We start from the raw sequence: 56168 nt of genomic DNA, 5'->3' as shown, positions 1-56168 counted from the left end.
GATGCCGTGACGCGCGGCGGATTGCGCCTGCATCTGCCGCATCGCGCGTTCGAGCGGCCGCTGGATCAGCAGCCCGACGGCGATCATCACCGGCAGCATCAGCAGCGGAATCCACGCGATGGGACCCGCGATGATGAACAGCACGATGATGAACACGACCGCGAACAGCATGTCCGTCGCCGAGACCACGGTACCGGACGTGAAGAACTCGCGCACCGAATCGAAGTCGCGGAGCTGGTTGGCGAGGATGCCGACCGATGGCGGCCGCTTGTCCATCTTCAGCGACATCACGTGCTCGAAGATGTTGGCGGCGAGCACCACGTCGATCTTCTTTCCGGTCATGTCGATGATGCGGCTGCGCACCACCTTGAGCAGGAAGTCGAATCCGATGGCCAGCATGAGGCCGACGCCGAGCGCGACCAGCGAGGGGATCGCGCCATTCGGAATCACCCGGTCGTACACGCTCATCGTAAACAGCGGCGCCGCCAGCGCCAGGATGTTGACGATGAATGCGGCGATCGCGACATGGCCGTAGTTGGCGCCGAAGCGGCTGACCACCGACCAGAACCAGTGCGTCTTCGACACCTCGCCGGCCGCCGCCACGCGCGGATCGACGACTGCGGCGGGCCGCACCAGATAGGCGAAGCCGACATATCGCGCCGCGACCGCCTCGAAGCGCTCGATCGCCGGCTGTTCGCGGCGCGAGGGATCGACGATGGTGAGACGGCCGGCGGCCTCGTCGATCGTCAGCAGGATGCGCGTGGTGCCGTCGTGAAACATCAGCACGCAGGGCAGCACCAGCGCGGGGATCTCGCTCAGCGGCCGTTCGACCAGTTGCGCCTCGAGCCCGGCCCGCTGCGCGGCGCGCTCGTACAGCGCGATGCTGAGCACGCCGCTTTCGAGCGGCAGTCCGGACAGCAGCGCGCTGCGGCTCAAGGCGCGGCCGTGATGAGCTGCGAGGTAAAGCAGACTGTCGCTGAGAGGATCAGCTGCCGGTACGGCTGTGCTCATCTGCGGCATCACATGCGCCGTCTCTTCGAGCTCGAACCTTGTCGGACGAATATTCAACAACGCCTCGGAAATCCATCTGGCCCAACGACCCACGCGGGCCTGCACCCATCGCTTCTTGCTAATAATTTGCTCTAGCCCAGTTCTTTGGCCTGCACCCGACTTTTTCGAGACTTTTACGGGTGTTTCTCGACAATCTCAGCGCAAAGTAAATGCATATGGTGAAAAGCCGGCGCGAGATGCACCGGCTTTTGTTAGTTGCAGCTATTTCGACGCGGGCCCGTTGAGGCTCTGAGCAAATCCGCCGTACTTTCCGGAGGTAACAAACAACGTCGTATCCTCGGGATCGCTCGAGGCCCACCGATCCCCAAAGGTAATCGGTGCAGGATGCTTCGGCGTACCATCATGCAGGCCGAACAGCGGCACCGGGCCTGCAGAGCTCAGCGGCTGCGGTCCGGGCGCCGGCGCACTCAGCCGAATGGGAGCCAGACTGTAGCCGATGAAGCCGCTCGGCGTATCCACCGGCTCGGTCTCCGGAGGATGCCCGGTCTTCAGGTAGTTCAGCATCTGGCCCATCGCGGCGAGCAGCTGATAGTCCGCGAACACCACCACACCGCGCGCAGACACCAGCGACACGTTGGCGTTGAAGTATTGGTTCTGCGAGTTGAGGAGATCGATCAGCGTGCGCTGGCCGAGCTCATACTCCTTGTTGTAGGCGACGAAGGTGCGGCGGGCCGCTTCGACATCGCGGACGAGAGCCGAGACGCGATCAGCCGTGATGATCCGAGCCGCCCAGGCCTTGTCGATCGACTCCAGCGCATCGCGCTGCAGGCGAGCATGCTTCTGCTGCTCCTGGATCATCCGCTGCGCGGCTTCCTCGCGGCGCCAGCTGTTCTGGCCGCCGTTGAAGATATCCCAGGACGCAACGACCTTGCCGCTGACCTCGTCGTAACGATTGTTGTAGGTGATCGATTCCTTGCCGGTCGTCGCGCGGCCTTCCAGCGAAAGCGTCGGCAGGAAGGTGCCGGTGGTGGCATCGAAGCCGCGCTTGGCGGCCGTCACGTCCGCCGCGGCAGCGCGCAGGGTCGGATTGAACTTGTAGGCGATGTCGAGCGATTCCGCCTTGTCGCGCGGCATGTCGGACAGCCGGCCGGGGAAACGCAGATTATAGGGCTCGACGCCGACGACCTTGCGGTACTTCGCCCGCGCCACTTCGAGGCTGAGACGGAATTCTTCGAGCACGGCCTGTGCCGCCGCGACCCGCTCCTCGGCCTGCTGCGTGTCGCCCTCGCCGGCCCGGCCGCCCTGGAAACGGGCCAGCACGTTCTTGCGCAGTTCGAGATGAACCTTGAGGTTCTTGTCGGCCAGCGCGACCAGCCTGGAGTAGCGCACCACGTCGACATAGGCTTCGGCGGCATCGAGACCGATCAGCTCGGTTCGCTCCAGCACGCGGTACGCGGCGGCATCGACCCGCGCGGCCTGTCGCCACACTTCATTGATCGAGGAAAAACCATCGAACAGCAACTGGCGGACCACCACGCCGGCCTCGCGGCCGCGCAGGTAGCGGCCGTTATTGCTCGGCGCCGGCGAGACATACTGCTTGAGCATCTCCGGCCCGGCGCTCGCATCGAGCCGGACCTGCGGCAGCAGCGTGCCCTGGGACTGGCGAAGCTCGGCTTCGGTGGCCCGCCGATTGGCTGCGGCCTCCCCGACGCCGGGATTGGTCTTCACCGCCTGGTTGATGGCATCCTGAATGGTGAACGGCTCAGCGCCCAATGCCGGGCTAAAGCTCATTCCCACAACGCATATCAAAATGGGTGTATATATGCTCTTGAACATACGGAACCGATAACAAACCCGAGATCGGCTCGCAACGCGACTCGCCACAGTTGCGGCGAAAAATCGACCGGTTGTGGCAGAATAGCTACGCTCCGCCATATTCTCCGGAGCGGAGATTTCAGAATCTGAAGCAAAATCAAAGCAGTGGGAATGAAGTAAAGCCGAGGCGGTGATTTAAAGTCAGCTATTTATTTCACAAAGAAAAATCTCGCCTCGGAGAATGTCGAGTTTTTCGTGTTTGTCTTCAATATGGACCGCTTCCGCGGCATTAAGTGAGATGGGCCCTCAAGCGACACAGCGGAACGGCAACAGGCGATCAGTCGCACGCCATTGCCACGCCGGCCCGCCACGACGGCCGTGAGCAATCGCCGCCCCGGCATCAAGGAACAACGAAGGATCCAATGAATATCGCGACCGACCGCCGGGCCCGAGATGCGAGGCATATATTTCGACGCACGGTCTGCAGCGAAACAATGGCTAAGGGGGTCCATTGCCCTCGAAAAATCTCGTCGAGCTGAAAGGCAGTAGATGGTGGGGGAGGCAGGACTCGAACCTGCGAAGCCATGAGGCGGCTGATTTACAGTCAGCTCCCTTTGCCACTCGGGACACTCCCCCGTATCGATGGCAATTCGGGCCGGCCGCGGAACAGCGGCGTCGGGGACCATCAGCGCCATGGAGACGGTAAGACCGCGGGGCCCGGATGAGCGGGCGCGCGCGGCCGGGGCCCTTATGATCGAACCCGCCCCTCGAAGTCAACCAAGGGACGACGAATTTTCCCGCCTGAGCGGTGCCAAATTGCCAGAATCCGCAGGCCGTGACAGAAGCTCGTGCCATGAGCGAACGCGACCGAAAGCCCCCTTTTCGCCGTCCGGGCGGCAAATTCTCCGGCAAACCGCGCGGATTCGAGCGGCCGCAGCCGTGGCGTGAACGCGACCACGGCTCGGATGGCCCCGTCATTCTCTATGGCTGGCACACCGTGACCCTGGCGCTGGCCAATCCGAAGCGGAGGATTCGCAAACTTTACCTGACCGAGAACGCTGCGCGGCGGCTCGCCGACGAGCGGATCGAAACAAGGGTGACGCCGGAGATCGTGCGCCCCAGCCAGATCGACCAGCGGCTCGGTCCGGACGCCGTGCACCAGGGCCTGCTGGCGGAGGCAGATCCCCTGCCCTCGCCGGACATCGACACGCTCGCGGCCGAGGGGCTGATCCTGGTGCTCGACCAGATCACCGACCCGCACAATGTCGGCGCCATCCTGCGCTCGGCGGCAGCATTCGACGTGAAGGCGATCGTGACCACCGCCCGCCACAGCCCGGAGGCCACCGGCGTGCTGGCCAAATCAGCCTCCGGTGCGCTCGAACTGGTGCCGATCATCACGGTGCAGAACCTCGCTCGCGCCCTGACGCGCCTGAACGAGCGCGGCTTCCAAACGGTGGGGCTGGACAGCGCGGGCGAGCAGGACATCGCGGCGGTCGCCTTGCGCGAGCCGCTCGCGCTGGTGCTGGGCGCGGAGGGCAAGGGCCTGCGGCAATTGACGCGCGAGACCTGCAGCGTCGTGGCACGGCTCGACATGCCCGGCGCCATCAAGAGCCTCAACGTCTCCAATGCCGCCGTGCTCGCGCTCTATATCGGCGCGACCCGGATCGGATTGATGCCGAAATGATCAAACGCCCGCGCGCCGAGGCGCACGGGCGTTGGCCTGAACGAATGTCCGGCTGATCAGTAGTAGCGGCGCAGCACGCGCTGGCCGTGATAGTAAGGGGAGGCGCCCCAGCGATAGGCGTGGCGGCGATGGTGATAGCTGTAGACCGGCAGCGCCTGCTCCTCATAGGCCGGATACGGCGCGAAGGCGCCTGGACCACTGTAGGTCGGCCCCTGGTTGACGTAATAATACTGCCGGGTCGGCTCGGACAGCCGCTCATAGCTCGCGCCGCAGGCGCCGCAGCCGTGGCCATAGGTGTAGCCGGGCTGATAGAAATATTGCGGCCGATACGTCACCGTCGGCTGGTACGTCACGGTCGGCTGATAGGTGAGCGTCGGCTGATAGGTGACCTGCGGCGCGCAGGGGGTGGCATAGCCGCACGGGCCGCAGGCGGTGGCGCCGCAGGCCGCGGCCGGTGCGCTGCCGGCGACGGCGAGACCGGCAATCGCGACAAGTCCTGAAATTACTCCACGCATAACTCTCTCCTGTTGATCTGTTCTTGCTTGTCTTGCTTGTGTTTGGCTGTCGATGGTGAGTTGCTCGCTAGCGGCGGTAGGCCGGCGGCCGATTGGGATAGCCGCGTGGATCACCATCGGGCGGAGCCAGGATGACGGCAGGCGGATACATCGGCACCGCCGGCTCCGGCGGCTGCATCTGGGATTGAGCGCCCCACGAGCGGGAATAGCTCTCGGCGGGCTTCGGCAGCTTGCGATCGGCCGGCGGCTCGATCTCCATCCGGCCATAGCCGGGCCTCGCTCCGAGGGTCGGATAGTAATGGCCGACATATGGCTCGGGCGGGACCGTGCGGCCGCCATAGATCGTGGGCTGCATGTATTGACCCTTGCCGAGACTGGACTGGCCTTCGACGACAGCATAGGAGGCATCAATGCCGTCGATGACGACGGGCACGCCGGGTCGCTGGGGAATGACGATCTCGAAGCCTTCGCTCGCGAGCGCGGCGGAAGAGGTCCCGATCACAATCACAAAAGCCGTTGCAATACGCATGAATTCACGCCCCGGTTGCCGTCCTACAAATACCGCAACGCGCGCCCTGATGGGTTAAACGCGCACATCAATCTGCCGGTAAGACTAACGCGCGAGCCATCATTCCGGGTTAAAGCTCCGGTCGGGTTCACGCGTGAGGGTTAATGCCTGATCATCAGCCCGCGCGGTCGCGACCATCGTGCGCAGCCCAATCGTGGATGTCACCAGCCCGACGGCTCCCTCAACCGCCCGGCGTGCCGCTACCCCGCACGCGACGATCGCGATCAGTGTCGACAACGCGCACCGCCGGCCGTCGTGAAAAACGGCGTGACCGCGGAACGTCAGCGGCCGGAGGAACTTAGGAGTTGGGGCGCAACGACGGAGTCATCCATGATCAGATCTGCAATTCTCGGGGCTGCTGTTCTCGCGACCGCGCTGGCCGGCCCGGCCATGGCGCGCGACATGCACCACCGCCACCACATGGCCCGCCACGACGGCGCGATGATGCAGCAGCAGCGCGCCGACGCCGGCTGGACCAACAATGGCTGGAACAACGACTGGAATCGCCGCGGCACCGGCTTCTGGCCGGCTGACGTCGCGGCGGGTGCCGTGGGGGCCGCCGCAGGTGTTGCTGGCGCAGCCATCGGAACCGCCGGCGCCATCGCCACCGCGCCGTTCCGCACCGCCGACGCCTATGCCTACGGTCCCGGCCCCTCTTACGGCCAACCGAGCTATGATCGCGGCCCGAACGGCTACTATGGCGACTGGAACAGTTACGCGACCCGCAACGGCCTGGTCTGCCGCCCCGGCACCATGTTCAAGGGCAGCGACGGGCTGATGCACATCTGCCAGTAAAGATCGAGCCGGAGCGGCTTCGACGATCGGCTCCGACAGGGGCGGCCCAACGGCCGCCCTTTTTGCTGGGCTGATGGGAGAAGCGGCGCTCACGCGGGGAGTAGCCGGACTGCATCAACTCTGGTAGGAACACCGCGCTTCGCGAGACCTCGTCGCAAACTGACGACGAGATCTGCGCCACCAATGTGCCTTCGCCGGCTTAGCTCAGCGGTAGAGCAGCGGTTTTGTAAACCGAAGGTCGGGGGTTCAATCCCCTCAGCCGGCACCAGCTTCCGTGCAGTTGGGATTTGCTGCGGCAATGGCTGTCACCGGCTTTAGGCGTCAATTCGCCCTCGTCCTGACGGCTGGCTTGGCGATGCCGCTCGCCGACGGCGGCCTGGGCGCAGTCCACTCTGGATCCGGCAACGGCCCGCCGCCCTCGCCGGTCGCTCCGATGAGTTGGCCGGGCACCTGATCAGTGACCAACGCCCAACCTTGCGTCGCGCAGAACAGCCCGAGCAGACAGCCCTTGACCGCCAGAATCTTCGGGCCATCGCGCCAGATCGAGACAGCATAGGTCTTGCCGTCCTCGGCGTTGTAGACCTCGCCGCTGTGGCGGCCGTCGGCGTTCAGCTTCAGGCCGAGCAGCATCTGGTGGCCGAGCAGCCGACGGCCGCGCCTGGCCGGATCGGGATTCAGCCGGTCGCGGAACGGCTGCCCCTTGGCATCCGCCACCTCCTTCATCCAGACGATGTAGCCGCAGACGCGGTCGGCCATCGCGCCACAGCGCTCGATGCGGACGCGGGCGCGGCCGTCCTCGGTCAACCATGTGCCGACCGGATCGCCGACGGGAGCGGCGTGACCACGGCCCTCCGCCATCGACAGCAGCAGACTGACGACGATGCGCAACCCGACGCGCAGAACGAATCTCAATGTCATGTCCAGGGACCTCATTGTCTCCATGGCCTCGAGCCACGCGCTCGTCCGATGCGGTGCCATCTGCCCGCGCGGCGCGATCGTTCGCACGGCCCGCTCACTGGAGCTGTGCGACCAGGGCCTCGGCGCCCTTATCGATTCCGGCCTCGGCGGCCGCGAGCGCACCAACGCTGGCTTTGATGTCGTAGGGCGAGGGATATTGCTTGCTGACGAAGGCGCTAAGCAGCCGCCCGCTCGCGGCATCGAAAATCTCCGCCGCATAGAACACCGAGCCGGTCAGTAGTCCTTCTCCGTCGCGTGCACTCTGCACGCCGTTGTAGACGGCTCCGGCGAGATCGAAGCGGGAGGCGATGCCGAGCACCGGCGTGTTGGCGACGGCGCCGGTCAGGGTCAGCCGCAGGCGCAGGGTATTCGGCCCACGCTGATGGACGATCTGGAAGCGTGTCGAGAGACTTTCCAGGAAACGCTGCTGCATGTAGGCGGCAAGCGCAGCCTTGTCCCGATCGGACATGTCGCCGAACTGGTGATCCGCGCCGCGATAGATCACGACCGGATCGAGTGTCACCTTGTCGTAGCTGCGCCAGTCGGCGGCAGCCGCGTAGCGGTAAGGCACCCGGCCCGAGGGATCGGATGTGTTGGGCGCCCCTTCTCCACGACTGCGGCGCCGCTGCCAGCGCCTCACATGATCATCTTTATAAACCGACTAGACGGTTTGTAAATAGCAAATCGAATGAGAAGGAATGCGCGATCGACAGGGACTTCCGGCGGCATCGAGCGCCATCGGACGCAAGCCAGCCCGACTTCGCTCAGATTGAACCGTCCAAGGCTGGAGATGGCGCCGAGCTCGAGGGTGTCACCGCTCCCCGGTCGTCCCGGCCTGCCGGAATGCAGTCCATTGCTGGTCGTCGAGCAGGCGGGCAAACAGACGGTCCAGGTCCGGCTGCTCCAGCGGCGAGACGCGCAGCATCGTCATCAAGGCAAGCCCACGTGCCGCCGCCCATCGCAGAACCGCGAGATCGGCGTCATCGGCCTCGCCGCGGATCTCGGCTACTCTCTCGGCATCCTTGGCACGGGCATCGGCCAGCAATCCCGGCTCCTGGGCGAGCGCCCCGAGCATGGCCTGCGCCACCGAATATTGCTGTGCGATCAGCTCCCGCGAGATCGCGATCTGCGTCGCGAGCTCGGGCTGATCAGCCGCTTTGCCGGCTTCAGCCCTGTACCTGCTGGCGAATTCGTCGAAATGCAGGAATTGCTGTTCCAGCAGAGCCTTGAGCACCGCTTCCTTGTTGGGAAACTGGTGCATCAGGCCGCCCTTGCTCAGCCCGCTCTCGCGGGCGATGGCGTCGAGCGTCAGCCGCCCCGGACCATCGCGGGCGATGATGGTGAGGGCGGCGGTGAGCGCGGCCTTGCGCGACCGCTCGGAGCGTGAAGGGTTGTCCATCGAAGACTGCGAAGTGCCCGGACGGTGCACGAAGGTTGCGAGCAGATGATCCCCGAAGTCCGGGGCGGCTCGGTCATAGGGGCGAGCCGCCCTCCTCTGTCAAGAAGAGCTCCGGAAAAACCCGCCGCTTAGGAACCATTTGTACGCGACTGGATTTCCGGTATCGCCTTTCGCGGGTGGGGACGAAACGGGTTCACACTGTGGCAATATTGTTGTCACATCTCACCTAGAACTCCTGCTTATCCCCAGAAGTCACTGGTCTTCAACTTGATTTCGTCAGCCGCTTTTGTTGCAATTGAGGCATCGGGGGACAAGCGTCATGACGTGGAAGGAAGAGCGTGATGCGCTGATCGCGCAGACCATGGCCTTCGTGCAGTCGGTCACCGGCAAGCCCGCCGACTTCGCCCAGTTCGAGCTGCCGACCGTTCCGGTCGGCACCCCCATCACACCGCAGCAGGCCGTGGCCGGTCGCCCGACGCATGCCGCTGTCGAGCACGTGATGGCCAACACCGTCGAAACCGAGACACGTCGCGGCGGCAACGTGCAAGTTGAGATCCCCGATGCTGTGGGGGAGCCTGCAAGGCCGAGAGCGCCCGACGCCGTCGCGTCCGAGGCTTTGTTCGCCACCGCGAGCCCGGTCCCTGCGGAGCGTTTCACAAGCATCGCCTCGCAGCTCGATCTCCAGCGCGACATGCAGGCGGAGATTCGCGCCCGCGTCGCGCGCTTCCGGGCCCATCAGGAGCGCTTCAATCGGGAGCGTCAGGAATATTTCAGCGCGACACTCGCGCGCCTGAAAGCATCGGCCGGACGGAGCGCCCTCCCTGAGGACTAAAGGCGACCGCGCCAAGTATCTAAAATGGCCGAGGGTGCACAAACGTATCCGCAATCGACACGCCGGCTCACAGCCAGGCGCACAGCAGCGCCACATTGGCGACGAAGGCGAGCAGCAGCCCAAAGGCGAGCGTCAGCTGGATCCGCCCGCAGAAGATGTGGAGATCGGTTCCCATGGGCTTAACCATCTGGCGATTCTAGCCCCGGAGTCCCACGGATTCTTTTTTCAAAAATTTAGGACTCGTTTACGACTCGGCCGCCCGAAAAGGCCCCTTTCCTGCCTCAGGCGCGCCAGTGTCTCGCTGCACGTGCCGTTCATTCTCGGTTCATCCTTCGCTTCTCCGGAGCTGTTTGGAATGCCCTACGCGCTGTTTTGCAACGACGCCAAGTTGAGCAAGGCCTATCCGACCGAGGGAGACGTCTGGAGGCTGGCGCGGCAGAGTGGGCTGGTGGTGGACGTGATGATCAATGCGCGATCGACCGCGCATCTGCAGCTCGACAATGATTACGAGATCCGGCCCTGCGCCGCCGAGCCCGAGGAAGATCCCTGGCAGAACCGTGTCGAAGCCGAGCAGGAGTTCAACATCCCGTTCGCATCCTGAGCGGCTGCGGCGGGAAGCGCGCCTTGGATGATACCATAGGCTCTATGCACGGCTGATCCCCGAGCCTCGGCGTGCCCAGACCGAAGCCGCCGGCAGAAGACATTCACGCATTCATGCCCGTCCGCTCCCGCGGACGACTTGCCTTGATCAAGGATTTTTCGACAGACAGACCCGCGATCAGCGGGCAGCCGGAGCTGCCCGCTGGAAGGTCGCCATGAAGCCCGTTCTCAGGGCGTCGCCGTCGCCAGCGATACCGTTTCGGCCGGAAGGGCGACACATGCGCGCTTGCGGCTGACGCCGCGGATCGCGCCGGTCACCTTCAGCACCTTGCCCGACGGGCAGGACGCGGTTTGCACCAGCGCCACCTCGTAGGGGGCCAGCATCAACGGTTCGGACTTCAGGACGGTCTGGGCGGAGCACGGCAAAACAGCCGCCGACAACAACAGCACGGACACCAAGATACGCATGTGGGATGATCCATCAAACCGGCGGACTGATAATATCAACTGATGGCGAAAGTTTCACGAAGGTTTGAAAATTTTTTCGCACCGCGTGAGCGTCCTCGAAACCATCGCCGGCCACCCGCCGGACAGCAACACGCCCGCACCAGACGGCGCGGGCGTGTTGGAATTGAGGCGCGATACGCTCGACCCGGAAGCCGTCGGCCAGGGGCTCGCGACCTCGCTTAGTACTTGCTGGCGGCCGGCCCGCCCCAGCCGAAGCGGTAGTTCACGCCGACCTTGACCGTATGCTCGTCGCTGTTGAAGCGGCTGCCCACGACCGGAGCCGGTCCGCCCGTGAAGGTCGTATTGCCGAAATTGTAGTACTGGTATTCAGTCTTGGCCGACCAGTTCGGCGCGAACATGTATTCGAGGCCGGCGCCGACGGTGTAGCCGTCCTTGGTATTGCCGGACGTGGTGAAGCCCGTCGGCACGCCGGCGACGCTCACCCCGAGATTGTTGCCGTCCCGCCAGGCGTAACCGCCCTTGGCATAGAGCAACGCCGGTCCCCAGGTGTAGCCGAGACGGCCGGTGACCGAGCCGAGCTGGTTGGCGCCGGTCGAGGTCACAACCGTCGCCCCCGGGAAGCCGAAATTGGTCGTGTTGCGGTCCATCCAGCTGTACTGGGCCTCGATGCCGAGCACCCAGTTCGGGGCAAACTGGTAGTCGAAGCCACCCTGCACGCCGCCGAGAAAGCGCCCGTTGTTGCCTTCCAGGCTGTTGTTGCCCGCGAAGGCGCCGCCGAGGTGACCACCGAGATAGAAGCCGGTCCAGTTGTAGATCGCCTGAGGGGGCGTGTAGACCGGCGCCTTGGTGTAGGTGCGCGGAGGCATGTCGGCGGCGAAAGCCGGGGCAGCCAAGGTGGTCAAGGCCACTGCACTGATCAAAAACCGCTTCATGGGACGTCCCCGTTATTCGTTTGCGACATCTATCGAACATCATGGCCGCATTTGGGTTGCCCGGTGGCGGTGACGCAGCTGTGATTGCTGCTGCGGTGTCACCAGAGGGCAACAAAGGCCTTTTGTTCCATAGGCTTCCCGAATATTTCGTGAAGCTGACGCCTCGCCCGACATTTGGTCGCCGCAAGGCGACAAAGCGTTCGGCCCGTCCCTGATTTGTGATCGGACGAACCGCTTGGCAAGGCGCTGCGACGACGTGGCAGGCCGTCGAAAACGCCGCGGCCTAACGCGTGAGGCCGGCCAGCTCCGGGAATGGCGTGTAGGTCGACCCGGCGCAGAGCTCGCCGGCATCCTCGACCAGGCGGTCGAACCGGCCGTCGACGAACACCGCCGCCCGCTCCTGCGCCGGACGGTAGCTGCCGTCGGACTCGCGCGCCGCATAGCGGAGACAGCTCACATAACGCAGCCGGCCACCGACCGCCCGTTGCACCGGCTCCGCCATGACGCCGTCGCGCACCCCGACCGGATTGTTCAGGTAGGTCCTCAGATAGGACAGGATCTCGCTGCGGTGGTTGGTCGGAAACGGCTGGCTGCCGACGCCACGATCACCGGTATAGGCGATGCCGCGATTGTCCTCGCTCATGAACGCGGCCGGACCGCCGCTCGCGCAGCCGGCCAACAGCAGCGCCAGCGCTGTCGCCGGCCACCAGCTCGATCTCCCCATCCCCACGGCGCCCAACTCTTGCAATCCAATCCCGCGGTCGTTCTAGCTCAAAGCCGACACCCGGGAAATCCGTCCCGGCTCACGCCTTCGTCAAGCCGCGACCGCCGGAGCGCTCTGGCGCTCCGGCGGTCGACGATCAGATCTGGCTTGGCCAGGCCGTGGCCGGATCAGCCGCGGCGGGTCGCCGGCGTCACGCGCTTGAGGCTCACCTTGTTGTGATGGCTGAGATGCGCGACGTGGCGATGCTTGTGGCGGACAAGCGAGGCATGCGGCTTGGTCTTCGTCTTGCCGACGGTGGGCTTCATCTCGTTGGGCTTGTCGCCGGCCTGCATCGCGCCCGGCTTGGTGGCGTCGGTCTTGGCCGCATCGGTCTTGCTCACATCGGTCTTCGCGGTGCCAGTGGTCTGGCTGGACTTCGCGGACGTATCGGTTTTTGCAGGACCAGCGGCGAACGCGGGCGCAGCCAGGATCGACGCGGCGAGCAGCGCAACAGACATTGACTTCAGCATGGTCATCTCCGTGATGTGAAGATCTGGAGGCACCATCCAGTCCGGATAGGCTCGTGATCATGGAGACGACGATAGGGAACCGGCACTGAACCCACCCTGAAGTAAAGCGGTGTTTTCAGTTCATGGACATGAAGGGATAGTCATCGAGGTGACTGGTCTGTCATCATGTCGTCCGTATAATGCACCGATCGCGGCGCAAAATCCGCGCAAATGGCCGGGAATATTTCGCAGCTGCGGGAGTTCTTCTCCGTACGCAGTCACCTGTTGGATCGACAACTCGGGAGATACGAATGAAAAAGTCTGCGATCAGGATTGCCACGCTGGCTCTGTTCTCGATGGCCGTGGCCTCCGGGCCGCTGCTTCTGTCGAAGGCCTATGCCGCGGGCAGCGATACCCCGTCTGCGCCGCCGGCGTCGGATTCGGGCAAGAAGAAGAAGGACAAGAGCTCGAGCATCGAAGATCCGAAGTTCCTGGCGGCCTATCGCACGGCCTACACCTCGATCTATGATCGCGGCGACTACACCACCGCGATCCAGCAGCTCAAGGCGCTGAACCGCGAGGACGTCGCCGACGTCGCCAACCTGATCGGCTACTCCTACCGCAAGCTCGGCAACTACCAGGCCTCCAAGCAGTACTACGAGCAGGCCCTGGCGGATGATCCGAACCACGTGCGCACCTGGCAGTATTACGGCCTGTGGCAGCTCGAACAGGGCAACCGCGAGCAGGCCAAGTACCACCTCGACAAGGTCGCACAGCTCGCCGGCACCAACAGCCCCGAATATCGTTCGCTGGCCGACGCGCTGGAGAAACAGCCGGGCACCGGCCTCGTCTACTGACGACGCGATCGGAGCAGCTCTGATCTCGACAGTGGCGCAACCCGAAAGGGTTGCGCCATTTTCGTTTGTCCCATGCCCTTCGTCCGCTAAGGATAGGATGTCTCGCAGTTCATTTTCATCACGTCTTTTGGACAGGAGATTGCCTCGTGGAGCCCTGGCTTGGCGCAGCACTCGATTACATCAAGGATTGGCTGGCCTTTCAGGTCGCGGTCTCCGAGCAGCCCGGCTGCATCCTTGCGATCGCCCATCGCGGTGAGATCGTCCTGGAGGCGGCCTACGGCCACGCCAATCTCGACAGCGGCGAGAAGCTGACGCCGCGGCACCGCTTCCGCATCGCCTCGCACACCAAGGCGTTCACCGCCGCAGCCCTCATGCGCCTGCGCGAGCAGAAGCGGTTGAAGCTCGACGACACCGTCGGACAATACGTCAAGGATCTGCATCCGGACGTCGCCGCGGCCACGCTGAACCAGCTGCTGTCGCACACGGCGGGCCTGATCCGCGACGGCAAGGATTCCGGCCAGTTCACCGACGGCCGCTCCTATCTCGACAAGGATGAGCTGCTGGCCGAGCTGAAGCTGCCGCCGGCGATCGATCCCAACAGCCGCTTCAAATATTCCAACCACGGCTACGGCCTGCTCGGCCTGGTCATCGAGGCGATCACCGGCGAGCCCTACCCGACCTGGCTGCAGCGCGAGATCATGACGCCGCTGGCCTTGCGTGAAAGCGCGCCGGACATGACGCTGCTTGGCAAGGGCATCCCGTTCGCGCGCGGCCATTCGCGCATCGTCCCCGTGGGCCGCCGTGTCGTGATTCCCGGCGACAATCCGACCAACGCGATCATGGCCGCCGCCGGTGTGGTCGCCACGGCGGCCGACACCGCCCGCTTCTTCGCCCAGCTCGCCCCGAATGCGAAGAAGAGCCTGCTGTCGGTCGCGAGCCGGCGCGAGATGATCCGGCGGCAATGGCGCGTGCCCCAGGACGTCGAAGAGGCCTATTACGGCCTGGCGCTCATGAGCGGGACGACCGCCGGCTTCGACTGGTTCGGCCATGGCGGCGGCTTTCAGGGCTACATCTCACGCACCTCAGTCATTCCCGCGCGCGACATCACGATCACCGTGCTGACCAATGCCGTCGACGGCTGGGCGCCCGGCTGGGCCAATGGCGTCAAGTTCATCCTGCAGGCCTTCGCCACCCATGGCGCACCGTCGCGCAGGACGCGCGATTGGACCGGCCGCTGGTGGACGCTGTGGGGCGCCGTCGATCTCGTCCCGTTCGGCGAGAGGGTCATGGTCGCCAATCCGGTGTTCATCAACCCGTTCCTCGATGCCGCCCGCATCGAGGTGACCGGACGCGATACCGGGCGCATCGTGCACGCGGCCGGCTATGCCAGCCATGGCGAGGCGGTCAGGCGAGTCCGCACCAAGTCCGGCGTCAGCGAGATCTGGCTCGCGGGCGCACGGGTGCGGCCCGAACGCGTGGTGAAGGCCGAGATGGAGCGGAAATATCCGAAAGGGCGCCGGAAGAAGGACGCGTAGGCGCAAACATGGTGCGTAGCCCGGGTGAGCGCAGCGATACGCGGGTTCTCGCACCCAGCTCGTGTGAACCCGGATATTGCTGCGCTCATCCGGGCTACTTGCTTGGCCTACTTCATCAGCGCCTCGGCCTCGCCGCGGAAGGCTTTGCGCGCGTCGTCGCGGGAATAGAACATGTGCCCGCCGGGATAGACCACGAGCTTGACCCGCGGCGGCCGCGCGAAGGCGGGCAGCTGGTCGAGCAGGATCTTCGAGCCGTAGTACGGCGTGGCGAGATCGAACAGGCCGTGGCCGACCAGCAGCTTGAGCTTGGGATCGAGCGCGAGGATCTGCCGGAGCTCGGCGGTGGACTCCGGCGGGCTGGTGCCGCGGCCGAAATCCCATGACCGGTTCACGGCTCCGCTCAGCAGCTCATAGGAGCCCTCGGGGCGCCAGTTCAGCTTGCGCGTCGTCAGCTCGACCGCCGCGCTGGTCAGCGGCGCGGTCAGCACGTCGCCCGATGGATCGGAGCTGCGTGACCGGCTGGAATCCGGATACGGATCGATGCCGAGGACGGAGCCGTCATAGCGGCCGGTGATGCGGCCGTTCTTGCGGTCGAACTCACGGCGAAACTCCGAGACGTCGAAGCGGCCGGCCAGCCTGCGGCTGACCGCCTGGTCGATGCCGGTCAGGCTCGCGACCTTGTCGGCGAGCCGATTGGTTGCTTCCACATCGGCCTCGCCCTTGACGAGGTCGAGCAGGAACTCGCCGCTGGCGTAACGCTCGACGTCGGCAAGATCGGCGCGGGTCACCGGCCCCTTCAACTGCTTGGCGACGGCGGCATAGCTCGGCAGGCTCGCGACATATTGCATCAGGCTCGAGCCGGAATAGTCGCGAAAATCCATCAGCGGCGACAGCAGGATCAGGCCGCTGATGCCGATGCCCTGGTCATGCTGCAGGTTGTTGACGATCTTCGGACCGCGAATGCCGCCATAGCTCTCAGCCGTGATGAACTTGGGCGATGCGAGACGGTCGTGCTTCTCCAGCCAGCGACGCACCACGAGCGACAGCGAACGCACGTCGCCATCGACCGAGAAGAACCGTTTGCGCACCTCGTCGCCGGTCGCGACGAAACGGCTGTAGCCGGTCCCGACGGGATCGATGAACACGAGATCGGTAAAGTCGAGCCAGGTGTCTGCATTCGGCATCAGCTCCGGCTTCGACGAGGGCGTCACGCTGGCCGCATCGATACCGATCCGCCACGGACCGGCATTGCCGAGCTGCAGATAGGCGGATGAGGCGCCAGGGCCGCCGTTGAAGAAGAAGGTCACCGGGCGGTTGGCGCGATCGGCGCCATCGAGCTGATAGGAGGTGTAGGCGATGTCGGCCTGCGGCTCGCTCTTGTCGTCGAACAGGCGGATCGAACCGGCAGTCGCCGTGAACGACAGCGTGCGGCCGGGCAGTTCGAGCTTCTGCGTCGTGGTGGAGTCCGGCGGCAGCTTGTGCTGCTCGGCGGTCGATGCTGAGCCGGGCGGGCTCGCGGCGCGATTTCCAGCCGAGCCGGTGCGATGTGACCCCGGCGCCGCGGCGTCCTGCGCCGCCGGTGGCGCGTCCTCGGCGTGCAAGGCCGGCCCGGCGAGCACTGCCGTCAAGGCCAACGCCATCAGTCCCGGCCACGCGACGGACGATCTCAAACCTGCCATCAGCTCACTCCCTCGACCAGGCGATTGGCGTAACTCGCCATTTCTGCAAGCGCATGAACCGCGGCTTGGGAGCAAGCTCAAGCAACTCTTCCGTGATCCAGGTCACATCAGCACCCGTGCCTGGTCCCCTCAGGTGTGTTATGGGCTCGAACCTCTCCAGCGCTTCCGACGTCCCATCACCGGGACACCCAGGTTTGGGACAAGAGGCGCGCCGCCGATCGCGATCACGGAGTTCATCATGAAGTTGCCGACGCTCATCATCGCAGCCCTCACCGGGCTCGCCGGACCGGTCGTGATTGGACCGCCGGCGGCCTGGGCCGGCCCGCCGGCGGCGCTGGTCGAGGACGTCCAGGGGGATGTGGCCGGCGCCGAGCTGATGGACTATGTGGCGCCCGGCCAGGTGATCAAGCTTGGCCCAGATGGCGCCGTGGTGATGAGCTACCTCAAATCGTGCCGGCGCGAGACGGTCAACGGCGCCGGCAGCGTCACCGTGGGACCCGGCGAAAGCACGGTCGACGGCGCGACGCTCAAGAGCGACATCGTCAATTGCGACGCCAGCCACGCACAGGCCACCTCGCGCGAGACCAGCGAGGTCGCGGCCACGATCGTGCGCAGCGTCGGACCGGACAGCGCACCGGTGGCCCAGGCGATCATCTACAGCGCGTCGCCCATCTTCGAGGCCAAGGGCCGCGGCACGCTGGTCGTCGAGCGCCTCGACCAGCCCGGCGAGCGCCAGCAGGTCGAGCTCTCGGGCCGGCAATACAAGGGACGATTCTACGATTTCGCCGGCACCAGCCACCCGCTCACGCCCGGCGGGACCTATGTTGCGAGCTTCAGCAACGCGCGGATCGTGTTCAAGGTCGACGCACAGGCCAAGGCGGGGCCTGGACCCGCGGTCGGGCGATTGATCCGGTTCAACTGAGACCGAAGGCTTTTATCGGTGGCGGTCGGACGCCGGACGCGCGACGCCATTGCCGTCATCGCCATCGCGCTGGCGTGCGCGGGCCTGTTCGTGTCGCCCGTCTTCGAGCGCGGCCGCGGCCTGTCGCTGGATGCGCTGACATGGCTGCGCTTCGAGATCTTCGGCAACCGTCACGATGCGGCGGCGAGTCCGGCGGTGGTGATCGCGGTCGACGAGGAGAGCTACCAGGCGCCCCCCTTCAAGGGCGCGCCGCTGTTGACCTGGACCGGCGAGATCGGCCGCGTGATGACGGCGGTCCTCGACGGCGGCGCCAAGGTGGTCGGCTTCGACATCGTGTTCCAGACATCGATCGAGCAGTCGGAGATTCCGCTCGGCGACAGCACCCTCGGCGAGAAGACGCGCGGCTTCGATCGCGACTTCCTGCGCGCGCTCGCTGCCGCGGCCGCCGGCGGCAAGGTGGTGCTGGGCGAGATCTTTGCCGAGCCGCCGATCCTGCCCGCGCCCGGCCAGCGCATCGCGGTGCGCCAGCAGCAGAATCTTCGTCCGCTCAACACCTATACTGACAGCGACGATGTCGTCCGCCGCCATCCGCTGACGCTATCGGTCGACGGCAAGGCAGTCCCGAGCATGGCGCTGGAACTGGCGGGGCGCGCAACCGGCACCGCGCCGCTCATTGCCGCTGACGGCGTCACACTCGGTGCGTACAAGGTGCCCGGCAGCGTGCCGAGCACCATGACCCTGAATTTTGCCGGCGGCGCCCAGGACATTCCGACCTACTCGTTCGCCGACTTGCGCGCCTGCGCGCTGAAAGGCGACAAGGACTATTTCCGCCGCGAGTTCGCCGGCAAGGTCGTCCTGCTCGGCACCGTCGGGATCGAGGATCGGCGGCTCACCTCGAAGCGCTTCGCAACCCGTGCCGAGGGCGCGCGGCGGCCGCGCTGCGTGCTGGACGAGCGCAGGATCGCCGAGACGTTCGCCCGCAGCACCATTGCCGGCGTCTACATCCACGCCACGGCGGTGAACAATCTGGTGCGGCAGGACGCGGCAACCGAACTCGGACGCCCTGCGATCTACGCCATCGCCGCAACCATCGCGCTGCTTGCCGCGCTGCTCGCCCGACTGCTGCGGCCCGCCTCCGCAGCGGCCATCCTGGCCGTGGCCGCCCTGCTCTACACCGTGCTCGCAACCGCTCTCTTCGACCATGCCTACGCGCTGCCCCTGGCGGAGCCGCTCGCAGCGGGCGTGCTCGCGCTGGCAGCGACCACCGGCTATCGCTTCATGGTCACCGACAAGGACCGCAGGCTGCTGCAGAAGAGCTTTGCCTATTACCTCGCACCGCACGAGATCGACCGCATGCTCGCTTCGCGCCGGCTGCCGCAACTCGGCGGCGAGACCCGCGAGGTCACCGTGTTCTTCTCCGACATCGAGGGCTTCTCGCGCCTCGCCGAGCAGATGACGCCGGAGCAGCTCATGGCCCTCACCAACGAATATCTCTCGGCCATGACCGACGTCATCGAAAGCCACGACGGCTATGTCGACAAATATATCGGCGACTCCGTGGTCGCCGTGTTCGGCGCTCCGCTCGACGATCCCGATCATGCGCGCAGCGCGGCGCGCGCGGCGCTCGACTGCAAGGCGAAGCTCGCCGAGCTCAACAATACGTCGACGGCGTTCCAGGGCATCAAGGTGGCACAGCGCATCGGCATCAACAGCGGCGCCGCGCTGGTCGGCAATTTCGGCTCGCAGCGCCGCTTCAACTATTCCGTGATGAGCGACGCCGTGAACGTCGCCTCGCGGCTCGAGGGCGCCAACAAGTTCTATGGCACCACGATCATCGCCTCCGAGAGCACGGTCGCGCTCGCCGGCACCGAGTTCGCCTGGCGCGAGCTCGACACCATCCGGGTCAAGGGTCGCGAGCAGTCGCTGAAGATCTACGAGCTGCATGGCCGCGCAGCCGAGCTCAGGCCGGAGGAACAGGTCCTCCTGACCGGCTATGCCACAGGCCTTGCGCATTGGCGCGCCCGCGAGCTGCCGCAAGCGGCCGACTGCTTCGCGCGGGGTGCACCGAGCGATCCTCCGAGCCGCTTCTTCGCCGAGCGGGCGAAAGCAACCCTGCGGACCGGCTCCTCGTCCTGGGATCCCGTGCGCAGCCTGCAGGAAAAATGACGCCCCGATGACTTCCGCGCGTGCGCGTATGTCCTGGCCACATCAGCCTCATCCCGGCCCCATTGCCCCAGGATACCGGCCGCGATGGACAAGCACGGGCAAGGTCGGCTAGACGACACGGCGCCTGTTACCGGCCAACCGACCAGCGAGCCCTGCGACGCATGACCACGTCCAAGCGATATGAGCGGATCGCCTTCGTTGCGAGTCCGAGTGCCGAGGCCCAGGCCGCGCTGACGCAGCTCTCCGCGCTCTATGGCAACTCCGATCCGGACCTGGCGGACGTCGTGGTCGCGCTCGGCGGCGACGGCCTGATGCTGCAGACGCTGCACGACCACATGCGCTCGGGCAAGCCGATCTACGGCATGCATCGCGGCACGGTCGGCTTCCTGATGAACGAATTCAGCACGATCGATCTGCATGGACGGCTCGAAGCGGCACAGGAATCGGTGATTCATCCGCTGCTGATGCGGGCGACGGATGCTGCGGGCGTCGTTCACATCCACCACGCCATCAACGAGGTCTACCTGTTCCGCCAGACGGCACAGACCGCGCGGCTGCGCATCCTGATCGATGAGCGCGAGCGCATGCCGGAGCTGATCGCCGACGGCGTGCTCGTCGCGACGCCCGCGGGCTCCACCGCCTATAATCTCTCCGTGCAGGGCCCGATCCTGCCGATCAACGCCGCGCTGCTGGCGCTGACGCCGATCAGCGCGTTCCGGCCGCGGCGCTGGCGCGGCGCCCTGCTGCCGAACACCGCCTATGTGATCATCGAGGTGCTCGAAGGCGACAAGCGGCCGGTCGCGGCGGTGGCCGACCATGACGAGGTCCGCAACGTCCAGCGGGTCGAGGTGCTCTCCGACAAGACGATCTCGATGCGGATGCTGTTCGACGCCGGCCACAGCCTGGAAGAGCGGATCCTGAGCGAGCAGTTCGGCTACTGACATCTCGGTTGTCCGCGCCTTTTTGCGCCTCAGCCGCCCCGCGCAACGCTTTGTTAACCCGCGGCTCCGTATGGTTAATGCGCGTTGACCACCTTCACCGGTGATCCCTCCGGGCCGGCCCAAATGTATCGCATCGACTTCAACAAGCTGCGCTTTCTCGTCTGCGACGACAACCCGCACATGCGCCGCATCCTGCGCACATTGCTGCATTCGTTCGGCGCCCGCGAGGTCAACGAGGCCGAGGACGGCGCGACCGCTCTCGAGATGTACACTCATTTCTCGCCTGATATCGTCATCACCGACTGGGCAATGCCGATCTTCGACGGCCTCGAGCTCGCGCAGATGATCCGGCAGCCGGAAGCCAAGGGCAATCCCTACGCGCCGATCATCATGCTGACAGGGCATTCGGAGAAGCGCCGGGTCACCGTCGCGCGCGACGCCGGCGTGACGGAATTCCTCGCCAAGCCGATCTCGGCCAAAGGCCTGTATCAGCGCATCCTCAACGTGGTCGCCAATCCGCGCCCCTTCATCAAGACAAAGACCTATTTCGGCCCGGACCGGCGCCGCAACACCAACACGGCCTATATCGGGCCCGAGCGCCGGATCGGCGGCGAGGCGGAGATTTTCCAGCAGCCGTCACTTCTGGATAAAGCGCGCTCCGCAGTTTAGGGGCACGGCAGTGAGCCGGCGTTAACGCAATCCGGGGATCGGCGCCCAGCGCTCCAAGCTCCTCGGATATGAATCGGGGCGATGCGTCGAAGTGCGCTGGTCGGCATCATCAGGGGATATCGAGATGGCAAAAGACAAGACCCCGGCGATCCAAGTCAAGACCTACGCCTCGCATCACGTCATCACCCAGCCCAATCCGCTGAAGAAGGTGCTGCGTCGCGCCGAAGAGAAGGATCTCGACGATCCGATCGCGCGTGCCGAAGCCGCGCTCGAAGGGCTGTCCGGCGAGTTCAAGTCGTGGATGGACACCGAGGCCGATCGCCTGACGAAAGCCTATGCAGCAGTCCTCAAGACCGGCTTCGACGACGATGCCTGCGAGGAGATGTTCCGCGCGGCACACGACATCAAGGGCGACGCCGCGACCTTCGGCTATCCCGCCGCCGCCGAGGTTGCCGACAGCCTTTGCCGGATCATCGAGCACGCGCCGGATCTCGAAAAGGTCCCGGCCGAGCTGTTCGAGCATCACGTCAACGCGATCCAGGCGATCGTGCATGATCATACGAAGTATGACAGCGCGACGGTCGCAGGCGAACTGAGCCGCCGGCTGCGCCGCGTGGCGGACGACTATCTGATCCAGGTCAACCGCAACCGGCCGGAGCATCTCGAAGCGATCCTGGCGCCGAGCCTCGTGCCGAGCGATCAGCCGTAATCGGATGGCGATCACGTAGGATGGGCAAAGCGCCGCCGCAAAGCGGCGGTCGCGTGCCCATCATGGATCGGCAGTCTTTGCAGCAAGTCGGTGGGCACGACGCCCCCGCGCGCTCGAACGTGGCAATATCTGCGACGCGCCTTTGCCTACCCTACGGCAGCGCACACGGTTCACGCCGCGATCAGTCCGAACTCCAGCCCGGCGACGAAATCCTCGGCCATCACCTCGTCGCAGAACTCACGGGCCTCGTCGCGCGCGGATTCGGTGGCGAAGCGGCGCAGCAGGATCAAGAGCGGCGCCGCCGCGTCGCGGTCGGTGGCGCAATGGGTGAGCACGCGCTCCACCATCTTGCGGCGCAGGATCGCTGCCCCGCTCAAGGTGTCGGCAAAGCCGTTCTCGCGGCAGACCTCGAGCGCGATGCTGAAGGCGTCGAAGGTGGTGTCGGGAATGCCCGCCTTGCGCAGCAGCCCCTGCAGGCTGGCGCGGCCGCGATCGTTGAGCAGCGCCGCCACCCGCGCCCGTGGCATGTCGGCGAGCTCCGACAGCGCGATCTCGAACAATTCGACATTGCCGGAGAGCAGCGCGCGCAGGATCAGACCCGCGGTGAGTTGCGAGGTTGCGCGCAGATGCTGGACCAGCCCGCGCAGCTCCTCGCCGCGCGAGCGCGCCGCGATGGTGATGGTCGAGCGGTCGCGCGCCTCATTGGTGATGCGCCCTGCCCTGTCGGCGCTGAGCCAGTTCCTGGCGACCACGAACTGCGCCAGTGTCTCTGAGAGCTTGTCGACCAGCGCCGCGCGCGTCGCGGCCGGCAGATCGTCCAGCACCAGCATCGCTTCGCGGATGGCGGCGAGATGGCCGTGACGCTCGACGATGCGGTCCCAGGAAAACGGCGCCAGCTCGGCATAAGCATTCTCGATCAGCTCGAGCGCTGCAGCGGCGCTGCCGACCTCGGCGATCGCTGCGCACACCGGCGCCGGCAGGCCGACGCGGCGCGCGATCGCGCATTGGGTTTCGGAGTTACCAGTCGCGACGATGTCGACGAGGTCGGCATCGATCAGCAGCGGCGAATATTCGAGGATGATGGCGGCGACAGAAGCCTGGTCGGTGGCGAGCGCCTGGACGATGGCGGCCGGCGCCTCCTCCGAGCGGGCGAACACCTCCGCCATCGCCTGCCGCACCAGCGGCGACGGATCGTCCAACAGCATAAGGAGCGCGCCCTCCGCGGCGCCGCGATCCTCGTCGCAGAGATCCGACAACAACCACGCCCGCGCGAGCGCCCTGGTGGCCTCTGCCCGCTCACCGGCGGGTGCGGTTCTGACCCAACTGAGAAACTGCCGAACGATCATGGTCTTTCCGGCTTACGCAACTTGCAGACAAAGGCCACGAGGGCCTCAACAGCACCGAAAATAAACCACGACGCTTAACAAAGCGTTCACCATAAGTGGCTGGTTTTGTTGATATTTTGTTAAGGCGACAGGTTGTTTCTATACTATGATACCACTCAACGCCTCATTTGGCCGTAATCCGACGGGGGAAATGCGGCCGCCGCCGACGGTGCGAGCCGCGGCGGGACGTCAAAAATAGTTCTTTTTGATCAATGGTTCAGCGACGCGTGCGACCGCCTGCGCCGGCGCATCAGCCCGAGAAGGTGCCGTGCGGATCGCTGAACAGGTCGAGCCTGCGCTGACCATTACCGCTGGCATCGTTACTGCCGCTCTCCGGCGGGGTCGCGCTGGCAACCGATGAATGGCCCCACAACTCGCGCACGGTGGGCGAGACCGCCTGGCTCGACTGGCCGTCGACCTGGAAGAGCGAGCGAAACATCGGATCCGCCGGCCGACTGACCGCCGACGCGTCGGCCGTCGTCGAGGTGCCGGCCCGGGATGAGCCGCGCGCATCCGGAAACATCGACAGGAAGGTTGCGGTGTCGGTCGTCGGCAGCGCGCCGCCGCCGGCCGCATTGGCCGCGACATTCGTCCCACCGTAAAGTGCAAGCGCGCCCCGGGTGGCCGAGGAATTGGCGGCGCCGGCATAGCGCGTGTTCAGCACCGCATAGACCTGGGACACGCTGCGGGCTTGTCCGTCGCGATCGTAGAAGATCGGCCGGTTGGCCGCGGCGGCGCTGGGAAACATTCGCGCAGCCGATGCATTCGGCGTCTCCTGGGCGCTGGTGATCAGCTTCGCCGCGCCGCCGACGCCCATGAAGTGCGCCATATAGAGCTCGGAATCGGTCGGCCGGCGGCCGATCTTGCCGGTGAGCTGAAAGCTGTTCGATTGCGTGAGCGCAGCCGCCATGGCGGACGACGCCTGCGGGTCGTCGCGCAGCTTCATGATCGCCTGCCGCATGGCGGGATCGCTGACCGTGTAGTCGCCCGACGATGTCCGGGTGATCGCGTCGGCATATTGGCCGTAGCCGAGATCGGGGCCCGCTTCCTTCACCGTGCCGAGCCAGGTCTGGTCGATGAACTGGTAGAGCCCGCGCGCCGATGACGTCGAGGCGCCGGCGGTCGGATTGAAGTCGGACTCCATCTTGGCGGTCGACAGCAGATATTCGAAGCTGGTGCCGACGCTGTCGGCGGCCTGCTTGATCGCGCCGGCGACCTTCGCCCGGACGCCATCGAGGAAACCGGTGGACGAGGAGTTGGATGCGTCGACCGACATGGGAAGACCCGCTGTTTGCAGATTCGCTGGCAGACGAACGCGCCGGAAACGTCCGGCAAAATGCGGCGGTTATGGTTAATGGCGGGTTAATTCGCTGGGCCCGGCCGGGCCAATGAACGACAGGACAGACCCGGAGGAAGGTCGCTGGCCTACTTGCGATAGACCTCGGCCGGATCGAACAGCCGGTCGGCCTCGACAAACACCAGCCGCGCGCCCTCGCCCTCAGCCCGCTCCACCTTGCGATAGAAGCAGGAGTGGCGGCCGGTGTGACAGGCCGCGCCGGTCTGCTCGACGCGCAGCCAGACCGCGTCCTGGTCGCAATCGGTGCGCATCTCGACCACGCGCTGGGTCTGGCCCGAGCTCTCACCCTTGCGCCACAACGCATTGCGCGAGCGGCTGAAATACCAGGCTTCGCCGGTTGCCACCGTCTTGCGCAGCGCCTCCTCGTTCATGTGGGCGACCATCAGCACGTCGCCGCTCACGGCGTCCGTCGTCACGCACGTGACGAGGCCGGCCGCGTCGAACTTGGGCAGGAAGGCCAAGCCCTCCTCGCGCTCGACTGAGGATGAGGACACGAAACTCTCGCTAAGATGTTGCTGGTCTTACCGTTGCGGCGAGCGCACCATCGACAGGAAGCGCCCCTGCTCGGCCGGATTGTCCCTGAACATGCCGGTGAAGCGGCTGGTGAAGGTGATGGCGCCGTGCTTGGCGACGCCGCGCACCGACATGCAGGTGTGCTCGGCCTCGATCATGACAGCGACGCCGCGCGGCTTCAGCACCTCGTCGATCGCAGCCGCGATCTGGGCGGTCAGATGCTCCTGGGTCTGCAGGCGGCGGGCGAAGATGTCCGTCAGGCGCGCCAGCTTGGACAGGCCGACGACACGCTCGACCGGCGTATAGGCGATATGCGCGCGGCCGTAGAAGGGCATCATGTGATGCTCGCATTGCGACGTGAACTCGATGTCGCGAATCAGGACGAAGTCATCGTAGCCGGCGGTCTCGCCAAAGGTACGGTCGAGCACCTCGGCCGGGCACTGGTGATAGCCCTGGTACAGCTCGTCATAGGCCTCGACGACCCGGCGCGGCGTATCGACCAGCCCTTCGCGGGTCGGATCCTCGCCGATATAGTTCAGGAGCGTGTAAACCGCGGCCTCGGCTTCGGCGCGCGACGGCCGTGGCCGGTCCGGCCGCACGGCAGCAGCAAGAAAATCGGCAGGATCGAGCTCTGCAGCGCGGGGGTCGGTCAGCTTGGCGTCTAACGGCTTGCCCTCGGGCTTGGTGGTGCGCAGCGTCTTGATCAAAGTGTCCATCTCAACTCCGTTCGACCGGTCGGCGGTCCGACCGGAGTGTCACCGGCACAGCATCACCTTGAGGGCGTCACCTGCAGAGGCGCCACACGCAGGCTTGGCGCCTCTGGCGCCGGACGCCTGTGGATGTGGCTGGAATTCCTGCCAATCGTTTCCATATACTCGCAATATAGGGCGATGAAACCCGGCCGCCAAGGCCGCCACGCCGGTAATTCCGGGACGTCAGGCACATGCTGAACGACATCTACAACAAGCGCATCATCGAGCTGGCCGGCAACATTCCGCGGCTCGGACGGCTGGACCACCCGGACGCCACCGCCACCGCCCATTCCAAGCTCTGCGGCTCGACCGTCAAGGTCGACCTCAAGATGGATGGGCCCGTGGTGACCGACTTCGCCCACGACGTGAAAGCCTGCGCCCTCGGCCAGGCCTCCTCCTCGATCATGGCCCGCCACGTTATCGGTTCCAGCGCCGCGGAGCTGCGCGAGCTGCGGGAGACGGTCCGGAGGATGCTGAAGGAAAACGGCGCGCCGCCGGAGGGCAAATGGGCCGACATCGCCCTGCTCGAGCCCGTCCGGGATTACAAGGCCCGCCACGCCTCGACGATGCTGACCTTCGATGCCGTGGTCGATGCCATCGGCCAGATCGAGGCGAAGGCCAACGGCGCGGAGCCGGCCGCCGCCCAGGGCTGAGGCAACGCCGCTTCCCGCCCGCGCGAGCAGAATGACCGATCCGTAGCCCGCATGAGCGCGGCGACATGCGGGAGCAGTATTTCGACACGCCGATTCTTGGCGCGAGGCCCGGCTCACCCAGGCGACGTCGATGCCTATTGCTGTGGCGTCGCGGCGACGGTCGCGGGCGGCAACGCCTCGGCGGTACGCGACAGTTGCGCCTTGTCCAGCGCAACGGGGAAGCGGTCCTGCTGCTTGTCCTTGGCCTGCGGCTTCGGCGCGAGCTCGGCGACCGGTGTCGTGCCCTTCGGCGGCAGCACCTCGGCGATCAGATCCGTGGTCACGACATTGGTGAGCCGCAGTTCGGCGCGCGACAGCTCATGCAGGTCTTCCCACGGCGGCACGTTCAGCGCCAGCGACAGCAGATCGCCCGCTCCACCCATGTCGAAGGTGTATTTGGCGAGACGCCCGATGTCGCGCTCGACGATCATCAGGTCCTGCGCCGTGTAGCTCGCCGCCTTGGCGTCGTCGGCGCGGTCTCCCATCCAGATCTGGTGGACGCGGACATGGGCCGCATCCGGAACATAACGCGTGGTTCCGGCCAGCAGCAGGAACACGCACATCGACTCGCAATAGGCCTCGGGCATGACCCGCGGCCGATCACCCCCGCGGCTCGGGCGTTGGGTCATGCCGACGGTGGTGCGCATCTTCAAGCCGCGGAACCGGCGGCCCAAGGTGATCGCGTCATTGACGGAGCCGCCGCTGGAATCGAGCACCAGCGTGGTGCCAGTCAGGTCGCGATCCCTCGCGAAATCCTCGAAATCCTTCGGCGTATCGCCGGTGACGATCCCGACCGCGCTGACCCAGCCGCAATTCGGCTCGCAGGCGACCCAACCAAACCGCATCGGGAGTTTGCGCTCTTCGAGCGCGCCGCCGGCGCGCGCCGTGTTTGACATGATGGTGATCGCGCCACCGACCACCATCCCAAGCGCTGCAACACCGAGTAGCATCCAGCGCAATTCACGCGACCGCAGCAATCTCACGCGCAATCCGTCCCCCTCGTCAAGCTCGGTACGCAGTTCCTCGGTTTTCTTGCGGAAAGACCTGACAACTTGGCCTCAAATCCGTTATTAGTCTGTCACATCCTTGCCGAGAAACGTATCCGGGCAATCACCTACCGTCCAGCTGCGGCGTGCTGCGACGCCGCTGAAAACCGGCCATTGTTGCATCACATCACCACAAATGACCGAGAGCCGGGTTCCCTGCCGAGGAACCGGTCAGAAGCTCGCCCATCCATCTTGCATCGCGCTCATGAAGCACTCATGCTCTGACATCGGCTGCCATTCTGCGCACATCGGGTCGCTGCTGGCCCGACTCCCGCGGCGCGCTGCTCATGCGCTGATCTGGCTGTATCGCCACACATTGTCGCCACTGGTCGGCTACAATTGCCGGCATCTGCCGACCTGCTCGGTCTATGCCGATGAAGCCATCGAACGCTTCGGGCTCTGGGCGGGTGGGTGGATGACACTCGCTCGGCTGCTGCGCTGCCAGCCCTTTGGCACCTCGGGCATCGACAACGTCCCAACGACGGCTCCTGTGCGCGCCCGCTGGTACCTGCCGTGGCGCTACGCGCGATGGCGCGGCGTCAACGGTCCGGACTGATGTGCAGCGCAACAGACGCCTCGCCCGTCGATTGATCTGCAGCAAAAGGGCCTGGCGAAATCTGTAGTCAGGCTTATTCTTACGCCAAGAGCCGGCGCTCCCAGCAGGAACCGCGCTGCCTCGGCCTGCATTGATGTGACGCTTCCTTCGGGAGGAGACAACGATGCGCTGGACAATCAGTCCCAGAAGCAACCGATCGCGCAAGAGCATCGGTCCCGACCATGCCGACAACCACGATGCCCGTCAGGTGGACCTGCTCTGCATCATCGCTTTGTTGATCGTCATTGTCGGTGCCTGGCGCTATCTCGCCGACAGCACCGCCCTGCCCCCGCCGACGACGTCCTACATCGTGCCCAGCCAGAGCGTGCACTGGTGAGATTCACCCCTACCATCTCGGCCAAAAGATGAAATCGTCGCGCCGCGGCGGCGGATAGAGAGGAACGGGCTCCGGCGTCCGCGGCACGCGCCGGGCGCGCGGCGGCGGCTGATAATCCGTCTCTGGAGGGGCGCTCGCTTCGGCCGACACCGTCGCGTCGGCAGGAGGCGATCTCACCGCGAGCAGGACATTCGATTCCCGCGTTCGCCAGCGATAGCCGATCCCGAACTCCAGCGGCTGCGCACGCTCGAACAGCTTCGCATAGCTCCTCTGGTACATGTCCGGAAACTTGTCGATCGGCCCGGCGTAGCGTCCGAACGGCAGGAAACGCCAGGCCCGCGCCTCATAGCTCGCGAGCGGGATGCCGGAATCATCCTGGACGACGGTCGCACTGTTCTTGAGCAGCCAGCTGCGGACCCGTCCGAAGCCGTTCTCATGCAACAGATAGGACGCGCTCTTCAGCAGGCTGTCGCCTGGCCCCAGCGGCTCGCAGAACTTGAGCAGCCCACTCGCCTTCACGCCGGAATCGGAGAGATCGGTGGAGAAGTAATAGAGCGTCTTCACGACCCCGTCGGCGCCGGCGAACAGAATACGCGCGCCCTTTGTCGCATTGCGCGCCGGCGGCTCGGAGTTGCCGTGCAATCCGCCGTTCTCGTCCAACCAGATCAGGCTCGCCTCGCGGATCGTCTTGCCGGTGCGTGCCAGGAACACGTAGAGGATCGGCAAGGTCCCTTCGAGCTCGCCTTCGCGCAGGTCGACCTTCATGTCCTTGGTGATGAAGAAGGAGAAGCTCAGGATCGACTGCAACGAGCGTTCGACATAGGAGAGTGCCGGGCCAATGCCGCCGCGCGGCAATCTGGACAGGTCCGGGATCGGGCCGGTTGGCTCGAGCGCCGCCAGGACATAGGTCGTTGCCTTCGGGTGAAAGGCGTCGGCATAGAGAAAATCCGGCCCCGAGAAGAAATAGAACATCGCCGGCTGCGGGGCCGTCAGATTGGCATCCGTCCAGGCCCTGATCTTCGACAACTGCCGCTGCTCGAGCTGATTGAAGGCGTTGTCGAAGAAAGCCGCGTGCCGCCGCCACGCCGGATCCTGTACGAAGGGCGCAAGTGGCGAGCCCGCCGCCGGCGCCATCCCCGCCAGCACCCGCGCCGTATCGTCCGGCGTGACGGACTGAGCCCGAGCCTCGAAGCTCGGGGCAAGCATCAGACATGCGACGGCGAACCAGACTCTCGAGACCCACAGCATTTCAATCCGAACCCGATGCGAGCGTTGCGGCGACACGGCGCGACCGCGCGTGAGCGAACCAATAGATCACCAGTCCCGACGCCATTGCACCTGCGCCGAGCCCTGCCTGCAACGGCCGCGTCATGACGAGATAGTACATCATGAAGAAGGTCACGCTGAGGAAGATCAACGGCGTGACCGGATAGCCCCAGGCGCGATAGGGTCGCGGGAGATCTGGCTGCACGATACGCAGCTTGAACAGTCCGACCACGGCGAGAAACGAGCAGGACAACAGCGAGAACTGGACGAGGTCGAGCACCGACTCGAAGCTCTCAGTGAACAGCATCAGCGTGGCCACGGTGAGCTGGAACAGCACCGCATAGGCCGGCGCGCCGTTGCGCGAGCGCCGTGCGAACACCGACAACGCCGGAATGTCCTCGCCCATCGTCATCAGCACGCGCGGGCCGATCCACATCATCGCGGCGATGGAAGGAACCAGTCCGATGCAGATCATCGCGGACACGAAGCGGCCGCCGGCTTCGCCGAAGATATGACTGCCCGCGATGCTTGCGACCTGGAGCTGGCCCGCGAGCGCGTCCATCGGTGCAGCCCGCAGGAAAACCGCGTTGAGCGCAATGTAGAGCACCAGAACGATCACGGTGCCCAGCAGCAGCGCGCGCGGCAAGGTTCGCTCAGGCGCATGCAACTCGCCGATGATGTAGGTCGCCGCGTTCCAGCCGGAGAACGCGTACATGACGAAAACCAGTCCAGTCGCGAACGCAGCGCTCGTCACGTGGCCGAGATCGGTCGCGGCCGGCAGGAACGTCACCGGTTGCGGGGCGGCAATGGTATAGCCGGCGATCAGGAAGGCGGTGATGAGCCCGAGCTTCAGCACGGTCGACAACAGCTGGAAGCGGCTCGACTGCCTGATGCCGCCGAGTTGCACTGCCGTCACGAGCCAGACTGCGCCCGTGGCGAGCAGCATCGGCGGAGCGCCCGGGATGACGGCACGGCCATATTCTCCGAACGCCATGGCCGCGAGTGCCACGGGCGCTGCGAAGCCCACGGTCGCCGAGACCCACCCAGCCATGAAGCCGATCGCCGGGTGGAACGCCCGCGTGAGCAAATTGTACTCGCCGCTGGAGCGAGGAAACATCGTGCCGAGTTCGGCGTAGGCCAGCGCCCCGCAGATCGACACCAGTCCGCCCACCGCCCACAGCGCCAGGATGGAGAAGCCGGATGGGATGTCGCGGACCTGGAAGCCGAGGCTGGTGAAGACGCCGACCCCGATCATGTCGGCGATGACGATGGCGGTCGCGACCGGCAAGGACACGGATGGAACCCGGTCGCCGTCCGCCCGGCCCAGGCTGGGATCGTCCGCCTCGGATGCAGCCATTTCGTCGAGGGACGCCGTGCGCCCCTTCCTCTGCCTCAGCCCAGGTTCCCGCCGAAGCATTCAAACATCGTTAACGGGCATTAAATATGACCTTCCTCAAGGGTATTTTTGAACCGATTTCGGCCGGGCCAGGCTGCGGCATTGCATCGGGCGGCCAAACGACCCACAATCGCGACACGTTCGCGTGGTGTGTCCCGGTGCGCCCGGGGTTGACCGGACACGATCCTTAACGCGACCTCAATTTCGGCGGCGCAGGTTGAACGAAATCCGCTGGTTGAAGAGCCGCGTTGGGGCTCGAACGCGTCTTTGGGGACGGATGATCGGGGAACACCAGAACGTCATGAGGTCTGTGCGCCAGGGCTTGCGCCTCTGGTGGCGCGCGGCATCGGCGCTGGCAATCTGTCTTTCCGTCACGCATTGCGGCAAGGCGCCGAATCCCGAGGCGTTGGCCGCCAACGCATCGACGGCCCAGGGGCTGACCTTCGACGACCGTTTTCCGGTACCTGAATTCAGCGACCGCTTCCCGTCCGCGCAGGAGAGCTTCCGGCTTCACATGCCCTCCGACTTCGCTTCGAAGCCCGCGCCCTCTCAGATCGCATCGCTGGAGCCGCAACGGCCGGAACGGCGGCAGCGTGAGGATCTGACGACCCTCGTCAGCATGAAGTCGTCGGCCTTTCCCTATTTCGGCAACAACCCAGCCTCCGACGCGCCGTTCCTGAACGTCAGCAACGGTGAGCGACGCGGCCACCGCAGCTTCTCCGGCCGCGTCTACTGGCAGGACCAGACCTACAACGACAGCCGCGTGCTGGTGCACGTCCCCGAACAGTTCGATGTGCGCAAGCCGGGCGTGATCGTCGTGTTCTTCCACGGCAACGGCGCCACGCTGGAGCGCGACGTGCGCGACCGCCAGTTGGTGCCGCAGCAGATCACGGCGGCCGGCGTCAACGCGGTGCTGCTCGCGCCGCAGATGGCCGTCGACGCCGCCGATTCGAGCGCCGGCAAGTTTTGGCAGCCCGGCGGCTTCAAGCGCTTCATGGACGAGGCTGCGGCCAGCCTCGCCCGCCTGACCGGCGATCCCGCGAGCGCGAAGACCTTCGCCGGCATGCCCATCGTGATCGTCGGCTACAGCGGCGGCTTTCTCCCCACGGCCTGGAGCCTCGAGGTCGGCGGCATCAGCGACCGCGTGCGCGGCGTGGTGCTGCTCGATGCGGTCTATGGCCAGCTCGACAAATTCGCCAACTGGATCGAGCGCAACCGCTCCGGCTTCTTCATCAGCTCCTACACCCGCTATACCGCGCGGCATGATCAGGAGCTGATGACCATGCTGCGCAATCGCGGCATCGAGGTCTCCGAGGGCATGGACCGGCCGCTGCGGCCGGGCAGCGTCGTCTTCGTCGAGACCGACGAGGGCATCACCCATCGCGACTACGTCACGCAGGCCTGGACCCGCCAACCGATCAAGGACGTGCTGATGAAGATGGCGGCCGCCCAGCCGCCGATCCGGATTGCGGCCGGAGCCCAGGATAGTTCGAACCGGGTGTCGAGCCGCTGAGCGGGCGGCCGACGCCGCGCTTCAGGACTTCGGCAGCTTCGGCATGTTCTCGACGAAGCCGTTGAAGCAGGCGAGCCGCTCGTCCTCTTCCTTGGTGAACTTGCAGTCGGCGACGGTCTTGGCCTTCATCGCTTTCGGCTTGGCTGCCGGAGGAATGACGGCGTCATAGCAGTTCAGCCGCTCCTTGGTTCCGTCGTCGATGTCCAGGCAGGCCTGGAGCTTGACGGCTGCCGATTGCGGCTTGGCCGGCGCGGCGGCGGCGGTCTTCGTTCCCTTCGGCTTGACCTGCACCAGCGGGCGGTCACCGACCATCGGCGCGCTCTGGGCCAGCGCAGGGGTGCACAGCAGCACTGCGGCCAGGCTCAACATCATCTTCTTCATGCCATATCTCTCTTGTCCGACCCGTGGGCACGCGAGGACGTCCGCCGATGCTACTCGCCGGCCGAGGCAGAATCCACGCCCCCGGCAGCCCCCCAACGACATCGGCCTTTAATCCGGTCGGACCGGTCTTGCCAAGCGTCAACCCGCTGCTCGGGCCGGAACCGCGATCTGCGCGCGCTGGCGGCTGGCCAGGATCGCCAGCAATGCCAGGGTCAGGAACATCAGGGCGACGTAGCCGGTGGCGCCGAGCAGGTCGCGCGCGAACAGGCTGCCGCCGATCGCGGAGCCGATGGCCTGGCCGATATAGAGCACGGACGTGTTGAGCGACACCGAGGCCGAGGCGAGCGGCGGCGCGGCTGCCACCAGCCGAACCTGCTGCATCGAATTGGTGGACGCAAACCCCAGCCCCCAGATCGCGACCGCCACCGCCATCAGGACGTAGGTGCCGGCCGCCAGCGTCCAGGCCGATACGCCGGCGAACATCAGGCAGGTGAACAACAGCGACGTCCGATAGGCCCCCCAGCCATCGACGATCCGGGTTGCGATGACGACGCCGAGAAAGCCGCAGGCGCCGTAGATCGCGAACACCAGCCCGATCTGGTTGGAGTCGGCGCCGGTCAGGCGCTTCAGCAGCGGTCCCATGAAGGTGAAGATCACGAACTGTCCCGACATCTGCAGGGTCGTGACCAGGAGCAGCAGCACCACCAGGCGGTTGCGGCCGAGCTCGGTCCAGGTCTTCAACGCGACCGGCGCGCCCTTCAGGCCGGATGGCAGGCGCCATGTCAGCAGCACGAAGCTGACCGCGCCGGCCGCAGCGACCGCGAGATAGGCGGCCCGCCAACCGGAATGACTGCCGATGAAGGTGATCATGGGCAGCCCCACGGCGGCCGCCAGCGACCAGCCGAGGAAGACATAGGCGATGGTGCTGCCGCGCTTCTCGACCGGGCTGATCAGCGCCGCGGTCCCGGCGGCCTGCGGTGTATAGAGAGCGCCGACCGCGAGCATCACCAGGCGCAGCGCCAGCAGGCTCGCATAGTCCGGTGCAAACGCCGAGGCGAGATTGCCGAGCGTGAGCACCAGGAGTGTCGCCGCCAGCAGACGGCGGCGGTCGAAGCGGCTCGTCAGCCAGGCGGTCAAGGGCGAGCAGATGCAGAGCACCACCGCGCCGAAGGTGATCAGCAGCCCCGCCGTCTGAATTCCGACGGCGAGATCCGAGGCGAGCTCCGGCAGCAGGCCAGCGGGCGCCAGCACCGAGCAGCCAGTGACGAGATTGCCGAGCATGAGCGAGGTCGGCGCAAGGCGCCCGGAAGCGGAAGCGGATGTCATCGCGCCTCAATAGCAGAGAATTTCATGCATTTGCATGAAAATGTCTCATGCCGTCCATGACTTTCTCTCGTCCTCCTCCCTTGTCCTGGCCGCCATTCTCGTCAGCGCGCGGGGCCAGGCTGCGCCGCCGAGGCCTGCGGCGAGGGAATCTGCCTCCAGGGAACCGGCGTGCCCGTCGGACGGACGATGGCCTTGGACGGCGGGCAGCTCTCGGTCAGCATCTTCAGAGCAGATTGCAGGCCTTCGCTGCTCACCGGAAATGTCGAGACATTGCGACGCGCAACATTCAACAGGGAATCGCTCAGCTCGGCAGACGGCATCAAGGACAGCGTTTTCACCTGGCTTGCATTCAGGAACACGCCCCAAGTCTCGCGATCGCCGGACCGCCGCGGCGGCGAGAGGAAATTGAGCCGCAGATCTCCGCTCGTCATCGCCAGCGGAGCCGGCGGCGGGCCGGCCGGCGCGATGCGCTCGACGTCGAGCTCGAAGCGGTCCTGATCGAAGCAGACCATCTGCAAGCGCGTGGTCTGGAACGTGCTCTCACCCTCCTTGCGTGCGAGAATGGTCTTGTAGGCAATCCCACGGCTGGCGGTCTCGAACATCCAGGGGCTTTCGACCCGCTGCCGCCGGTCGAGCGCGAAGCGCGCAATCTCCTCCCGCGTCAGGATGCGCATGCTCTCGAACGGGACAGACCGCGCCACCGTGAGCAGAGCGGGATCCGCGCCGAGCCTGGTGATGTAGTCGAGCACCATCTTGTCGGCCCGCGCCATCGCCTGCTGCATTGCCTGCGCCCGCATCTCGCGGGTCGGGACGCCGCCGGTGAAGTTCAGGATGACGCGCGGCGAATGCACCGCGAGCGTCGCATCCGCTGCGATCTCGCGCGTGGGCGCGCCGAGCAGCAGGTAGGGACAGGCCGAATTACAGATCGCCCCTCGGGTCCAGACCTCGCCGTGCAGTTCGCGCCCGGACAGCTTCAGCTTGGTGCAAGCGTCGCCCTCCTGAGGCTCGAAGCCGCACTCGCGCAAGGTGGTGCGTCCCACCCGCACGGCGGCCTTGCGCTCGCGCAGCATGTCGCCGATGGCGAGCGCCTGCTGCAGATTGCCGCCTGGCGAATTGAAGTAGATCGGCAATCGGCGCTCCCCGATCTGCTTCATGAACTTGCGAAACCGCGCGGCGGCGCTGCCGTCGATCTTGCCTTCGGCGGCGATCCAGCTGTCACAGCCATGTCCGCAGACATCCGAGGAGCCCTTGACGAGCGCGAATGCGATCGGCGTGGAGCCGTCTGCGATCCGCGGCGGCGACGCCCGGCGCACAGCCGGCTTGGACTCCGTGGCGGGCCTGACCGGGGTGGCCGGCCTCGCCTGTGCCGCGGGCTTTGGCTGGGCCGCCGGCCTCGTTATCGTCGGAGCGGCCGCGAGCGGCGACAGACTCGACAGCACGCACATGATCAGCGCGGCCCCGACATGCGCGCCGCCCCGCCGAAAAAGAGAGAGCGGCGCCTCCCCTGCAGACTCCATCGCCAAACGCGTCCCCACGCCCCGAACACTTGAAGTTGTATCATACCGGCCCGCGGCGGCAATCACCGCATCGCCCCGTCGGCCGCAATTGGCCGGTTTTCCCCTCCCTCCCCGGGTTGCAGCCTCCGAATCCCCTGCTATACCCCTTGCTCCCGCTTACCTGCGCTCGTTCGCAGGAGTGAGCTCAAGGAGAGACCCATGCCTGATTCCAAATCGCCCGACGCGAAATCCGCCGCCGACCAGTCCAAGCCCGGCTTCCAATACAGCCTCAGCAACCTGAAGCCCGCCGCCCCGGTCGAGAAGATCACCATCAGCTTCCCCGACGGCGCCCGCCGCGAATATCCCAGAGGCACCACCGGCTTCGACATCGCCAAGGGCATCTCGCCCTCGCTCGCCAAGCGCACCGTCGCGATGGCGCTGAATGGCGACCTCGTCGACCTCAACGATCCCATCACCGAGGACGCCAAGCTCGAGCTCGTCGACCGCGATGACCCGCGCGCGCTGGAGCTGATCCGGCACGACTGCGCGCACGTGCTTGCGGAAGCCGTGCAGGCGCTGTGGCCCGGCACCCAGGTCACGATCGGCCCCGTGATCGAGAACGGCTTCTATTACGATTTCTTCCGCAACGAGCCGTTCACCCCCGAGGACTTCGCCGCGATCGAGAAGAAGATGCGCGAGATCATCGGCCGCGACAAACCCTTCACCAAGGAGGTGTGGGACCGCGAAAAGACCAAGCAGGTGTTCCGCGACAAGGGCGAGGCGTTCAAGGTCGAGCTGGTCGATGCCATTCCCGGCAGCGAGCCGATCAAGATCTACTACCAGGGCGACTGGTTCGACCTGTGCCGCGGCCCGCACATGACCTCGACCGGGAAGATCGGCAACGCCTTCAAGCTGATGAAGGTGGCGGGCGCCTATTGGCGCGGCGATTCCAACAATCCCATGCTGACCCGCATCTACGGCACCGCCTTCGCCAAGCAGGAGCAGCTCGACGCCTATCTGAAGCAGATCGAGGAGGCCGAGAAGCGCGACCACCGCAAGCTCGGCCGCGAGCTCGACCTGTTCCACTTCCAGGAGGAAGGCCCGGGCGTCGTGTTCTGGCATCCGAAAGGCTGGAGCATCTTCCAGGCGCTGATCGCCTACATGCGCCGGCGCCTCGCCGGCGAGTATGACGAGGTGAACGCGCCGCAGATCCTCGACAAGTCGCTGTGGGAGACCTCGGGCCACTGGAACTGGTATCGCGAGAACATGTTCGCGGCGCAGTCCGCCGGCGACGAGGCCGAGGACAAGCGTTGGTTCGCGCTGAAGCCGATGAACTGCCCGGGTCACGTGCAGATCTTCAAGCATGGCCTGAAGAGCTACCGCGACCTGCCGTTGCGGCTCGCGGAGTTCGGCGTCGTGCATCGCTACGAGGCTTCCGGCGCCATGCACGGCCTGATGCGCGTGCGCGGCTTCACCCAGGACGACGCGCACATCTTCTGCACGGAAGATCAGCTCGCCGAGGAGTGCCTGAAGATCAACGACCTCATCCTGTCGACCTACTCGGATTTCGGCTTCGAGGGCGAGCTGACGGTGAAGCTGTCGACCCGGCCGGACAAGCGCGTCGGGACCGACGAGATGTGGGATCACGCCGAGCGCGTGATGGCGACCGTGCTGAATGAGATCAAGGCGCAGAGCAACCACATCAAGACCGAGATCAATCCGGGCGAAGGCGCGTTCTACGGGCCGAAGTTCGAATACGTGCTGCGCGACGCCATCGGCCGCGACTGGCAGTGCGGCACCACGCAGGTCGACTTCAACCTGCCGGAGCGGTTCGGCGCGTTCTACATCGACGCCGACGGCGCCAAGAAGGCGCCGGTGATGGTACACCGCGCGATCTGCGGCTCGATGGAGCGCTACATCGGCATCCTGATCGAGCACTACGCCGGCAGCTTCCCGCTGTGGCTGGCGCCGACCCAGGTCGTCGTCACCACCATCACCTCGGAGGGCGACGAATATGCCAAGCAGGTGCTGGCGGCGCTGCGGCGGGCGGGACTGCGGGCCGAGATCGATCTGCGCAACGAGAAGATCAACTACAAGGTCCGCGAGCATTCGCTGCAGAAGATCCCGGCTTTGCTCGTCGTCGGCAAGAAGGAGGCCGAGACGCATTCGGTCTCGGTCCGCCGGCTCGGCCGCGACGGCCAGACCGTGATGCCGACGGCGGACGCCATCGCGGCGCTGGTCGACGAGGCGACGCCGCCCGACGTGCGGCGCCGCCAGCGCGAGGCGGCCTGAGGTCAGCCTATCCCCGCATAAGCGGGCCGACACGCGGGAACGGTATTCCCGCATGTCGCTTGCGTTGACCCGATCAACACGTTCCCTCGCCGTCATTGCGAGCGCAGTGTTTAGCCCGGAGACATAGCTTACACCTGTTCGGGGACATGGTTGACACTTTTGGGGTCACGCAAATCGATCGCTGCGATCTGATGAGCGGCAAAGAAAACTCCGAATTTTCCGTCTTGGCTGAGTGGACGAATAGCGAGTCGCTCACCGCGAAAGGCTTGAGGGACTTTCCAGAGCCGTCCCTCGAAACTGACATAGGCCTTCGTGCTCGACACGGAACGGACGATCTCCCCCTCGTCGTAGTCCACCGTCGGAAGGCGATCCGGCATGGTGCGTTGGCTGGGCCGATAGCGGCTTGCCGGCACATTGAAGTCGAGAGCCTCATGGGGGCGGTCGAGATTGTAGACGGCTCGCCATTCGTCGAGTGCCCGCTGGACATCGGGAAGGTCCCTGTAACGCTTGAAGGCAAAGACCTCGGCCTTCAGGCTGCGGTGGAAGCGTTCGTTCTTGCCGCGGCTCTGGGGATGATAGGGCCGGCTATGGATCGTTCGAACGCCGAGCTTCAGCAGCCAGACCGTCAACGCGGTCCAGGGGTCTTCGAGAGTAAAGCCCCAGGGGCCACCGTTGTCGACGAACATCGCATCCGGCAGTCCATAGCGGCGGAACGTCGTCTCCAAATGTCCTTTGACCGTAGAGCCGCGCTCATTGTCGCAGGCCGCCAGGCACAAGGAAAAGCGCGAGTGATCGTCCAGCGCGGTGAGCGGATGACAAGACACACCGTTCTCCAGCGCACTGTGTCCCTTGAAGTCCATCTGCCACAGCTGATTGGGCGCATCCTTCTCGAACCGCGTGTAGGGCTGCCCGGGCGTGCCGCCAGGCTCCGTCACCCGATCGTAGCGGCGCAGGATGTTATGCACGGTGGAGATCGCCGGGACAGCTTGCCCATCGCGATCGAGACGATGCGCGAGCTTGCGCGCGCCCCAGGCCGGGTGAGCATCGCGCAACGCGACAATCTGCTGCTCAGTCGCAGCTGCGGTGCGCTCCGGACTTCGATGCGGCCGCCGCGACCGGTCCGCCAGCGTCGTATCGCCGGCGTCAGACCGCTCGATCCATTTGTAGCCGGTCTGGGGGCTGATGCCGAACCGCCGACACAGCTGCCGCCGGTTGGCTCCCTCCTGCTTGGCAAGCATCACAAACTCTCGTCGCTGGTCCATGACAGACACCTCTCGCCACGGCATCGCTCGCCCCTTTGCTTGACGAATCGAGCCAATTTTGAGGTGTCAACCATGTCTCCGAACACCTGTCAGCCATGTCCCCGGGCTGAACACTGCGCTTGCAATGACGCGGGGATAGATCTTGCGCCCGCATGGGCCGCTGTCGCGAGCGGCTACGCTGACAGAGTGGCAACGACATCAGCGGAATCTCTATCTTTGCCCGCCGCCTGCAGCGCTACCTCGGCGCATTCGGCCATGTAGAGAAACATCGTCGCGAGCATCCGCTCGATCGCCTCGCGGCCGCGCGGCAGGATGGTGATGGCGTCGGTGCCGCGGGCGAGCAGGCCCTTCTCTTCCGCATCGCGCAGCAGTGTCAGCACATGCTTGCGCGACACCGAGAAGCGCGTCGCCAGGGCGTTGATGGAGAGCGGCACGGGTTCATCCGGCGGGAACGGCTGCTCGGGCCCTGCGCCCTGGGCCAGGCTGAACAGGATCACCATGCCGGCTGTACGCTCGGCAAACGGCTCCAGCTCGGGCGCGCCGTCGAGGACGCGCAGGCCGGCGATGAAGCGGCGGCCGAGCTCGAGCACGAAGGTCTTCACGAAGGCCGGATCGTTCAGCGCCGTCCGATAGACCACGGCGGCCGGAAGTACCGTGCTCATCGCGTCGAACTGCACGCCCCAGCGCTCCTGATGCAGCGCGATCAGCTTGTCGGTCGGCACCAGCGGACGCCGGCGACGGTCGAGATTGGCGGCGGACGCGACCAGCCCGGCCGCGCGCATCAGCGCCAGCATCGCCTCGCAGCGGCCGCCACTGCACAGATCGAGTCTGGCGCACATCTCCTTCATGGCGCCGACGGTCAGGCCGAGCTCGCCGTCGCGCTGCTCGGCGAAATGCAGGTACAGCGCGACATGCGGAAACAGCGCCCTCGCCCGATCGCTCAGCAACGCATTGAGGATGCGGTCGCCACGGTAGAGCCGGACCGCGGCTGCGGTCGAGGCTCGCATCGCCGCGGCGAAGCCGGGCGCGCCGCGCAGCCGCAGTACGGCATCAGGTGAAGGTGTCAGCGCTGTCATTCCCACTGCAAGGCTGGTGCCCGGCCGGCCGCGAGCTGCGGTCGCCAGCGTCATCTTTTTACCGATCCACCCCAACTTCCACAATTGCCGGCGCCAGGCCGGGCTGCGGACCGATGGCCGCAGCCCGTACGACCGGCGCCGCCGCACCAGGCGAAAGATGGCCGGCTTCACGTCACGGCTGCACGCCGGCTCGAGCAAAGGGTCCGCCTGCGGCCGCGGCAGTACGCGGTAGAACCGATCAAAACGCCGTGCCGTGATCTCGTTGCGGGCGGGGGCGCATGCTATCTGTCGCGGATGCAACCAACGAGACCTGACGACGTGACCGACGCGATTGAACTCCTGAAGACCCGCCGCTCCGTAAAGCCGCGCGAGATGAGCGGTCCCGGCCCCTCGCCCGCCGAGCTCGACACCATCCTGACCATCGGCGCCCGCGTGCCGGACCATGGCAAGCTCGCGCCGTGGCGCTTCATCGTGTTCGAGGGCGACGGCCGCCGCCGCGCCGGCGAAGTCATTGCATCCGCCTTCGCCAGGAAGAACCCGCAGGCGACCGCTGCCGAGCTGGAGGTGGAGAAGAACCGCTTCATGGAAGCGCCGCTGGTGATCGGTCTCGTCAGCTTCACCCGGCCGCATCCCAAGGTGCCGGCCTATGAGCAGGAGCTGTCGGCCGGCGCCAGCGCGATGAACATCCTGACCGCGGCCACCGCGCTCGGCTATGGCGGCTGCTGGCTGTCCGGCTGGTTCATGTTCGACCGCGACGTGATGGACGGGCTCGGCCTGAAGCCGGAGGAGAAGCTCGCAGGTCTCATTCATATCGGCAAGCCGACCAAGCCGAGCGAGGACCGCCCGCGCCCGGCGCTGGCGGACATCGTGACGCGGTTCTGAGCGCGACAATCTCCGCTGTCGTCCCTGCGAACGCATGCGAACGCAGGGACCCATAACCACCGGCGGCAGTCGCGACACAAGCTCGTTCGACACCATCCGTCACCACATCTTCCTGGGGTTATGGATCCCGGATCGGCGCGCGCCTACGGCGCGCTTGTCCGGGACGACGGTTGAGGGTGTGGCGGCCGTCATCCCATCACGCCGCCTTGGACGATCGCCCACCGAACTGCGCCAATAGCCCCGCGATCTCCGAGGCCGGCTTGGCGGCGCTGAACAGATAGCCCTGGACCTGGTTGCAGCCTTCGGCGCGCAGCCAGTCGAGCTGATCCGATGTCTCGACGCCCTCGGCGGTGGTGATGATGTTGAGACTCCTGCCGAGGCCGGAGATGGCGCGGACGATGGCGAGGCAGTCGGAGCGCTGCGCGAGGTCCTTCACGAAGGAGCGGTCGATCTTGATCTTATCGAACGGGAAGCTGCGGAGATAGCTGAGGCTGGAATAGCCGGTGCCGAAATCGTCCATCGAGATGCGGATGCCGAGCTGGCGCAGCTGATGCAGCGTCGCCAGATTGGCCTCGGTCTCCGCCAGCAGGATCGACTCGGTGATCTCGAGCTCGAGCCGCTCCGGCGCCAGCGCCGACTGTGCCAGCGCCTGCACCACGACCTGCACCAGATTGCGGCTGCGGAACTGCACCGCCGACAGGTTCACCGCCACCTTGATGCCATCGGGCCATCGCGCCGCCTCGTGACAGGCCTCGCGCAGCACCCATTCGCCGAGCGGCACGATCAGTCCAATGTCTTCGGCCACGGGGATGAAGTCGGCCGGTGAGATCATGCCCTTGTCGGGATGGCGCCAGCGCAGCAGGCATTCGAAGCCGGAGATCGCGCCGGTCGCGACGTCGACCAGCGGCTGGTAGTGCAGCTCGAATTCGCCCTGCGCGAAGGCGCGGCGCAAATCGTGCTCCATGTCGCGGCGCTTCTGCGCCTGGCGGTCCATCTCCTTTTCGAAGAACCGATGCACGCGGCCGCCGTCCTGCTTGGCGCGGTACAGCGCCATGTCGGCGTTCTTCATCAGTTCCTCGCAGCTCGCGCCGTCGCCCGGCGACAGCGCGATGCCGATGGAGGCACCGATCACGAGCTCATTGCCGTCGATGTCATAGGGAGCGCTGAGCGCCGCGATCAGACGCGCGGCGCTCTCGCTGGCGTCATCGGCGCCGCCCTGACGGATGATCACCGCGAACTCGTCACCGCCGAGCCGCGCCGCCAGCTTGCCGCCATGCATCTGCTGCGTCAGGCGGCCCGCGACCGCCTGCAGCAGCCGGTCGCCCATCGGATGGCCGAAGGAATCGTTGACGGTCTTGAACAGGTCGAGGTCGATGCACATCACCGCGATGCGCCTGTCCGCCGACAAGGCGCCGTCGAGCTCCTGCGTGAGGCGCTGCTGGAAGAATTCGCGGTTCGGCAGGCCGGTCAGCCCGTCATGGTGCGCCATGTAGGCGATGCGCGCCTCGGCGCGGCGGCGCTCGGTGATGTCGACGATCGCGACCAGCACGCCGTCGCGGCCATCGAAGCTGATCTCGCGGCCATAGGTCAGCACCTCGATCTCGCTGCCATCAGCCTTGCGATGGCGCCAGTCGCGGTGAAACAGATCGCCGTCGGCGAGCCGCAACAGCGCGTCATCGAGGCTTTCCCATTCGCCCGGCGGCCAGAGATCCCAGACGTTCATGCACAGGAGATCGGCCCGGCCGTAGCCATAGTGCCCGACCATCGCGTCGTTGACGTTGAGGATCTGCGCGGTCTTGGCGTCGAGGATGCACATCGGCACCGGATTGGCGTCGAACAGCAGCCGGAACGAGGCCTCGCGCCGCTTCAGCGCGGTCACATCGGCAATGGTCAATGAGATGATGTCGCCGAAGGCGTGGGCGCCGAGCCTGAGGCTGCGCGCTTCGCTGTCGAGCTCGAACTGGTCGCTTCGCCCGTGCGTGACCACGTCGAACAGCCGCGCCATCACCTCGGGCGTACACAGCATGTTGCCGCCCTGCTTCAGCCGATGCCATTGCAGCGTCGCCGACGGCAGCCTGAGCAGGTCGGCGGCCGCGCGATTGTGATGGACGACCTGGAAATCGCAGGGCATGCCGACGCTGTCGCGGATGGTCGCGAGCGAGACGACGCCGTCATCGGTCGTCGAGAAGATCGCGTCGAGCAGATTGTACTGCGTGGCGCGCTCGTTGACATAAGTCCCGACCAGCGTGCTGCCCCACCGCGAATTGGTCGGCAGCGCCAGGACGTCATAGCTGCGGACCATGCCGTCGCGCACGCAATGCGCACAAGCGAGATAGGGCTGGCCGCTGGCGAGCGCGCAATTGGCGGCCTCCACCAGCACGGTGGCGCAATCCGGCGACACGGCCTCGACCGCGACGTCCCAGCGTTCGTCCTGCAGCCATTGCTGGACGTAGCGGCCGCTGCGCGAAATCTGCAGGCCGCCGTCCTCGTTGTTGAGCACCGCGATGTGATCGGCGAGACGGCCGAGGCTGCCCAGCATGACGTCTTCGTAGCGCGGCAGGCGCTGCCCCGGCTTCAACGCGGCCTGCCATTTGCGCCTGAGCACCGGGATGTCGTCAAAGAGATCGCTGCTGATCGTTGTCAACGCCTTGGTCGTCGCGGCACTCATCATTCCCACTCGATCGCCCACCCTGTTCCAGCGGTATCTGAAGCAGACGCGGCTTTAACGAGCTGTAAATGCATTGGCTTCGCGCATGGCGCGCAGCGATTGTGACAGTTTTAAGTGGTTCCATGGTTATCGCGCATTAGCGACTGTGACAGCATCGCTTCACGTTCATCGGCGCTGTCCCAACGAGAGGGCGATACAGCACGGATGCGGATGTGACTGCGCGATCTCGCGACAATATCTGTCCGAGTTTTGTTGTTCGAACCGCCCTCTTCAAACAGAGGGCGCAGGGAGAGCCGGACCTCGACTGAGGCCCGTGGCCCGCCTGCGAAAAAAATGCAGGCGGCAGGTACCACAGGTCAGCCGGAAACCCGGCCCTCCCTGCGCGATGGTTGAACGGCTGCTTCGCGTTCTCCCTGGTGCGCCGGGCTTTCTGGCCACCATCCCCACGTGAAGCCAGAGCTTCGACGTGAGTTGATATCAGCATCGGGATATCAGGACCGCGCGACTTGACCGTGCGCAGCGGATCGTTCGTCGGCGCGAGCAACCCCGCGCTGCAATCCACCACGCCCACCGCTCCCCGCCTCGCGTCTCGTGACGACCGCGATACGCCCCTCATCTCGAGGCGGGATGCGCGGAAAGATCCACCTGATTTGCCCGACGGCGCAAGGACTAATAACTGCGACAAAGTAACCCGACGGGCAAAATAATGAGTTCGGTTGGCAGAAAGCCGTAGGGTGGGCAAAGGCGCTGCCGTGACCTCTCCACGCATACGATCGCAGTTGACGCCGTGCCCACCATCTTCCTGTTGCGTGCGCGGATCGACGGTGGGCACGCTGCCGCCTACGGCGGCTGCTTTGCCCACCCTACGGCTCATGCGACAAAGTAACTCGACGGGCAGACGTCGCGAGTTTAGCGAGTCGTGTCGCGCACCACTGCTTCGACGATCACCCCGTCGTCCCGGCCTTGAGCGGGGACCCATAGCCACCGGCCGCGGCGAGGCGGGCCGCTGACAGCTACGTCCCCCGATAGCATCCGCGGTATGGGTCCCGGCGTTCGCCGGGACGACACCGTTGGTGGAACGCGATCCTGCAAAAACTCTGCGCTCGCATCACTCCTGCTCCAGACGAATGCCTGCGTCGCTGAGCGCCTCCATGAGCCGCTCGATGTCCTCGGATGCGACGGTGTTGCCTGGACAGATCTCATTCAGCTCGTCGAACGTGATCCATCCCTTACGCTCACCGATCGCGATGGCATGGCGGATGATGTCGGATATCTGCATGCGGCTCTCCCCGGAGATGGGTTCTCATCAATAGCGGGGAGAGTCGGTTTGCCCCTGCAGGCTTTCGCGCGTCCTACCGCGCCAGCACCTCGACCTCGCCGTCGACGCCGTTGACGACGCTGAAGGAGCGCTCGAACACCTTGCCTTCGTTCTTGGCGATGGCGCGGTAGTCGCCTTCGGACAGCACGACCTTGGGGAAGGCGCCGATCGATTCCTTGATCACGTCGCCGCCGGGGTTGATGACCGACCAGGCGGTGTTGGCGAGCGCCTCGCCGCCCTTGTCGGAGACGAGCTTCAAGGTGATGACCGCGGCACGGTGCGTCACCGTGACGTCGGTGAGCTTGCCGGCCTGGACGCGGATGTCGGAGCGCACCACCGAGTTCGCGTCGCCATAGTTGGAGACGATGTAATAGGTGCCCTCCGGCAGCATCAGCATGTCGCCGGCGGCGACGTTCGGCACCAGCGGCGCCCGCTCGCGGCCGTCGAACTGGCTGCCCTTGTAGATGGCGAACGAGATCTGGTTCTGCGGGATCTTGCTGGTGCCGACCCTGCCCTCGAGGCGCAGGCCCCCGGCCGGCAGCACGAACGATTCGCGATCGGTCTCGGTCTTCAGGTTCACCGACCTGACCGCGCTGACGAGGCCGAGCGCGACATGCACGACATAGGTGCCGGGCGGCAGCACGATGTTCGGCGTCGGGCCGCGATCCTCGCGCAGCATCTTGAAGGCGCCGGATTCGTCCGGCCGGTCGGCGAACACGCGCCAGACCAGACCGCCATTGATGTTCGGCAGGTCCTTGCCGAACCGCGCCGACAGCGACAGCACGCCCTGATTGGGAAGCGCGGCAGGCGGAGCGGCCACCGGCGGGATCGCGGCCGGCGCGCCGGGGGGGATCGCGGCGACCGGGGGTCCCGGCAGCGCCTGCGGGGCCGGCGGCGGAATGGGCCCGGCGGCGGGGCCGGAGGGGGGCGCCAGGCTGACCGCCGCGCCGGGATCGGGCACCGAGGCCGGCGGAACCGGCGGTGGCCGGTCGCCGAACAGTTGCGCCGCGGCCGGCGACATCACGAAACCGGTCAGCGGGCACGACAAGGCGAGCACAAGCCATAGCCGCCCGCTGCGCCGGAATCTGGTGAACCCGCGACCTGTCGTCATCGTCCTGCTTTTGACCGAAAACGCGGCAAATTCAAGCCTGTACTCAACCGTCCCTGAGGAACCGCGCGAACGTCGCGCAACCTGGTCGCATTCTCCGGTGCCTCAGCGCCCGCGGCGCGCAGTCTGCCCGGCGGAGCGTTCAAATCAGCGGCATCCGGCACTCCCGTCGACCCGGCATAAAGGATGCTTCTGGTAGGCTGGTGCTAGGCTGTCATGCGTCATGAGTCCGTTGCCGACTCGTTGCACACAGTATGCGTAGGCGTGGAGATCTCGGTGCTGGATATTCTGAAAGGACGCCGTGCGAGCGGAACCGAAGGTTCCGATGTCGGTCTCGGGACGATCCGCAAGCCGGTGATCGGGCTGGCGCTGGGTGGCGGCGCGGCGCGCGGCTTTGCCCATATCGGCGTCATCCGGACCCTGATGGCCCACGGCATCGTGCCCGACGTCGTGGTCGGCACCTCGATCGGCGCCGTGGTCGGCGGCGCCTATGCGGCCGGCCAGCTCGATACCCTGGAGGAATGGGCGCGCAGCCTGCAGATGCGCAACATCCTCGGCTATCTCGACATCCGCCTCAATGGCTCCGGCCTGATCGGCGGCGAGAAGCTCGCCGCGCAGCTCGAAGCCTCGCTCGGCCGCATCACGATCGAGGAGCTGCCGATGAAGGTCGCGACGGTGGCAACCGAGATTCGCACAGGGCACGAGATCTGGCTGACCCATGGCAGCCTGGTCGATGCGATGCGCGCCTCCTATGCCCTGCCCGGCATCTTCGCGCCGGTCCTGATCGGCGACCGCTGGCTGGTCGACGGCGCGATGGTCAATCCGGTGCCGGTGTCGGCGGCGCGGGCGCTCGGCGCCGAGATCGTGATCGCCGCCAACCTGTCGAGCGACGTGTTCACGCATTCGACGACGATCTACGCGCATGGCCAGCCGGTCCAGGTGCCGGAGACGGTGATGGAAAGCACACCGCCGAAGCGGCGCTTCCGCAGGCTGTTCTCGCCGGAGCGCGCGGTGAAACGGCAGTTCTTCGGCGAAGGCGGCCGGCCGGGCATCTCGTCGGTGATGGTCGACGCCTTCAACATCATGCAGGACCGCATCACCCGTGCGCGCCTCGCCGGCGATCCGCCGGACCTGCTGATCTCGCCGCGCGTCGGCCAGATCGGCTGGTTCGACTTCCACCGCGCGGCCGACCTCATCGCGTTCGGCACAAGGGCGGCCGAACGTGCGCTGGATTCAATCCAGGAGGCGATCGGCGCAGTCACGCCGACCGGCGGCGGAGCGACTACGCCGTCTTGATATACTGGCGGAGCGCTTCCTGCTCGGTCTCGTATTCCTGGACGCGCCACTTCACGACGTCGCCGATCGAGATCAGGCCGACCACGCCGCCCCCCTCGATCACCGGCAGATGGCGGAACTTGCCGTTGGTCATCATCTCCATGATCGAGGCGACCGTATCCGCCGGCTTGCAGCTCACCACCCGCCGCGTCATCACGTTCGACACCGGCTCGGTCAGCGCCGCGGCGCCGCGCTCGCCGAGCGCGCGGACGATGTCGCGTTCCGAGAGGATGCCCTCCATCCGGCTGCCCGACATCACCAGCACCGCGCCGATCTTGCGCTCGGCGAGCCGCTTGGCAGCCTCGGCGAGTGTGGTCTGGGACTCGACGCTCTCGACCTGGTGGCCCTTGATGTCGAGGATCGCACGTACTGTCATTGCTCGTCTCCTTGAAAGGCCGGTGCGCCTTCTTGAACGAGGCGTCGTTGCGGCCGATGCTTCCAGCGATCGTCAGTCAAGCGAGTCTTCAATCAACAGTCTGGCAGCGCAACCGATCCAACGCATCCGGCCCGACCGCGTCTGATCCAACGCAGCGGATCGCGTTGTGGTTGCAACGCCCTTCGCAGGCCTGCCGCATGGCACAAAAGGGCCTGCTTTCGTTCGCCCGGAATCGTGTCCCGGTTGTGGTGGACGCAAATGATGAATGAAATCACCCGCGCTCGCAAGCGCAGGATCGCGGCAACTAATGGTCGGCCGCGTCGGACGGCAACGCAGGTGCAGCATCGCCACGCGCATGCGGGATGGGATCGAACAGCGCAAACAGGATCAGTCCGGCGATGAAGCCGCCGATATGCGCCTGCCAGGCGACGTCGGCGCCCTCGGCGCCGGGCGTGATGCCGCCGATGCCGAACACGATGTTGACGCCGAACCACACCGCCAGGAAGCCGAGGACCCGCGGATTGCGCAGCGCACGCGACAGCGACAGCGCCGGCACCCTGGCCGCTGCATCGGCATCGCCGCGGGTGAACGACAGGAAGCTGCCGCTCACGAATGCAAAGCGCATCGCCGCCGCCATGGTGCCGGACACGGAGGCCGAGGCGCCGATCATCGGCGCCAGCGCGTGCTCATGGGTGAGCAGATGAGCCAGCGCACCGGCCGCCGCCGTCACCGCCAGGAACAGATAGAACCTGAGCGCTCCGAAGCGGCGCGCGAGCGCGCTGCCGAACGGCAGCAGCCACAGCACGTTGAAGCCGATATGCGCCAGATTGGCGTGCAGCAGCGAGTAGCTGAAAAAGGTCCAGATCTTGGCCGGCGTGCCGCCGGGAAACGCCCCGTCCATCAGGGTCTGGTCGTATCGTTTCGGGACAAAGGCGAACAGGTCGATGATCCCTGCGTTCCACTCGTCCGGCAGCAGCACGCGCAGATGGATCACCGCGATCAGCAGGATGTAGGCGGTCAGTGCGCCCGGCAGATTGAGGATCGGCTCCCGCGCCTGCTGGAGCGGCGGATCCTGCGTGAGGTCTGACGAGGAGGAATCCAACGGAACGCACGCCTTCGACGAGAGGAACAGATCCGTCAGATAGGCGGCTTTGGCCGGCCTGCGCAAGCGCACGGCGGCAGAGTTGATGTGTGGGGCGGAGGCAGCGGAGGCGAAAGGGCGACGGATCCGCCAAAAGAACGAGGGAGGGTCCTGAGAAGACCCTCCCTCCGAGACTTGCCGGCCTTTGCCGCGTCCGGAGCGCCCGGGGTTGTTGTCCCCACCCCCGCCCCGTCGCGACGACCAGACTTGTTTGACGCCGCCTGCGTGTACCTCACCGTATCGCGGCGGACCTTGCACCGTCCGGCCGCGATCTGATGAATGCATTGTTAACGATCGCCGGGACGCCGCCAAGCTCATCGTTAATTTAACCTTAACGCGCGGAAGGCCGGGGTAAAGCCGGCACGATCGCACCATCGGCATGGACGCTGCACCACCCCTCCTGCGAAAATCAACCAGGGAGGCGCCTGGACGAAAGCGGGACAGCAATGTCCCCCGTGACGTCGAGGGCGCGAGGGGTTACCGAGATGAAACATCCGTCCAATCGCGAGCTCTTCGCCTATTGGAACGACAGGCGCGGCCATGCCAAGGCGCCGGAGCGCTGCGACTTCGAGCCGTCGGCCGTGCGCGAGCTGCTGGGCGACATCTTCGTCCTGTCCTGCGATGCCGACAGCGGCTTTCCGTTCCGCATGGCCGGCACGCGGCTGTGCGCCCTGCTCGGCGGCGACGTCAAGGACAGGAGCTTTCCGGCGCAGTTCGCGCCGGCCAGCCGCCGCGAGATCGAGGAGATCACGGCGGTGGTCTGCGAAGAGACGCTGCCGGCGATCGCCGGCGTGACGGCGCAGGCGCCGGATCGCACGACCGCGCATTTCGAGCTGCTGCTGCTGCCGTTCGCGACCCGCGCGCATGAACCGATCAGCCTGACCGGCCTGCTCGCCCCGTTCGAGACGCCAAGGGGCGCGCTCGGCCCGCTGGAGATGGTGTCATGGCGCTACATCCATCCGCCGGTCGAGCCGATCGTGCCGCGCGCGCTGCGCAAGCTCGCGCTCGCCCGCGGCCTGATGGTGTATGAGGGCCTGCGCTGACTTCCTGCAGATCCGTATCCCGTAAGCCTCGTCGGGGTCCCAGCTCTCTCCCCGTCATTGCGAGCGCATCATCCGGACAAGGCCCGGAATGACGGAGAGAGCCGTCATCAGCGGCAATGCTCGTCTTGCGCGAACAAGATGAACGCCTGCGGTGCTGCGATAACGCTGAATTAACCGTGCAGGACTTAGTTTCAACACTGGATCATCCGGCACGCTAAGAGCCGGCTTTGAGTGGCGAAACATGGCGTTGCCGAACAAAAAACTTTCTCTTCCGGCCGCCGAGGAGCGCCGCCGTTTCCAGCGGGTCAAGGTCCACCTGCTCGGCCGCTACATGCTGCCCGACCGGCGCGAGTTTCCCTGCCAGGTGATCAACATGTCGCCGGGCGGGCTGGCGCTGCTCGCACCCGGCATCGGCAATGTCGGCGACCGCGTGATCGCCTATCTCGACCATATCGGCCGCGTCGAGGGCAAGATCACCCGCATCATCGACAACGGCTTCGCGATGACGATCGGCGCCACCGCGCGCAAGCGCGACAAGCTCGCCGCGCAGCTGACCTGGCTCGCCAACCGCGACATCCTCAACCTGCCGGAGGATCGCCGCCACGACCGTATCATTCCGCGCAACCCGATCGCGGTGCTGACGCTCGAGGACGGCACCAAGATGACCTGCCGCATCATCGACATGTCGCTGTCGGGCGCGGCGATTGCGGCGGAGACCAGGCCGCCGCTGAAATCGCAGGTCATGCTCGGCCGCGTTCAGGCGCGCGTGGTGCGAAATCTCGAAGGCGGCTTCGCGATCGAGTTCATGCACGCCCAGCTCGCCGAAACGCTCGAAGACAGCGTTACCGCGCGGTAAAGCCGCAAGCCTCTGAAATCCCGCAACTTCACGGAGCACACGGCGTCCGCCACCACGGGCGCCGTGTGGCGTTCGGCCATCGCACAGGCAGTCCAGCGCAGTTAATGGTTGGCGGGAAAAGCGCACGGGACCCTGCAACGGCAGCGGTTCCCGGCTTAATGCAGCGCATTCGATTCAACGGCGAATGATTCAAATTTTAGCTAGATTCGATTCAAGTGAAAGTCGAATAAGCCCTTTGTTTTACTTGGATTTGCGTCAAATCCATCGTGGCGATTTAGCGGCAGCGAAAAATCTTTGTGAGACACATGGTCCCAACGAAAACGGGGGGCCAAAATGGTCAAGCGGACGGGACAGGCAACAGGGTGGGCGGTCGCAGCCTTCCTGATGGCGATGGGCGGGGTGGCGCATGCCGGTGATGACCGGGTGCTCTATGCGAGCCTGGGCGACACCGCACGGGCGCCGATCGGCTGGGTCGAGTTCTGCACCGAGACCCCCGAGGAATGCCGCGGCGGCGCGTCGCAGCCCCGCGACATCGTGCTGTCCCAGACCGCCTGGCGCGATCTGCTAAAGGTCAATCGCTGGGTCAACGAGAACGTCAAGCCGATCACCGACATGGACCATTGGGGCGTGGTCGAGAAATGGTCGCTGCCGACGGACGGCTACGGCGACTGCGAGGATTACGTGCTGTTGAAGCGCAAGCTGCTGATCGATGCCGGCTGGCCCCGCGAGGCGCTGCTGATCACGGTGGTGCGCGACAAGAAGGGTGAAGGACATGCCGTCCTCACCGTGAAGACCGACAAGGGCGAGTACGTGCTCGACAATCAGAACGAGAGCGTCGTCGCCTGGACCGAAACCGGCTACCGCTTCGTCAAGCGGCAGTCGCAGAGCGACCCGAACGTGTGGGTCTCGCTCGGCGACGGTCGCCCGGCCGTGGCCACCGCCAGCGCCAGAGAACGCTAAGGCGTCCGCGAGCGCTGATCAGAGAGGCGAGACACGAATTCGAGTTACGCGACCCGGTCACATCCCCACCCCTCCCCGTCCCAGACCGGTTCGCGCGCGGCCAGGCCTCCCCCAAGGCCTGGCCGCAACTTTTTTTGGCGGCGTCGCCCGGCCGACGATAGTTCATGAACGCGTGCGAGTACGGCACGAGACGGGGAAATCTCCCGTTCACCCTCCTGCCGCGTCGGCGGGCTTCCGAAATCTGGTGCCAGGTGCGTTCGGGGACGGCGCGAGTCCGTCTACGTCTATTGGGACGACAATCCAGGCCGACGGGCCATCTCAATGAGCACGACCAATCGATCAGTCCTCGGCAAAGGCTGCCGCCCGGATCTCCCGCGTCGGGCACGATCGACTGTCCCCGCGTATCTCTCCGCGATGCCGTCCTGAGAGCAGGCCGAGATGTAGGCGCCCCCGGTTTAGAGGCCAGCGGCGATCCCGAACGTCCCAGCTCCATCACTTGCCAGGAAGCGCGGAGGCTTCGGCCGGCAATGGACCATTGGTCAAGCAGGTCTGCGGCAGCCGGTCGAACGCGCGAACAAATTCCGACGAGAACCGCTTCGCGCTGTCAAATGACAGATGCACCTCGTCGACGAAGGTGAGATCGTCGCCGGTGTCCGCGTCGATATACATGGCTCCGATCGTCTCGGCGAGTTGGCTGGTCGGATCCGGCTTTGGCCAGATTTCGGTCGTCGGCATCGGGACCAGGACGACACAGTCGGCAGGCATGCCAATTCGCTTCAAGAAGGTGTTCGCCTCGATCGCCGCGAGCGGCACATTGACCTGAAAGTCCCGCAACCGATCCCGACGAACCCGCGGGCGCTGGCGATCCGCCATAAGCGAATCCCGCCAGAGAAAATAGCCATCCACTGACGATCTGAAGGCCGTCGGCGCAATTTCGCAGTCGATAAACCGAAATTTGCATAGGGCTGGCTGGGCCCACATCTCCCCCTTCTTGACCAGAGCCCGCCCGAGCTCCCATCGATCATGCATCGCGGCCAGAGCGGGCTCGCTCACACGGTCGTTGAAATAGGGGTCGACGCCAATCACCAGCACACGCGGACGCAGATGGTGCTTCACTGCAAGCGCAGAGAAGAACGCCTGCTGGTCCTCATAGCTGAATCCGAGATTGAACTGCCGCAGACCGCGTGCGGCAAAATACGACCGCACTTCAGCCGTGCTGAAAGCAAACATCGTGCGGCTCGATCCCGTGAAGACCACATCGGCTGCCTTCAGGTTGGCAAGCGCCCTGCGCTCGATCCCAAACCAAAACGCAGCATGCTCGAAATCTCCAAACCGGCGCGCACTGCACGAGCTGATGAACTGATCACGCTCCGGCGCCGGCTTGCATCCAGCGATCGAGATACCCCTGCCGCTGTATGCGATCGGAGCGGCCAGGCAGCCCGATAAGATGACCATGGCAATATAGATTAACAACCAAAGCTTGTGCCTCATCACGCACGCACGCGCCCCCCGGGCCGACCAGAACAACGGTTATAAAATACCACATGCGTTCGCCATCGCGCGCAATAAAATCGACCTCAGATCGAATTCTGAGTTTGAAGTTCGGCGTCTTGCCGCCGGTCGCGGATGGTGAGAGGCACGGCATCGCTTCGCGTGAGGCCGTCTCGATGCGCAACTTTTTTTGGCCTTGCTTTGTCGATATGTCGCAGGCGAGGCGCGGCAACGGCCGGCCAACCTTGTTTTCCCTCGACCGTCGGGTTTAGGTTGTCGGCATGATGATGATCCTGCGAAGCGCGACCTTGCTGGCCGCGGCCCTGACCCTGGCGAACTGCTGCATGTCCGGCACCGGCTGCTCGGGACCGCTGGCCTCGGCCGGCACACCTGCAGCCGCGCCGGCGATGGCCGCTACGCCCGCCGTGATTACCGCGCAGCCGACGAGCGCTGCGGCCGACTGGGACGGCCGTGTCGCCACCTCCGACGCCGACACCGAGATGGTGACGGAGCCGGACATCGGCACGCCGCGCAAAGGCGCCAAGCGCCGTGGCGACTCGCGGGTCGACGTGATGTCCGCGCAATCGAGCTCCGGTTATCGCGGCCGGATGAGCTGGGAGGAGGAACAGGCGGCCGACCTCGCCGACGAGGCCCGCCTCAAGCAGAAGCTCACGATCTGCCGGAACTGCAGCGCAACGCAGTAAGCATTTGTCCGTCCGCAGTTTTCGGCTGGTCGCGACCGCGACCTGGAACCGCTGCGACCGCGCGATTTCGGGCTTGCAGGCCTCGCTTTTGTCGGATTTCCTAATCAAACGTTGACGACTTGGTTCGTTCGCCAGATGCACGATTTGCGGGCTCGGCGGACAGCGTTCTCTGCTCGAGTTTTTCGCCTCTCCCAGTTTTCGGGAGGAGCATCCGAAGCTTTTTCAATTTGGGTGGTTTCGTGATGAATCCGGTGACGCGCGACACCAGACGCTACCCCGAGAAGCTCAGCCCGAGCCCCGTCAAGGGCGCCCAGCCGATCGCGCTCGCCGCCGCGACGCTCGTGGTGCTGGTCGCGGGCATCGGCGGCATCATGTTGTGGCGTGCCTATGGCGGCGCGCCGGAGGCCGAACGCGGCGCGGTGACGCGGCAGTTGCAGGCGCGCACGGTGCAGGCATCCGAGCAATTGGTGGAGAAGACCAAGGGCCTGGAGGCCACCCAGCAGGAATCGATCGATCAGTTGCAGATGATGCAGGAGCAACTGCAGAGCATGCGCCGCCTGCTCGCGGCCCAGCAGGCCGACACCAAGCGGCTGTCGGACCAGGTCTCGACCCTGAAGGACTCCATCGATGGCCTGCGCCAGTCCTTCGCCAGCACGCAGAGCTCGGAGCAGGCCGCGCCTGCTCCGCGCAACCGCAGCATCCGCGCCCGCGCCCATGCCAGCCGCAGCGGCCATCGGCATCGTCGCAACCGATCCTGAGACGCCCGGTTCTGACGCCTGCTCGTAGAATTCCCGCCGAATTTTCCCGGGACCCTGTGAAGTGCTTCACAGATTGAAACCGGGAGTCACGCCATCCTGCCTGCACCGGATGGCGAGCCAATTTCAGGATGGCACAGGGCCAATTTCAATATCCGGGGCTGGCAAGGTCGTTGGCGCCATACTGCGCCGACGGCCTTGTTCTTTGTGGCGGCGCGTTCGACCGCCCGAACGGGTCCGACGGCCGAGGCTCTCCGGCTGGTGACTTGCTTTTCCCAACCAAGTCTCGGCTCAATGCACCCGCAAGACGCAGAGGAGCCCCCATGTCCGCCGATCCAGCACTGACGTCCGATGTCATCGGGCTGACCAAAGTCGCCCCCTTCTCACGCCGCGGCTTCATGACCGCATCCGCTGCCGTGACGGCCGGCTACACGCTGGCTGCCGGCCCGGTGCGGGCCGAGGTCATTACCACCGACACCAATGGGCTGAATGCCGGAGATGCGAAGATCAAGGTCGGCGACCGCGACATGCCGGCCTATTTCGCCCGCCCCGCCAGCGCCAGCAATCCGCCCGTCGTGCT

54 protein-coding genes, 2 tRNA genes and 1 pseudogene (2 of these 57 running past the window's edge) are annotated in these 56168 nt (G+C 65.6%); 25 read left to right on the top strand and 32 right to left on the bottom strand.

What is annotated here, in order from left to right:
* The 3 genes from QX010_RS00835 to QX010_RS00825 all read right to left on the bottom strand — a co-directional run.
* Window positions 1-1020, bottom strand: the 5' end (the start) of a protein-coding gene (locus tag QX010_RS00835) for a type I secretion system permease/ATPase (RefSeq protein ID WP_410051411.1). The gene continues 1164 nt to the left of window position 1, outside the view; 1020 of the gene's 2184 nt are visible here — the first part of the coding sequence; the start codon lies at window positions 1018-1020; the stop codon falls past the left edge of the window.
* Window positions 1021-1272: 252 nt separating this feature from the next.
* Complete coding sequence (locus QX010_RS00830) at window positions 1273-2802, bottom strand: TolC family outer membrane protein (protein ID WP_316177042.1); 1530 nt, start codon at window positions 2800-2802, stop codon at window positions 1273-1275.
* Window positions 2803-3376: 574 nt separating this feature from the next.
* Window positions 3377-3462, bottom strand: a tRNA-Tyr gene (locus QX010_RS00825).
* A gap of 217 nt (window positions 3463-3679) precedes the next feature.
* Here QX010_RS00825 and rlmB point away from each other — a divergent pair.
* Complete coding sequence (gene rlmB / locus QX010_RS00820; RefSeq protein ID WP_316177041.1) at window positions 3680-4510, top strand: 23S rRNA (guanosine(2251)-2'-O)-methyltransferase RlmB; 831 nt, start codon at window positions 3680-3682, stop codon at window positions 4508-4510.
* Window positions 4511-4566: 56 nt separating this feature from the next.
* Here rlmB and QX010_RS00815 read toward each other — a convergent pair whose 3' ends face one another.
* Window positions 4567-5025, bottom strand: a complete 459-nt coding sequence (locus QX010_RS00815; protein ID WP_316177040.1) for a hypothetical protein — start codon at window positions 5023-5025, stop codon at window positions 4567-4569.
* 67 nt (window positions 5026-5092) lie between these two features.
* Window positions 5093-5554 carry a hypothetical protein gene (locus tag QX010_RS00810; RefSeq protein WP_315801025.1) on the bottom strand — a complete coding sequence of 154 codons (462 nt, stop codon included), beginning with the start codon at window positions 5552-5554 and terminating at the stop codon, window positions 5093-5095.
* Window positions 5555-5923: 369 nt separating this feature from the next.
* Between QX010_RS00810 and QX010_RS00805 the strand changes: the two genes are divergently transcribed.
* Together QX010_RS00805 and QX010_RS00800 are read left to right on the top strand one after the other, a co-directional pair.
* On the top strand, window positions 5924-6388 hold the full coding sequence (locus QX010_RS00805) for a hypothetical protein (RefSeq protein WP_316177037.1): 465 nt from the start codon (window positions 5924-5926) through the stop codon (window positions 6386-6388).
* A gap of 193 nt (window positions 6389-6581) precedes the next feature.
* Window positions 6582-6656, top strand: a tRNA-Thr gene (locus QX010_RS00800).
* A gap of 53 nt (window positions 6657-6709) precedes the next feature.
* Here QX010_RS00800 and QX010_RS00795 read toward each other — a convergent pair.
* The 3 genes and pseudogenes from QX010_RS00795 to QX010_RS00785 all read right to left on the bottom strand — a co-directional run bounded on the left by QX010_RS00795 (window position 6710) and on the right by QX010_RS00785 (window position 8744).
* Window positions 6710-7306, bottom strand: a complete 597-nt coding sequence (locus QX010_RS00795; protein ID WP_316177035.1) for a DUF2147 domain-containing protein — start codon at window positions 7304-7306, stop codon at window positions 6710-6712.
* 94 nt (window positions 7307-7400) lie between these two features.
* Window positions 7401-7946 (bottom strand): annotated as a pseudogene (locus QX010_RS00790) (DUF3313 domain-containing protein); the annotation flags it as partial.
* A gap of 210 nt (window positions 7947-8156) precedes the next feature.
* Complete coding sequence (locus tag QX010_RS00785) at window positions 8157-8744, bottom strand: TetR/AcrR family transcriptional regulator (RefSeq protein ID WP_316177033.1); 588 nt, start codon at window positions 8742-8744, stop codon at window positions 8157-8159.
* Between the two features lie 319 nt (window positions 8745-9063).
* On the opposite strand from QX010_RS00785, the gene QX010_RS00780 reads away from it, so the two are divergent.
* Complete coding sequence (locus tag QX010_RS00780) at window positions 9064-9576, top strand: hypothetical protein (RefSeq protein ID WP_316177031.1); 513 nt, start codon at window positions 9064-9066, stop codon at window positions 9574-9576.
* A gap of 67 nt (window positions 9577-9643) precedes the next feature.
* Here the strand turns inward: QX010_RS00780 and QX010_RS00775 are convergent, their stop codons facing one another.
* Entirely contained in the window at window positions 9644-9751 is a 108-nt protein-coding gene (locus QX010_RS00775; protein WP_041750859.1) for a hypothetical protein, read from the bottom strand.
* Window positions 9752-9931: 180 nt separating this feature from the next.
* Here QX010_RS00775 and QX010_RS00770 point away from each other — a divergent pair, with 180 nt between their 5' ends.
* Entirely contained in the window at window positions 9932-10177 is a 246-nt protein-coding gene (locus QX010_RS00770; RefSeq protein ID WP_315801031.1) for a hypothetical protein, read from the top strand.
* 227 nt (window positions 10178-10404) lie between these two features.
* On the opposite strand, the gene QX010_RS00765 is transcribed toward QX010_RS00770, so the two are convergent.
* From QX010_RS00765 to QX010_RS00750, 4 genes are all read right to left on the bottom strand, one after another.
* Complete coding sequence (locus tag QX010_RS00765; protein ID WP_315737532.1) at window positions 10405-10644, bottom strand: DUF6719 family protein; 240 nt, start codon at window positions 10642-10644, stop codon at window positions 10405-10407.
* Window positions 10645-10862: 218 nt separating this feature from the next.
* The gene (locus QX010_RS00760; RefSeq protein WP_316177029.1) at window positions 10863-11576 is read right to left on the bottom strand and encodes a porin family protein; all 714 of its coding nucleotides are present in this window, start codon (window positions 11574-11576) and stop codon (window positions 10863-10865) included.
* Window positions 11577-11859: 283 nt separating this feature from the next.
* A complete protein-coding gene (locus QX010_RS00755; RefSeq protein WP_316177027.1) occupies window positions 11860-12306 on the bottom strand; it encodes a hypothetical protein in 447 nt (148 codons plus the stop codon).
* Between the two features lie 161 nt (window positions 12307-12467).
* Window positions 12468-12809 (bottom strand): hypothetical protein, encoded by a 342-nt coding sequence (locus QX010_RS00750; protein WP_316177025.1) that lies wholly within the window; start codon window positions 12807-12809, stop codon window positions 12468-12470.
* A 290-nt stretch (window positions 12810-13099) separates the two neighbouring features.
* Here QX010_RS00750 and QX010_RS00745 point away from each other — a divergent pair, with 290 nt between their 5' ends.
* Window positions 13100-13645 (top strand): tetratricopeptide repeat protein, encoded by a 546-nt coding sequence (locus QX010_RS00745; protein ID WP_315801035.1) that lies wholly within the window; start codon window positions 13100-13102, stop codon window positions 13643-13645.
* A gap of 146 nt (window positions 13646-13791) precedes the next feature.
* Window positions 13792-15180 (top strand): serine hydrolase domain-containing protein, encoded by a 1389-nt coding sequence (locus QX010_RS00740; RefSeq protein WP_316177023.1) that lies wholly within the window; start codon window positions 13792-13794, stop codon window positions 15178-15180.
* Between the two features lie 107 nt (window positions 15181-15287).
* Here the strand turns inward: QX010_RS00740 and QX010_RS00735 are convergent, their stop codons facing one another.
* Window positions 15288-16859 (bottom strand): S10 family serine carboxypeptidase-like protein, encoded by a 1572-nt coding sequence (locus QX010_RS00735; RefSeq protein ID WP_316177021.1) that lies wholly within the window; start codon window positions 16857-16859, stop codon window positions 15288-15290.
* A gap of 238 nt (window positions 16860-17097) precedes the next feature.
* Here QX010_RS00735 and QX010_RS00730 point away from each other — a divergent pair, with 238 nt between their 5' ends.
* From QX010_RS00730 to QX010_RS00710, 5 genes are all read left to right on the top strand, one after another.
* Window positions 17098-17781, top strand: a complete 684-nt coding sequence (locus tag QX010_RS00730) for a hypothetical protein (protein ID WP_315801038.1) — start codon at window positions 17098-17100, stop codon at window positions 17779-17781.
* Window positions 17782-17799: 18 nt separating this feature from the next.
* A complete protein-coding gene (locus QX010_RS00725; RefSeq protein ID WP_316177019.1) occupies window positions 17800-19947 on the top strand; it encodes an adenylate/guanylate cyclase domain-containing protein in 2148 nt (715 codons plus the stop codon).
* Between the two features lie 161 nt (window positions 19948-20108).
* On the top strand, window positions 20109-20888 hold the full coding sequence (locus QX010_RS00720) for an NAD kinase (protein WP_315714654.1): 780 nt from the start codon (window positions 20109-20111) through the stop codon (window positions 20886-20888).
* Window positions 20889-21011: 123 nt separating this feature from the next.
* Entirely contained in the window at window positions 21012-21557 is a 546-nt protein-coding gene (locus QX010_RS00715) for a response regulator (RefSeq protein WP_172107934.1), read from the top strand.
* Between the two features lie 124 nt (window positions 21558-21681).
* Window positions 21682-22266 (top strand): Hpt domain-containing protein, encoded by a 585-nt coding sequence (locus QX010_RS00710; protein ID WP_315801040.1) that lies wholly within the window; start codon window positions 21682-21684, stop codon window positions 22264-22266.
* 170 nt (window positions 22267-22436) lie between these two features.
* Here the strand turns inward: QX010_RS00710 and QX010_RS00705 are convergent, their stop codons facing one another.
* The 4 genes from QX010_RS00705 to folE form a co-directional block, all read right to left on the bottom strand.
* The gene (locus QX010_RS00705; RefSeq protein WP_315801041.1) at window positions 22437-23612 is read right to left on the bottom strand and encodes a DUF2336 domain-containing protein; all 1176 of its coding nucleotides are present in this window, start codon (window positions 23610-23612) and stop codon (window positions 22437-22439) included.
* 289 nt (window positions 23613-23901) lie between these two features.
* On the bottom strand, window positions 23902-24927 hold the full coding sequence (locus tag QX010_RS00700; RefSeq protein WP_316177016.1) for a transglycosylase SLT domain-containing protein: 1026 nt from the start codon (window positions 24925-24927) through the stop codon (window positions 23902-23904).
* Window positions 24928-25076: 149 nt separating this feature from the next.
* The gene (gene hisI / locus QX010_RS00695) at window positions 25077-25502 is read right to left on the bottom strand and encodes a phosphoribosyl-AMP cyclohydrolase (RefSeq protein WP_315801043.1); all 426 of its coding nucleotides are present in this window, start codon (window positions 25500-25502) and stop codon (window positions 25077-25079) included.
* A gap of 27 nt (window positions 25503-25529) precedes the next feature.
* Window positions 25530-26237, bottom strand: coding sequence for a GTP cyclohydrolase I FolE (gene folE / locus QX010_RS00690; RefSeq protein ID WP_315801044.1), 708 nt, complete (start codon window positions 26235-26237; stop codon window positions 25530-25532).
* Window positions 26238-26464: 227 nt separating this feature from the next.
* On the opposite strand from folE, the gene QX010_RS00685 reads away from it, so the two are divergent.
* On the top strand, window positions 26465-26926 hold the full coding sequence (locus QX010_RS00685; RefSeq protein WP_315801045.1) for an iron-sulfur cluster assembly scaffold protein: 462 nt from the start codon (window positions 26465-26467) through the stop codon (window positions 26924-26926).
* Window positions 26927-27060: 134 nt separating this feature from the next.
* On the opposite strand, the gene QX010_RS00680 is transcribed toward QX010_RS00685, so the two are convergent.
* Window positions 27061-27954 carry a hypothetical protein gene (locus QX010_RS00680; protein ID WP_315801046.1) on the bottom strand — a complete coding sequence of 298 codons (894 nt, stop codon included), beginning with the start codon at window positions 27952-27954 and terminating at the stop codon, window positions 27061-27063.
* A 262-nt stretch (window positions 27955-28216) separates the two neighbouring features.
* Here QX010_RS00680 and yidD point away from each other — a divergent pair, with 262 nt between their 5' ends.
* Together yidD and QX010_RS00670 are read left to right on the top strand one after the other, a co-directional pair.
* On the top strand, window positions 28217-28567 hold the full coding sequence (yidD, locus tag QX010_RS00675) for a membrane protein insertion efficiency factor YidD (RefSeq protein ID WP_315801047.1): 351 nt from the start codon (window positions 28217-28219) through the stop codon (window positions 28565-28567).
* 163 nt (window positions 28568-28730) lie between these two features.
* Window positions 28731-28943, top strand: coding sequence for a hypothetical protein (locus tag QX010_RS00670; RefSeq protein WP_316177013.1), 213 nt, complete (start codon window positions 28731-28733; stop codon window positions 28941-28943).
* A gap of 9 nt (window positions 28944-28952) precedes the next feature.
* Here the strand turns inward: QX010_RS00670 and QX010_RS00665 are convergent, their stop codons facing one another.
* Together QX010_RS00665 and QX010_RS00660 are read right to left on the bottom strand one after the other, a co-directional pair.
* Window positions 28953-30191, bottom strand: coding sequence for a hypothetical protein (locus QX010_RS00665; RefSeq protein ID WP_410051407.1), 1239 nt, complete (start codon window positions 30189-30191; stop codon window positions 28953-28955).
* A 1-nt stretch (window position 30192) separates the two neighbouring features.
* Window positions 30193-31566: an APC family permease gene (locus QX010_RS00660; RefSeq protein WP_316177009.1), complete on the bottom strand. Its 1374-nt coding sequence runs from the start codon at window positions 31564-31566 to the stop codon at window positions 30193-30195.
* 340 nt (window positions 31567-31906) lie between these two features.
* On the opposite strand from QX010_RS00660, the gene QX010_RS00655 reads away from it, so the two are divergent.
* Window positions 31907-33118 carry an alpha/beta hydrolase gene (locus tag QX010_RS00655; RefSeq protein ID WP_316177008.1) on the top strand — a complete coding sequence of 404 codons (1212 nt, stop codon included), beginning with the start codon at window positions 31907-31909 and terminating at the stop codon, window positions 33116-33118.
* A 21-nt stretch (window positions 33119-33139) separates the two neighbouring features.
* Here the strand turns inward: QX010_RS00655 and QX010_RS00650 are convergent, their stop codons facing one another.
* The 3 genes from QX010_RS00650 to QX010_RS00640 form a co-directional block, all read right to left on the bottom strand.
* Complete coding sequence (locus QX010_RS00650) at window positions 33140-33499, bottom strand: hypothetical protein (RefSeq protein ID WP_315801052.1); 360 nt, start codon at window positions 33497-33499, stop codon at window positions 33140-33142.
* Between the two features lie 138 nt (window positions 33500-33637).
* A complete protein-coding gene (locus QX010_RS00645) occupies window positions 33638-34825 on the bottom strand; it encodes an MFS transporter (RefSeq protein WP_316177006.1) in 1188 nt (395 codons plus the stop codon).
* Window positions 34826-34926: 101 nt separating this feature from the next.
* Window positions 34927-36138 carry a hypothetical protein gene (locus QX010_RS00640; protein ID WP_316177004.1) on the bottom strand — a complete coding sequence of 404 codons (1212 nt, stop codon included), beginning with the start codon at window positions 36136-36138 and terminating at the stop codon, window positions 34927-34929.
* A 402-nt stretch (window positions 36139-36540) separates the two neighbouring features.
* Between QX010_RS00640 and thrS the strand changes: the two genes are divergently transcribed.
* Window positions 36541-38613, top strand: a complete 2073-nt coding sequence (gene thrS / locus QX010_RS00635) for a threonine--tRNA ligase (protein ID WP_410051912.1) — start codon at window positions 36541-36543, stop codon at window positions 38611-38613.
* A 128-nt stretch (window positions 38614-38741) separates the two neighbouring features.
* Here thrS and QX010_RS00630 read toward each other — a convergent pair whose 3' ends face one another.
* Together QX010_RS00630 and QX010_RS00625 are read right to left on the bottom strand one after the other, a co-directional pair.
* Window positions 38742-39899, bottom strand: coding sequence for an IS481 family transposase (locus tag QX010_RS00630; RefSeq protein WP_315800828.1), 1158 nt, complete (start codon window positions 39897-39899; stop codon window positions 38742-38744).
* A gap of 149 nt (window positions 39900-40048) precedes the next feature.
* The gene (locus QX010_RS00625; protein WP_316177649.1) at window positions 40049-40957 is read right to left on the bottom strand and encodes a hypothetical protein; all 909 of its coding nucleotides are present in this window, start codon (window positions 40955-40957) and stop codon (window positions 40049-40051) included.
* 312 nt (window positions 40958-41269) lie between these two features.
* On the opposite strand from QX010_RS00625, the gene QX010_RS00620 reads away from it, so the two are divergent.
* Window positions 41270-41833, top strand: coding sequence for a nitroreductase (locus QX010_RS00620; protein ID WP_315801054.1), 564 nt, complete (start codon window positions 41270-41272; stop codon window positions 41831-41833).
* 196 nt (window positions 41834-42029) lie between these two features.
* Here QX010_RS00620 and QX010_RS00615 read toward each other — a convergent pair whose 3' ends face one another.
* The 3 genes from QX010_RS00615 to QX010_RS00605 all read right to left on the bottom strand — a co-directional run bounded on the left by QX010_RS00615 (window position 42030) and on the right by QX010_RS00605 (window position 46930).
* The gene (locus QX010_RS00615; RefSeq protein ID WP_316177001.1) at window positions 42030-44501 is read right to left on the bottom strand and encodes a putative bifunctional diguanylate cyclase/phosphodiesterase; all 2472 of its coding nucleotides are present in this window, start codon (window positions 44499-44501) and stop codon (window positions 42030-42032) included.
* Between the two features lie 1108 nt (window positions 44502-45609).
* On the bottom strand, window positions 45610-45780 hold the full coding sequence (locus QX010_RS00610) for an RNA polymerase sigma factor region1.1 domain-containing protein (RefSeq protein ID WP_315801056.1): 171 nt from the start codon (window positions 45778-45780) through the stop codon (window positions 45610-45612).
* A 73-nt stretch (window positions 45781-45853) separates the two neighbouring features.
* The gene (locus QX010_RS00605) at window positions 45854-46930 is read right to left on the bottom strand and encodes a hypothetical protein (protein ID WP_315801057.1); all 1077 of its coding nucleotides are present in this window, start codon (window positions 46928-46930) and stop codon (window positions 45854-45856) included.
* A gap of 273 nt (window positions 46931-47203) precedes the next feature.
* On the opposite strand from QX010_RS00605, the gene QX010_RS00600 reads away from it, so the two are divergent.
* The gene (locus QX010_RS00600; RefSeq protein WP_315801058.1) at window positions 47204-48223 is read left to right on the top strand and encodes a patatin-like phospholipase family protein; all 1020 of its coding nucleotides are present in this window, start codon (window positions 47204-47206) and stop codon (window positions 48221-48223) included.
* On the opposite strand, the gene QX010_RS00595 is transcribed toward QX010_RS00600, so the two are convergent.
* Together QX010_RS00595 and QX010_RS00590 are read right to left on the bottom strand one after the other, a co-directional pair.
* Window positions 48210-48638 (bottom strand): CBS domain-containing protein, encoded by a 429-nt coding sequence (locus QX010_RS00595; protein WP_315801059.1) that lies wholly within the window; start codon window positions 48636-48638, stop codon window positions 48210-48212. The two genes, QX010_RS00600 and QX010_RS00595, sit on opposite strands and share 14 nt — an antisense overlap.
* A gap of 304 nt (window positions 48639-48942) precedes the next feature.
* Window positions 48943-49740, bottom strand: a complete 798-nt coding sequence (locus QX010_RS00590; protein ID WP_316176998.1) for a rhomboid family intramembrane serine protease — start codon at window positions 49738-49740, stop codon at window positions 48943-48945.
* Window positions 49741-50264: 524 nt separating this feature from the next.
* On the opposite strand from QX010_RS00590, the gene QX010_RS00585 reads away from it, so the two are divergent.
* The 3 genes from QX010_RS00585 (at window position 50265) to QX010_RS00575 (ending at window position 52638) form a co-directional block, all read left to right on the top strand.
* The gene (locus tag QX010_RS00585) at window positions 50265-50822 is read left to right on the top strand and encodes a PAS domain-containing protein (protein WP_316176996.1); all 558 of its coding nucleotides are present in this window, start codon (window positions 50265-50267) and stop codon (window positions 50820-50822) included.
* A 241-nt stretch (window positions 50823-51063) separates the two neighbouring features.
* A complete protein-coding gene (locus tag QX010_RS00580; protein WP_315801062.1) occupies window positions 51064-51678 on the top strand; it encodes a PilZ domain-containing protein in 615 nt (204 codons plus the stop codon).
* A gap of 333 nt (window positions 51679-52011) precedes the next feature.
* On the top strand, window positions 52012-52638 hold the full coding sequence (locus QX010_RS00575) for a transglutaminase-like cysteine peptidase (RefSeq protein ID WP_316176994.1): 627 nt from the start codon (window positions 52012-52014) through the stop codon (window positions 52636-52638).
* Between the two features lie 492 nt (window positions 52639-53130).
* Here QX010_RS00575 and QX010_RS00570 read toward each other — a convergent pair whose 3' ends face one another.
* Window positions 53131-54129 carry a hypothetical protein gene (locus tag QX010_RS00570; protein WP_316176993.1) on the bottom strand — a complete coding sequence of 333 codons (999 nt, stop codon included), beginning with the start codon at window positions 54127-54129 and terminating at the stop codon, window positions 53131-53133.
* Window positions 54130-54410: 281 nt separating this feature from the next.
* Between QX010_RS00570 and QX010_RS00565 the strand changes: the two genes are divergently transcribed.
* The 3 genes from QX010_RS00565 to QX010_RS00555 form a co-directional block, all read left to right on the top strand.
* Window positions 54411-54833: a hypothetical protein gene (locus QX010_RS00565; protein ID WP_315801065.1), complete on the top strand. Its 423-nt coding sequence runs from the start codon at window positions 54411-54413 to the stop codon at window positions 54831-54833.
* A 242-nt stretch (window positions 54834-55075) separates the two neighbouring features.
* Window positions 55076-55591: a hypothetical protein gene (locus QX010_RS00560; RefSeq protein ID WP_316176991.1), complete on the top strand. Its 516-nt coding sequence runs from the start codon at window positions 55076-55078 to the stop codon at window positions 55589-55591.
* A 395-nt stretch (window positions 55592-55986) separates the two neighbouring features.
* Window positions 55987-56168, top strand: partial view of a dienelactone hydrolase family protein gene (locus tag QX010_RS00555; protein WP_410051915.1) — the start only. The gene runs 631 nt beyond the window's last position; 182 of the gene's 813 nt are visible here — the first part of the coding sequence; it begins with the start codon at window positions 55987-55989; its stop codon lies beyond the right edge, outside the window.

This window comes from Bradyrhizobium sp. SZCCHNRI1009, assembly GCF_032487575.1.
Lineage (GTDB): Bacteria > Pseudomonadota > Alphaproteobacteria > Rhizobiales > Xanthobacteraceae > Bradyrhizobium.
Note: the sequence above shows the minus strand (reverse complement) of the source record. Positions and strands in the feature narration are given on the sequence as shown.

What these genes read in the sequence shown, in the direction of transcription:
- QX010_RS00830 (WP_316177042.1), bottom strand. Translation starts at nt 2,802, where the DNA reads ATGAGCTTTAGCCCGGCATTGGGCGCTGAGCCGTTCACCATTCAGGAT.
- rlmB (WP_316177041.1), top strand. Translation starts at nt 3,680, where the DNA reads ATGAGCGAACGCGACCGAAAGCCCCCTTTTCGCCGTCCGGGCGGCAAA.
- QX010_RS00815 (WP_316177040.1), bottom strand. Translation starts at nt 5,025, where the DNA reads ATGCGTGGAGTAATTTCAGGACTTGTCGCGATTGCCGGTCTCGCCGTC.
- QX010_RS00810 (WP_315801025.1), bottom strand. Translation starts at nt 5,554, where the DNA reads ATGCGTATTGCAACGGCTTTTGTGATTGTGATCGGGACCTCTTCCGCC.
- QX010_RS00805 (WP_316177037.1), top strand. Translation starts at nt 5,924, where the DNA reads ATGATCAGATCTGCAATTCTCGGGGCTGCTGTTCTCGCGACCGCGCTG.
- QX010_RS00795 (WP_316177035.1), bottom strand. Translation starts at nt 7,306, where the DNA reads ATGACATTGAGATTCGTTCTGCGCGTCGGGTTGCGCATCGTCGTCAGT.
- QX010_RS00785 (WP_316177033.1), bottom strand. Translation starts at nt 8,744, where the DNA reads ATGGACAACCCTTCACGCTCCGAGCGGTCGCGCAAGGCCGCGCTCACC.
- QX010_RS00780 (WP_316177031.1), top strand. Translation starts at nt 9,064, where the DNA reads ATGACGTGGAAGGAAGAGCGTGATGCGCTGATCGCGCAGACCATGGCC.
- QX010_RS00775 (WP_041750859.1), bottom strand. Translation starts at nt 9,751, where the DNA reads ATGGGAACCGATCTCCACATCTTCTGCGGGCGGATCCAGCTGACGCTC.
- QX010_RS00770 (WP_315801031.1), top strand. Translation starts at nt 9,932, where the DNA reads ATGCCCTACGCGCTGTTTTGCAACGACGCCAAGTTGAGCAAGGCCTAT.
- QX010_RS00765 (WP_315737532.1), bottom strand. Translation starts at nt 10,644, where the DNA reads ATGCGTATCTTGGTGTCCGTGCTGTTGTTGTCGGCGGCTGTTTTGCCG.
- QX010_RS00760 (WP_316177029.1), bottom strand. Translation starts at nt 11,576, where the DNA reads ATGAAGCGGTTTTTGATCAGTGCAGTGGCCTTGACCACCTTGGCTGCC.
- QX010_RS00750 (WP_316177025.1), bottom strand. Translation starts at nt 12,809, where the DNA reads ATGCTGAAGTCAATGTCTGTTGCGCTGCTCGCCGCGTCGATCCTGGCT.
- QX010_RS00745 (WP_315801035.1), top strand. Translation starts at nt 13,100, where the DNA reads ATGAAAAAGTCTGCGATCAGGATTGCCACGCTGGCTCTGTTCTCGATG.
- QX010_RS00735 (WP_316177021.1), bottom strand. Translation starts at nt 16,859, where the DNA reads ATGGCAGGTTTGAGATCGTCCGTCGCGTGGCCGGGACTGATGGCGTTG.
- QX010_RS00730 (WP_315801038.1), top strand. Translation starts at nt 17,098, where the DNA reads ATGAAGTTGCCGACGCTCATCATCGCAGCCCTCACCGGGCTCGCCGGA.
- QX010_RS00720 (WP_315714654.1), top strand. Translation starts at nt 20,109, where the DNA reads ATGACCACGTCCAAGCGATATGAGCGGATCGCCTTCGTTGCGAGTCCG.
- QX010_RS00715 (WP_172107934.1), top strand. Translation starts at nt 21,012, where the DNA reads ATGTATCGCATCGACTTCAACAAGCTGCGCTTTCTCGTCTGCGACGAC.
- QX010_RS00710 (WP_315801040.1), top strand. Translation starts at nt 21,682, where the DNA reads ATGGCAAAAGACAAGACCCCGGCGATCCAAGTCAAGACCTACGCCTCG.
- QX010_RS00705 (WP_315801041.1), bottom strand. Translation starts at nt 23,612, where the DNA reads ATGATCGTTCGGCAGTTTCTCAGTTGGGTCAGAACCGCACCCGCCGGT.
- QX010_RS00700 (WP_316177016.1), bottom strand. Translation starts at nt 24,927, where the DNA reads ATGTCGGTCGACGCATCCAACTCCTCGTCCACCGGTTTCCTCGATGGC.
- folE (WP_315801044.1), bottom strand. Translation starts at nt 26,237, where the DNA reads ATGGACACTTTGATCAAGACGCTGCGCACCACCAAGCCCGAGGGCAAG.
- QX010_RS00685 (WP_315801045.1), top strand. Translation starts at nt 26,465, where the DNA reads ATGCTGAACGACATCTACAACAAGCGCATCATCGAGCTGGCCGGCAAC.
- yidD (WP_315801047.1), top strand. Translation starts at nt 28,217, where the DNA reads ATGAAGCACTCATGCTCTGACATCGGCTGCCATTCTGCGCACATCGGG.
- QX010_RS00670 (WP_316177013.1), top strand. Translation starts at nt 28,731, where the DNA reads ATGCGCTGGACAATCAGTCCCAGAAGCAACCGATCGCGCAAGAGCATC.
- QX010_RS00665 (WP_410051407.1), bottom strand. Translation starts at nt 30,191, where the DNA reads ATGCTGTGGGTCTCGAGAGTCTGGTTCGCCGTCGCATGTCTGATGCTT.
- QX010_RS00660 (WP_316177009.1), bottom strand. Translation starts at nt 31,566, where the DNA reads ATGGCTGCATCCGAGGCGGACGATCCCAGCCTGGGCCGGGCGGACGGC.
- QX010_RS00655 (WP_316177008.1), top strand. Translation starts at nt 31,907, where the DNA reads ATGAGGTCTGTGCGCCAGGGCTTGCGCCTCTGGTGGCGCGCGGCATCG.
- QX010_RS00650 (WP_315801052.1), bottom strand. Translation starts at nt 33,499, where the DNA reads ATGAAGAAGATGATGTTGAGCCTGGCCGCAGTGCTGCTGTGCACCCCT.
- QX010_RS00645 (WP_316177006.1), bottom strand. Translation starts at nt 34,825, where the DNA reads ATGACATCCGCTTCCGCTTCCGGGCGCCTTGCGCCGACCTCGCTCATG.
- thrS (WP_410051912.1), top strand. Translation starts at nt 36,541, where the DNA reads ATGCCTGATTCCAAATCGCCCGACGCGAAATCCGCCGCCGACCAGTCC.
- QX010_RS00630 (WP_315800828.1), bottom strand. Translation starts at nt 39,899, where the DNA reads ATGCCGTGGCGAGAGGTGTCTGTCATGGACCAGCGACGAGAGTTTGTG.
- QX010_RS00615 (WP_316177001.1), bottom strand. Translation starts at nt 44,501, where the DNA reads ATGAGTGCCGCGACGACCAAGGCGTTGACAACGATCAGCAGCGATCTC.
- QX010_RS00610 (WP_315801056.1), bottom strand. Translation starts at nt 45,780, where the DNA reads ATGCAGATATCCGACATCATCCGCCATGCCATCGCGATCGGTGAGCGT.
- QX010_RS00605 (WP_315801057.1), bottom strand. Translation starts at nt 46,930, where the DNA reads ATGACGACAGGTCGCGGGTTCACCAGATTCCGGCGCAGCGGGCGGCTA.
- QX010_RS00595 (WP_315801059.1), bottom strand. Translation starts at nt 48,638, where the DNA reads ATGACAGTACGTGCGATCCTCGACATCAAGGGCCACCAGGTCGAGAGC.
- QX010_RS00585 (WP_316176996.1), top strand. Translation starts at nt 50,265, where the DNA reads ATGAAACATCCGTCCAATCGCGAGCTCTTCGCCTATTGGAACGACAGG.
- QX010_RS00580 (WP_315801062.1), top strand. Translation starts at nt 51,064, where the DNA reads ATGGCGTTGCCGAACAAAAAACTTTCTCTTCCGGCCGCCGAGGAGCGC.
- QX010_RS00575 (WP_316176994.1), top strand. Translation starts at nt 52,012, where the DNA reads ATGGTCAAGCGGACGGGACAGGCAACAGGGTGGGCGGTCGCAGCCTTC.
- QX010_RS00570 (WP_316176993.1), bottom strand. Translation starts at nt 54,129, where the DNA reads ATGAGGCACAAGCTTTGGTTGTTAATCTATATTGCCATGGTCATCTTA.
- QX010_RS00565 (WP_315801065.1), top strand. Translation starts at nt 54,411, where the DNA reads ATGATGATGATCCTGCGAAGCGCGACCTTGCTGGCCGCGGCCCTGACC.
- QX010_RS00560 (WP_316176991.1), top strand. Translation starts at nt 55,076, where the DNA reads ATGAATCCGGTGACGCGCGACACCAGACGCTACCCCGAGAAGCTCAGC.